Genomic DNA, 55,566 nt, shown 5'->3' with positions numbered 1-55,566 from the left:
GGCGAGCTGGCTGGCGATCCGGTCGGGGTGCTGCTGCTGCTGGCCATGGGCTATCGTCGTTTCAGCATGAATACCCACAACATCTCCCGTATCAAATACGTGCTGCGGCAATCCGACCTTGGCGAGTTGAAGGCGCTGATGGCGGATGGTCTCAAGCATGACAATCCTCACGTGCTGCGGGGCCTGTTTGCCCGATATCTGGAAGAGCACGGTCTGGGCGGATTGCTGCGGGCTGGGCACAAGGTCAGGCTGCCCGATTGATATTCCACCTTGTTACTGCGTAAGAATGATCGGAGAATGCGGCTTTTCTTATGATTGGGGCCGCCTATGCAGCACGACGGATATTGGGTTTTCTCGCAGATTGATCCCGTAGCATTCAGTTTGGGACCATTATCGGTACGCTGGTATGGTCTCATGTACCTGTTCGGTTTTGCCTTCGCCATGTGGCTGGCAGGTCGCCGCGCCGATGCACCCAATAGCGGCTGGACCCGCAACGAGGTCTCGGATCTGCTGTTCTACGGCTTCCTCGGGGTGATCCTGGGAGGGCGCATCGGTTACGTGCTGTTCTATAACTTCGATCTCTTCCTCGCAGACCCGACCTATCTGTTCAAGATATGGACCGGTGGCATGTCGTTCCACGGTGGCCTCATCGGGGTGATCACCGCCATGATCTGGTTTGCCCACAAAACCCAGCGCCACTTCTTCACCGTGGCGGATTTCGTGGCGCCGCTGATTCCGTTTGGCCTCGGTGTTGGCCGCATCGGCAACTTCATGAACGGCGAGCTGTGGGGTCGGGTGACCGATGTCCCCTGGGCCATCATCTTCCCCGAGGCGGGCCCCGAGCCGCGTCACCCGTCCCAGCTTTACCAGTTCGCGCTGGAAGGTGTGGTGCTCTTCATCATCCTGAACCTGTTCTGGCGCAAGCACCCGCCCCGTGGCGCCATCTCCGGCATGTTCCTGCTGTTCTACGGTCTGTTCCGCTTCCTGGTGGAGTTTGTTCGTCAGCCTGACAGCCAGCTGGGTCTCTACTTCAACGAGATCAGCATGGGCCAGATCCTCTCTACCCCGATGATAGTGGCGGGTGCGCTCATGGTCTGGGCCGCCTATAAGCAGCCCCGTCTGTTCGGCAATGCACCCAAGGAGGCGAAGTAATGCGTGCCTATCTCGACCTGATGCAGAAAATTCTGGATGAAGGGACCGTCAAATCCGATCGCACCGGGACCGGGACCGTCTCCCTGTTCGGTCATCAGATGCGCTTCAATCTGGCGGAAGGTTTCCCGCTGGTGACCACCAAGAAGTGCCACCTGCGCTCCATCATTCATGAGCTGCTCTGGTTCCTCAATGGCGATACCAACACCGCCTATCTGAAAGAGCACGGTGTCAGCATCTGGGATGAGTGGGCCGACGAGCACGGTGATCTGGGGCCTGTCTATGGTGCCCAGTGGCGCTCCTGGCCGGCGGCCGATGGGTCTGTCATCGACCAGATCCAGAAGGCGGTGGACGACATCCAGCACAACCCGGATTCCCGCCGCATCATCGTCTCCGCCTGGAACGTAGGCGAGCTGGACAAAATGGCGTTGGCACCCTGCCACGCCTTCTTCCAGTTCTATGTGGCGGATGGCAAGCTTTCCTGCCAGCTCTACCAGCGTAGTTGTGATGTTTTCCTTGGCCTGCCGTTCAACATTGCCAGCTATGCGCTGCTGACCCACATGATGGCGCAGCAGTGCGATCTGGAAGTGGGGGACTTTGTCTGGACCGGTGGCGATGTGCACCTCTATTCCAACCACATGGAGCAGACGGCACTGCAACTCACCCGCGAGCCGCGCCCCCTGCCGCAACTGGTGATCAAGCGCAAACCTGACTCCATCTTCGATTACAGATTCGAGGATTTCGAGATCCAGGGCTATGATCCCCATCCTGGGATCAAGGCGCCTGTCGCTATTTGAGTAGATAATGAGCCTGGGGCGAGTATCGTCTCCCAGGTGACGATGAATCGACACTCAGCTGTTAGAGGCACCCTCGGGTGCCTTTTTGCATTTTCTGTGAATTAATATGCAACATTCCGGGTGGAGAGATGGCTCCTAAAAAAGGGGAAATAACCTGCTTATAGCAGGCATTATCTGTTTTGCTTTCGGTTTTTTCGTTGTTATCAGCCGTTAGAAACGATTTTTCATTGAGCTACTCTGGCCCTAGACTGAAAAGATGCAATTTTATGGGTAGTTAGATATGAGCGATGTATTCAAGCGTTTTCTCAAACTGGAGTCCGCTTCCGGGATCATTCTGATCCTGGCCGCCCTGCTTGCCATCGGCCTGGCCAATTCGGCGCTGGCGCAACACTATCAGAGCTTCCTCAATACCGAGGTGCAGGTTCGCATCGCGGCCCTCGACATCAACAAGCCGCTGCTGCTCTGGATCAACGATGGCTTCATGGCGATCTTCTTCCTGTTGGTGGGTCTCGAGGTGAAGCGAGAGATGCTGGAGGGGGCGCTTTCCTCCCGGGTGCAGGCAACCTTCCCGGCCATTGCTGCCGTGGGGGGCATGTTGGCACCGGCACTCATCTATAGCTTCTTCAACTACGGGGACGAGGTTACCCGTGCTGGCTGGGCGATTCCGGCCGCAACCGACATCGCCTTCGCTCTCGGGGTCATGGCGCTGCTGGGCAAGCGGGTACCGACCAGCCTCAAGGTCTTCTTGCTGGCGCTGGCTATCATGGACGATCTGGGGGTCATCATCATCATTGCCCTCTTCTACACCCAGCAACTGTCGCTGACTGCGCTGGCGATAGGTGTGGTGGCCACTCTGACCTTGCTCTGGATGAATCGCCGTGGTGAGGACAGGATTGGACTCTATATGCTGGTCGGCTTGGTGCTCTGGGTTGCCGTGCTCAAGTCCGGTGTCCATGCGACCCTGGCGGGGGTCATCGTGGGCTTCATGATCCCCCTCAACGGCAAGCGTTACGCATCGCCACTCAAGCATCTGGAGCATGTGCTGCACCCCTGGAGTGCCTTCCTGATCCTGCCGCTGTTCGCTTTCGCCAACGCCGGGGTATCGCTGGAGGGGATCTACTTCTCGGCTCTGCTCAATCCGCTCCCCATGGGGATCATCCTGGGGCTCTTCGTCGGCAAGCCGCTCGGGATTTTCACCATCAGCTGGCTGGCTGTGAAATCAGGCATTGCCCAATTGCCGCAAGGAGTGAACTTCAGACAGATCTTTGCCGTCAGCATTCTGTGTGGCATCGGCTTCACCATGTCGATGTTTATCGCATCGCTGGCATTCGAGCATGGCGGACTGGACTACGGCAGCTACTCGCGCCTCGGGATCTTGGCAGGTTCCACACTCGCGGCTGTGATCGGTTACATCGCACTGCGGATATCGCTGCCCAATCGGGAGGCGAATCAAAGTACGGAGGGGTTATGAGAAAACTAGGATGGTTAGTCATGCTGGCGAGCCCTGCAATCTGGGCGAATAGCCTGGTTGATTGTCAGCGGGATGCCACCTCGGCAAGTTGTTCTGCCTATCTCAACGGGGTGGTCGACAGCGCCCTCATGCTGGGGGACTCACAGGTAAAAGCCCGGTTCGGAGAGACCTTCGCCGAACGGGCACTGAGCAGTCGTGCCGGCGAGCGAGTCAAGCTGTCCAACAAGCGCTATTGTACCGAGCGAATGCCGGATGCCGGTCGTCTCAAGGCCCATCTGCAGGCACAGTTCGACGCGAACAAGGTTGACTCGATCAGCGACATGTATGACATTCTGGCGGTTGAACTCAGCTGCTACCGGAGCCCGCCTGGCGCGGGAACCCCATCGGATGTCACACCTTAACTACAACCATCTCTACTATTTTTGGATGACTCAGAAGAAGGGCTCCGTCACGCAGGCGGCGGAAGCCCTCTTTTTGACCCCACAGACCGTGACCGGTCAGATCAAACTGCTTGAGCAGCGTCTTGGCGGCAAGTTGCTGATCAGAAAGGGGCGCTCCCTTGAGGCCACCGAGCTTGGCCAACTGGTATTTCGCTATGCGGACAAGATGTTCAGCCTCTCCTACGAGATGCTGGATATCGTCAACTACCGCAAGGAGAGCCAGATCCTGTTCGATGTGGGCATCGCCGATGCTCTCTCCAAGCGGCTCGCCAGCCGGGTACTGCTCTCCGTGATCCCCAATGACGGTTCCATTCACCTGCGCTGCTTCGAGTCGACCCATGAACTGCTCCTGGAGCAGTTGAGCGAGCACAAGCTCGACATGATCCTCTCTGATTGCCCGGTGGACTCCAGCCAGCATGCCGGGTTGCTGTCCAAGCGTCTGGGGGGATGCGGCGTCAGTTTCTTCTGCAAGGCGCCTCTGCCCTCCCAGCCTTTCCCTGCTTGCCTGGAAGAGCGCAAGCTGCTCATCCCGGGCCGCCGTACCGCCATGGGGCGTCAACTGACCCAGTGGTTCGAGCAGCAGGGGATTTCCCCCAGTATTCTGGGAGAATTCGATGATGCGGCGCTGATGAAGGCGTTCGGCTTCTTCAACCAGGGCATCTTCATGGCTCCGACCATCTATCGGGAAGAGATCCTGGAGGGGGAGGAGGTGATGCTGCTAGGTGAAACCCAGGATCTGATGGAGGAGTATTACGTCATCTTTGCCGAGCGGATGATCCAACATCCTGCGGTCAAGCGAGTATGCGAGAGTGATTTCTCCTTCCTCTTTGCCGGGCAGGAGGATTTCACGGCCATTCAGCCGGCAAGCCTCTCGTTTTAAATCGACGGTGACGGCGCTATGATGCCTGTCTTGGAAGAGGAGGGTGAGATGCAATTGGAAGAGATGGAAGCGAATGCCGGGCGTGCCGTCACCCTGCTCAAGGCATTGGCCAATGAACGGCGGCTGTTTATCTTGTGCCAGTTGCTGGATAGGGAGCTGTCGGTCGGCGAGCTGAACGAGGTATTGGGATTGAGCCAGTCAGCCATGTCGCAGCATCTGGCGGTGTTACGCCGGGATGAGCTGGTGGCGACGAGGAAGGAAGCCCAGACGGTCTATTATTCCCTGCGCAGCCATGAAGTGCGTGAGATGATCGGACTGTTGCACAGACTGTACTGTAGCGACCCCAAATAAAAAACCGGCACTAGGCCGGTTTTTTCAGCTTTCATCAGCGGATGCTGATTAAGCCATGGCTTTGATCTGGGCAGACAGGCGGCTCTTGTGACGAGCAGCTTTGTTCTTGTGGATCAGGCCTTTGGTCGCCATACGATCCATGATCGGCTGAGCAACAGCGAAAGCGGCAGTGGCAGCAGCCTTGTCACCAGAGGCGATGGCAGCGATCACTTTCTTCAGGTAGGTACGGGTCATGGAACGACGGCTGGCGTTGTGCTGACGACGTTTCTCTGACTGAAGAGCACGCTTCTTAGCAGATTTGATGTTAGCCAAGGTAAAACTCCTAAAACTGTCTTAGCGAGTGTATTGAAAAGGCCCGGAAATATGCCTTCCCAACCACATATTGTCAAATGATTTGTGCAAATAAACACCGCCCCCCGGTGGTGTGTCAGATGGGAGACGGTTAAACTGTCGGCCGATTCTAACAGCATTCTTTTCTTTCCGACAGTTCCAGAGGCCTCGTCTTGAGTAAGAAATTGATCAAATCCGGCATGATTGTGTCCGGAATGACGCTGGCATCCCGTGTGATGGGCTTGGTGCGCGATGTGGTCATCGCCAATTTGCTCGGTGCCGGGGTGGCCGCAGACGTCTTCTTCTTCGCCAATCGCATTCCCAACTTCTTGCGCCGGCTCTTTGCCGAAGGGGCATTCAACCAGGCCTTCGTGCCCGTGATGACGGAGTACAAGAAAAATGGTGACGAGCAGGCGGTTCGCGAGTTGCTGGCGGCGGTGGCGGGCACCCTGGGTGGCATCGTCACCGTGGTCACCTTGCTCGGGGTGCTGGGTTCCGGTGTCCTGACGGCCCTCTTTGGCTGGGGCTGGTTCTGGGACTGGCTGCACGGCGGACCGGCGGCGGAGAAGTTCGAGCTGGCCAGTCTGATGCTCAAGATCACCTTCCCCTATCTCTGGTTCATTACCTTCACCGCCATGGCGGGGGCCATTCTCAATACCTTTGGCCGTTTTGCCGTGTCCTCCTTCACGCCGGTGTTCCTCAACATCACCATGATTGCGGCGGCCTGGTGGATCGCGCCCTTGATGGAACGCCCCGAAATCTCCCTGGCGATCGGTGTCTTCCTCGGCGGTCTGGTCCAGTTTTTGTTCCAGTATCCTTTTCTGCGCCAGCTCAACATGCTGGTCTGGCCCAAGTGGGGTTGGCACCATCCCGGGGTCGTGAAGATCCGTACCCTGATGATCCCGGCCCTGTTCGGCGTGTCGGTCAGCCAGATCAACCTGCTGATCAACACCATGCTGGCCTCGTTTCTGGCCACCGGTGCCATCAGCTATCTCTACTACTCGGACAGGTTGCTGGAGTTTCCCCTTGGCCTCTTTGCGGTGGCCATCAGCACGGTGATCCTGCCTGCCCTGGCCAGAAAACACGTGGATGCGGATCCGGCGGATTTCTCTCGCACCATGGATTGGGGGGTGCGCATGGTGATGCTGCTCGGCTTGCCAGCCATGGTCGGTATCGCCGTGCTGCGCGAGCCCATACTGCGGGTGCTTTTCATGCGCGGTGAGTTCGGTCTGCACGAGGTGAGCATGTCGAGTGCCAGCCTGCTGGCCTCCACTACGGGGCTGCTCTCCTTGATGCTCATCAAGGTGCTGGCCCCCGGTTATTACGCCCGCCAGGATACCAGGACGCCGGTGCGTATCGGCATCATGGCCATGGTTGCCAACATGGTGTGCAACCTCATCTTCATCTATCCGCTCGGCTACGTGGGGCTGGCTCTCGCCACCGCCTGTTCCGGCACCCTGAACGCCGCACTGCTGTTCAAGGGGCTCTATCAGCAGGATGTTTATCGCCCTTCCCGCAACACCGGGCTGTTCTGCCTCAAGCTCTTGGCGGCAACGGTCTTGATGGGGGGGCTTCTGGCCTATCTGTCACCGGATCTCGCCCAATGGGGGGCCTGGAGCATGGGCAAGGCCAGCCTGGAGTTGACCCTGCTGCTCTGCCTGGGCGGAGCGCTGTATGGCATTGTCCTCTTGGCATTGGGGATCCGGCCACGGCACCTGAGAGCCGGTCAGCAATAAGAAGCCAGTTGCAAGGGAGGGGACAGCACAAGGGAGATGGGAGCGGTCTCAGGGGCTGTCGGGTTGGTCCGCCAACGAGGTGCGATGCTCCTGGCCGAGTCCGAGAAGCGAGCGGGATGGCTAAATCGGCTCAACGGCAGGGCTGACCCTGCCTGCTGCCTGATATATAATCCGCCGATTTCCATGGCAGCAACGCACAAGGCACTGATGGAGCTTATTCGCGGCATTCACAATATCAAGCCCCGTCACCGGGGCTGTGTATTGACCATAGGCAACTTCGATGGGGTTCATCAGGGGCACCACGCGGTGTTGGCCCGCTTGCAGGAGAAGGCAGCCCAACTTGGCCTGCCAGCCTGCGTCATGTTGTTCGAACCCCAGCCGCTGGAGCTGTTTGCGGGCAGTGCCGCGCCCGCCCGCCTCAGCCGCTGGCGGGAGAAGTACGAAGCCCTCAAGGGAATGCAGATCGATCGCATGCTCTGCGTGCGTTTCACCCATCGCTTTGCCGAGCAGGCGGCCAGCACCTTCATCGAGCAACTGCTGGTGGAGAAACTCGGCGTGCACTATCTGGTGGTCGGTGACGATTTTCGCTTCGGCAAGGGGCGGGAAGGGGACTTCCACCTGCTGGAGGAGGCCGGTCGGCGCTTCGGGTTCGAGGTGATCAGCACCCAGAGTTTCCAGCTTTCCCGCCAGCGGGTCAGCAGTACGCTGGTGCGCGAGGCCCTGAAAGCGGGCCGCATGGCGGAGGTGGAGCTGATGCTCGGCCGCCCCTATGCCATCAGTGGCCGGGTGGCCCACGGTGACAAGCTGGGGCGCACCATAGGTTTTCCCACCGCGAATCTGGCCCTCAAACGCCAGGTTGTCCCGGTCGGTGGCGTGTTTGCGGTGGAAGTGATATGTTCCGGCAAGACTTTCCCCGGTGTCGCCAATGTGGGTGTACGTCCGACCTTGAGCGGGACACAAGCCAGATTGGAAGTACATCTATTTGATTTTTCTGGTGATCTATATGGTCAGCAGGTCAAGGTGCTGCTTCGCCACAAGCTGCGCGAAGAGCAGAAATTTGACTCTTTCACTGCCTTGAAAGAGCAGATCGAACGAGATGCCCTGGCGGCCCGAGCCTGGTTCGGGCTGCCACAATTTCATTTACCCAGCACTCTTTTAGAAAAGAAGGGAACCCAGGACTGATGAGCGACTATAAACACACCCTGAATCTGCCGGAAACCGAGTTTCCGATGCGTGGCGATCTGGCCAAACGCGAACCCAACATGCTGAAACGTTGGTACGATCAGGATCTTTACGGCGCCATTCGCCGCGCCAAAGCGGGCAAGCCTTCTTTCATTCTGCACGATGGCCCCCCCTATGCGAACGGCAGCATTCACATCGGTCACTCGGTCAACAAGATCCTCAAAGACATCATCATCAAGTCCAAAGGCCTTTCTGGCTTCGATTCCCCCTATGTACCGGGCTGGGATTGCCACGGTCTGCCCATCGAGTTGAAAGTGGAAGGCATGGTCGGCAAGCCGGGCGAGAAGGTTTCCGCCGCCGAGTTCCGCGCCGAGTGCCGCAAATACGCCAAAACCCAGATCGAAGCGCAGAAGACCGACTTCATCCGTCTGGGCGTGCTGGGTGACTGGGAACACCCCTACCTGACCATGGATTTTGGGACCGAAGCCAACATCATCCGCTCCATGGCCAAGATCGTTGAAAACGGCCACCTGCATAAAGGCTCCAAGCCGGTGCACTGGTGTACCGATTGCGGCTCCGCGCTGGCTGAAGCAGAAGTGGAGTACTACGACAAGAACTCCCCCTCCATCGACGTGCGCTTCAAGGCCGTCGACGAGGCTGCCGTTGCCGCCAAGTTTGATTGCGCCGAAGGCCACACCGGCAAGGGCGCGCTCTCTGCCGTGATCTGGACCACTACCCCGTGGACCCTGCCGGCCAACCGCGCCATCGCCATGCATGCCGATCTCGACTACGCACTGGTGCAGGTTGAGGGCGACAATCCCGAGCGTCTGATCCTGGCCGCCGAGCTGGTCAAGGACGTGATGGATCGCGCCGGCATCGAGCACTTCCACAACCTGGGCTACGCCAAGGGTGCCGCACTCGAGCTGCTGCGCTTCAACCACCCCTTCTACAGCTTCGACGTACCTGTGGTGCTGGGTGACCACGTCACTCTGGACGCCGGTACTGGCGCGGTACACACCGCCCCTGGTCACGGTCAGGAAGACTTCGTGGTCGGTCAGAAGTACGGTCTGGAAGTGGCCAACCCGGTTGGCAGCAACGGCGTCTATCTGCCGGATACCGAACTGTTTGCCGGCCAGCACGTGTTCAAGGCCAATACGGCCGTGGTCGAGGTGCTGACCGAGCGTGGCGCCCTGCTGCACCACAAGGTGTTCAACCACTCCTACCCGCACTGCTGGCGTCACAAGACCCCGATCATCTTCCGTGCTACCCCCCAGTGGTTCATCAGCATGGAGCAGAAGGGTCTGCGCAAGCGTGCTCTGGAAGAGATCGAGCGTATCGAGACTCAGGGCATTGCCCAGCACGGCCAGAGCGGCTGGGTCCCGGCCTGGGGGAAAAACCGCATCCAGGCGATGGTCGAGAACCGTCCTGACTGGTGCATCTCCCGTCAGCGTACCTGGGGCGTGCCCATCTCCCTGTTCGTTCACAAGGATACCCAGGCGCTGCACCCGGAGTCCGTGCGCCTGATGGAAGAGGTGGCCAAGCGGGTCGAGCAGTCCGGCATCCAGGCCTGGTGGGATCTGGACAAGGCCGAGCTGCTGGGCGCGGACGCCGACAACTACGAGAAGGTGCCTGATACCCTGGACGTCTGGTTTGACTCCGGTTCTACCCACGCCTCCGTGGTCGACGCCCGTCCCGAGTTCAACGGCAAGCCGGCCGACATGTATCTGGAAGGCTCTGACCAGCACCGTGGCTGGTTCATGTCCTCCCTGATGATCGGCGTCGCCATGAAGGACAAGGCACCCTACAACCAGGTGCTGACTCACGGCTTCACCGTGGACGGTCAGGGCCGCAAGATGTCCAAGTCCATCGGCAACGTGGTAAGCCCTCAGGACGTGATGAACAAGCTGGGTGCCGACATCCTGCGTCTGTGGGTAGCGAGCACTGACTACACCGGTGAGATGACCGTCTCCGACGAGATCCTCAAGCGCTCCGCCGACGCCTATCGTCGTATCCGCAACACTGCCCGTTTCCTGCTGGCCAACCTGAACGGTTTCAATCCGGCGACCGACATGGTGGCGCCTGCCGAGATGGTGGTGGTGGATCGCTGGGCAGTGGGCCGTGCCAAAGCGGTACAAGCCGAGATCGTAGCCGCGTTCGATGAGTACAACTTCCACGGCGTGACCCAGAAGCTAATGCAGTTCTGCTCCATCGAGATGGGCTCCTTCTATCTGGATGTCATCAAGGACCGCCAGTACACCGCCAAGGCTGACAGCCTGGCCCGTCGCTCCTGCCAGACCGCCCTCTATCACATCGCCGAGGCCATGGTGCGCTGGATGGCGCCGATCATGAGCTTCACTGCCGACGAGATCTGGGCCCTGCTGCCGGGTGAGCGCGGCGAGTTCGTGTTCACCGAGGAGTGGTACGACGGCCTGTTCGGGCTGGAAGCGGGCGAAGTGCTGAACGACGAGTTCTGGGCCGAGATCCTCACCGTGCGCGGTGAAGTGAACAAGGCGCTGGAAGTGGCCCGTGGCGAGAAGCGCATCGGCGGTTCTCTGCAGGCCGAGCTGACCCTGTTCGCCAAGCCTGAGCTGGCCGCGCGTCTGAACGCCCTGGCCGATGAGCTGCGCTTCGTGCTGCTCACCTCCAAGGCCAGGGTGGTCAGCGTCGATGCCGCACCGGCAGAGGCCGTGGCAACCGAGCGTGATGACCTGTGGCTCTGCGTGGCCCAGTCTGCCGCCGCCAAGTGCGACCGCTGCTGGCACCATGTAGAGGACGTGGGCACCATTGCGGGCCACGAAGAGATCTGTGGCCGCTGCGTCACCAACGTCGAGGGTGACGGCGAAACGCGTCAATTTGCCTGATGAACATGACTCAACATAAAAGCGGCCTGCGTTGGCTGTGGCTGGCGGTGCTGGCCTTCGTACTGGACCAGGCGAGCAAGCTCGCCGTGGTCAAGCTGCTGCCATTTGGCTACCCGGGGGTGGAGATCACCCCCTTCTTCAACCTGGTCCACGTCTACAACAAGGGGGCGGCTTTCAGCTTCCTGGCAGATCAGGGAGGCTGGCAGCGCTGGTTCTTCGCTGTGCTGGCGTTCGCCATCTGTGGCCTGCTGATCCACTGGCTGCGCAAGCAGTCGGTCACCCAGCGCTGGAGCGGTATCGCCTACAGCCTGATCATCGGCGGGGCGCTCGGCAACGTGTTTGACCGGCTGGTGCTGGGCCATGTGGTCGACTTCCTCGACTTTTACTGGCAGCGCGCCCACTGGCCGGCGTTCAATCTGGCTGACAGCTTCATCTTCATCGGTGCCGCCATGATCGTGCTGGATGGCTTCCGTGGTGAGAAAAAACAGGACGCGACCTTATGAGCCAGCTGATTGCTGCGGACAGCAGCGTGCTGTTCCATTTCTCTATCAAACTGGAAGATGGCTCGGTGGCGGACAGCACGGCGCTGCACGGCAAGCCTGCCCGTCTGCGGATGGGAGACGGCAGTCTGACGCCGAGCTTCGAGCAATGCCTGCTGGGGCTGCGCGAAGGGGAGAGCAAGAGCTTTACCCTGGCGCCGGAAGAGGCGTTTGGCCTTTCCAATCCCGACAACATCTACCATCTCGATCGCGCCAAGTTCGGTAACGAAGTTGAGCCCAAGGTGGGTACCATCATTCTGTTCGACCAGCCCAACGGCAGCGAACTGCCCGGGATCATCCGGGCGGTGGAAGGGATGTCGGTCACGGTCGATTTCAACCACCCCCTGTCCGGTCACACCGTCACCTTCGAGGTGGAGATCCTGGGGGTTGATGACGAGGAGAAGGTGCACTGATGGATATTCTGCTGGCTAACCCCCGTGGCTTCTGTGCCGGTGTCGACCGGGCCATCAGCATCGTCGAGAGCGCGCTGGAGAAGTTCGGTGCCCCCATCTATGTCCGTCACGAAGTGGTGCACAACCGCTATGTGGTGAACAAGCTCAAGGAGGCGGGTGCGGTTTTCGTCGAAGAGCTGGACGAGGTGCCGGATGACAGCATCGTCATCTTCTCCGCTCACGGTGTCGCCAAGGTCGTGCGCGAGATGGCCAAATCCCGCGCCCTCAAGGTGTTCGATGCCACCTGTCCGCTGGTGACCAAGGTGCACATGGAGGTCCATCGCGCCAGTCGCAAGGGCTCCGAAGCCGTGCTTATCGGCCATGCCGGCCACCCCGAGGTGATCGGCACCATGGGACAGTACGAGAACAGTGAGGGTGGCATGTATCTGGTGGAGACGCCGGAAGATGTGGCCAAACTCAAGGTGAAGAACCCGGACGACCTCTGCTTCGTGACCCAGACGACACTCAGCGTGGACGAGACCTCGGATGTCATCGATGCCTTGCGTGCGCACTTCCCCAAGATCCAGGGGCCGCGCAAGGATGACATCTGCTACGCCACCCAAAACCGCCAGGATGCGGTGCGGGAGATGGCCGGGCTGGTGGACGCCATGCTGGTGGTGGGGTCGCGCAACTCTTCCAACTCCAACCGTCTGAGGGAGCTGGCCGAGAAGGTGGGCGCCAAGGCCTACCTCATCGACGATGCCTCCATGATTGAGCCGCAATGGCTGGACGGGGTTGCCCGTATCGGGGTCACGGCGGGTGCGTCAGCCCCCGATGTGCTTGTTCAGAATGTCATCGCCCGGCTGCGCGAGCTGGGAGGCAAGATAGTGACCGAGCATCCTGGCCGGGAAGAGAATGTGGTGTTTGAAGTGCCGCCCGAGCTTAGAATTATTTGAATGTGGCCATGATGGCCTGAGAATAAAGAGTTATGTTCCTGATGCCGGATTTGTCGTTGCGACCTATCCGGCATTAGACTATATGAACCGCCAGTCACCAAGGATGGGTTATGATTGGGTTCTATCGAGGCTTTTCTCTCATTGAATTGATGATTGTCGTCGCAATCGTGGCGATTCTTGGCACTATTGCCTATCCCTCCTATCAGCGTTACCTGCTGTCCAGCCACCGAATTGATGCCAAAAAAATGCTGTTGGATGCCGCCAACAGACAAGAAACCTATTTTATGGACTTCAATCGGTATACCTCATCCGCAGCCGATTTGAATATCTCGGAGAACTCCGAATCCGGCTTCTATCACCTGGTCATCTCAGCCGGGGTCAATACATACATCCTGTTTGCCACAGCCTCTGGTGCGCAGGGGTCAGACAGCGACTGCATCATTTTCTCCATCGACCAGGATGGCACCCGGAGTGCCACCCGGCTCGGGGATACCGTCAACAATGCTTGCTGGGACTAGGCGATGAAACCACTGCACCATCGACACACGAGGGGATTCAGCCTGCTGGAGGTGATGATTGCGGCCGTGGTGCTCTCCTTCGGCTTGCTGGGATTGGTTGCCATGCAGGTCACCGCCAAGTTTTCCAGCTACGAAGCGCGTCAGCGCACCATCGCCAACTGGCTGGCCAATGATCTGGTCGAACGCGCCAGGATCAACAAAGACAGCTGGGCTGGTCAGGGAACGACAGTGGTATCCGGCAACGCGATCCTGGATATGCCGAGCTGTGCCAACAACAATGGCACCATGTCGGATTGCAGCAGGACTGAGCGGCAGGCACTGGACCTCTTCTACTGGCAGCAGTCTCTGCTGGGAACCGCGGTATCCGGTGCCGCGTCACCTCTGCAATCTCCGGTCGGCTGCGTGATTCGTGGCGCCAACAACAGTTTGACCATAGGGATCTTCTGGCAGGGGCGGGAGTCTCTGTCCGATGGTGCCGTTGCAGTGGCCGCAGTGCGCAACAGTTGTGGGTTGGGCAATGCAGCAGACAGACAGAGGCGTCAGTTCGTACTGACGACCACACTATGAATGCCCGCGGCTTCACCCTGATTGAATGGTTGATTGCCATGTTGATCGGCGTATTTCTGGTCGGTGGCGGCTTGAGCATCTTCGTGGCTTCCCGCGCCACAACGGAAGATGCTTTCGATCAGAGCGAGTTGCAGGAGAATGGGCGTATTGCGATGCGTTTGGTAACCCAGGACCTGAAGTGGGCGGGCTTCTGGGGGGACTACACCGGTTCCCCCATGGCAACGGGGCAAGGCGTGACTCTCAGCAGCGGGTCTGCGGTGCTTTCGGCGAACGATTGTCTGGACAATTTGGGGCGTGGCAGCTTGCCACCCAGCGTGGGAACAAATCGGGGGGTCTGGGTCGCTCGGGTGGACAATAACAGGGCGATTAACGGGGGGGCTTTTGCCTGTATTCCCGTGACGTCACGTATTGCCAATACGGATGTCATCAGCATCAAGCGATTGATTGGGCAGCCCCTGGCCGATGCCGCAGCTACTGATAATCGCTTCTATCTTGCTACTACGACGCAAGCGGCGCTGATGTTCAAAGGGGGAGAAACAGTGCCCACGATGACAGATATGCCGGCTCGTCAGCTCTGGGAATACCAACACTTTATCTATTATCTCGCTCCCAATGCCGCAGGCAACCCGGAACTGAGAAAGCGTTACCTGACTGCCAATGGGGGCTCGGTTCTGATAGGAGGCCCCATGGCGGAAGGGATTGAGCGCATGACGGTGCTGTTTGGTGTTGACGACACTCCTGTTGCCGATGGGGTCATTGATCGCTATGTCGCGTCTACAAACGTGACCGAGCAGGAATGGAGCGAAGGGCGTGTCGTTGCTGCCCGTGTTTTTATTCTGGTGCGATCGTCGCAAGCATCCAGCAGCTATGTGAACAACAACATCTATCAGGTAGGTAGTACCAGCGTATCAGGCAATGGGGATGGGTTTCGTCGCTTGCTGCTGGAGAGCAGCGTGTCGCTGCGCAACCCGGTGGTCATGACTGGAGGTGGTTCATGAGGTCTCAGCATGGCGTAGCCCTGATCGTCGCGCTGATCATTCTGGTACCTCTGACGCTGATCGCCGTGGTGGTGATGCAGTCCTCCGGGCAGGATCTCAAGATGGCAGGCTCTGCGGCCAATTTCAGGCAGGCAGAACACAGACTGGAAGGCATCATCGAAGCGGCGGTACAGAGCAATAACATATCGACGGTGATTGCAAACATAGGTTCTGCGCAGGGGGCGAGTGCTGCCATCAGTGTCAATAGCAGCAATAATTCAGCCAATGTGGCCCTCACCAATCGCACGGAAACTGTCTGCAAACGCAAGGTGGATGCCAGCAGCAGCAATGTGATTCCTGTATGCAAATATGTCGAGCTACAGGCCGGTGTCAATTATGGAAAATATTCTCGCCCGCTGACCTGGACTGCGGGTGTGGAACAGCCACTGCTCACAAAATAGGAGCGAAGGATATGTGGTTACAACGATTCGGTTCAATTTTATGCTGGTGCAGTCTTGTTTTTGGCATGACGTCAACACGAGCCGATGACACCGAGCTTTTTATATACGACTTTAATAAGGCTGGTGATTTCAGACCTAAAGTGCTGTTGATATTTGATAACTCCGGCAGTATGGCTGACACCATGGAACAGATAAAGGAAGCTTATAATCCAGCGACTGTCTATCCAGCCTTGAGCAATGATCCCGACAAAAGCAATACTAAACGATATATCTATTTTTCAACCGATGGGAGCATTCCCGCTATTAATAGCAACAAGCGTTTCTCTGACAAACTGAACGCTTGTGCCACCTCCAAGGGGCCTCTTGCAAGTATCGGTTATTTTCAGTCGCAAGTCTGGACTTATGAAGTGACAAGTGGCAACCCTCCGGGGAGAGGGAGGGGAAGCTGGTATTCAATTAGTGGTTATCAGGAAAACAACATCGAGTTGGTCGATTGCAAGCAGGATGTGACCGCAAATAACCCTGCCAACCCATACACAGGTACTTGGAGTGTTGGCACCGGGTATCCGGTCAATAAAACCAGCAATAATCAAGGCTCATGGTTTTATACAGCGGCAACAAGAGACTCTGTTAATGCCAGCAATACGGCCGTGGTGCTTTATTCTGCCAACTATATCAGGTGGTATTACGGGCCTACGGGTTACTCTATAGAATCCCGGCTGCGTATTGCCAAAGATGCAGTCAAAGGATTGATATCATCTGCCCCCGGGGTTGATTTTGGTCTGGCTATTTTCAACAGGAATGACAGTAGCAGTACCAATGGCGGCAGAGTTGTCCGGGATATTCTGGGTAGCGAGGTCACGTTGTCGAATGGCAAGACCGGAGAACAAGACCTGCTCGACAGGGTCGAAGGACTGACTGCCAGTACCAACACACCATTATGCGAGACGTTGAGTGAGGCGTATCGCTTCTTCGGGGGACGAAGCGTTGTTTATGGCTTGCAAGGAGGCACGAGAGATACGACCGCCGAAAGCCCGACAGGTACCTATCAAGCCCCCTATGACAACTGCTCAAACAACGGTTACGTCATATACATCACCGATGGAGAGCCGACTCAGGATGGGGATGCCAATACCTTTGTCCAGGGATTGATAAATACATTGTCCAGCGATGAAAAAGCGGCTTATGGCACTACCGTTACTTATGGGTCAGGGAACAGGTCCAGCAGCTATCTGGCCGCATTGGCGGGTTATATGAAACACAAGGATGTGAATGCCGTTTCCCCTGGTACCCAGACAGTCACGACCTTTACCGTCGGGTTTGGTGACGAGGCGATAAGCGGGGCCGGTAATTTGCTTGCTGAAACAGCCCGTCGTGGTGGCGGCGTTTATTATCCGGCAACCAACGCCTCTGCCTTGAGTGATGCGTTGAAGGCATCGCTGCTGGCGATCCTGCGGATCAATACCTCGCTGGTGTCCCCCGCCATTGCCAGCAACAACTTTGACCGGACACGCAGTCTCAACAACATCTATTACGCCATGTTTGAGCCGGATGATGGTCCCAGATGGCGGGGTAATCTGAAAAAACTGATCTTTTCTCCTGACGGTTATGTGGCTGACAGCCGGGGACTGCCTGCTATCAAGTTTGATGGCACCATCATCGACAGTGCCCAGACTTTCTGGTCATCCGGCCGTGACGGGAACGTTGTGGCCGAAGGTGGGGCGCAAGAGATGTTGGCGGGGAAAAGCAACCGCAGCCTCTATGTCATCAACAATGCCCAGAACCGTCTCGATCAGCTGACCAAGGCAAATCTGGTAACGCAGGCAGGCAGTGAAGCCGCGCTCATGACCTTCATGCAGGCAGTTACGACGACTGAACTCGATTCCCTGATCAACTGGACCAAGGGGTTGGATGTCGACGATGAGGACTTTGATACATCAACCCTGATCCGCGCCCATATCATGGGTGACCCCCTGCACTCACGTCCCCTGGTGCTGAACTATGGCCCGCAATCCGGTAACCCGACAGATGCACCGGACTTGCGTATTCTGTTTGGGACCAATGCCGGTTTCCTGCATATGTTCAAGGACATGGGGAGCACCATAGACGAAAGCTGGGCGGCGATACCTTATGAGTTCATGGCGAATCAGAAGGCGCTGCGTCTCAATGCGGAATCAGCCGAACATATCTACGGTGTTGACTCTTCTCCGGTGGCCCTTATCAAAGATGCCAATCGCAACGGGGTGCTGAAATCCTCGGAGAGCGATTTTGTCTGGGTATTCACCGGCTTGAGGAGCGGCGGCAAAGCCTATTATGCATTCAACGTTTCCAGCCCGGATACGCCGACACTGAAATGGCGTCTGAACAGTCTGACGACTGGTTTTGGTGAGCTGGGGCTGACCTGGTCGGTGCCGGAAGTCGCGTTTGTGCCGGGAGTCAGTGATCCCGTGCTTATCTTTGCTGGCGGTTATGACGTGAACAAGAGCGTGCTGGGATTGGGAACCAGTGACAGCATGGGGAGAGGTATCTACATCGTCAATGCCGATACTGGGGCGCTGATATTCAGTGCGACCCCTGCTGCGACTTCAACCAGCAACCTCAGAGTCACGGGGATGACCGACAGTATGCCCGGGTCGGTAGCTACGCTTGACAGCGATGGTGATGGCAAAGTCGATCGCATCTATGTGGGTGATACGGGGGGCAATATCTGGCGCATGGATCTCCCAGGCACCAACAAATCTGACTGGAGCGTCTTCAAATTTGCCAGCCTGGGGTCGGATGTCACTCAAGCCGATGATCGCCGTTTCTTCACCCAGCCTATCGTGGTGCGTACCATCAACAAGCAGGTCACCCGCACCGTTGTGGGAGGGAATGTGGTCTACTCCTATCAGGATCGTCCCTTTGATGCAGTGCTGATTGGGAGTGGAGACCGCAATCGCCCCTCATCGGAAGCGACTGTCCGCAATGGCTATTTCATGTTGCGTGATTATGATGTCGTGCCGCGTGCCGCCAATGCGCAGGCGAGAAGCCCCATCTTGATTACTGACCTTTATGATGTGACCTCTGATCCTTTGTCTGCCCAGACAAACACGGATGGAATATTGGCGACCAAGGCGGGAATTACCACTGCCAAAGGGTGGGTCAATTGGTTGAACGAACCGGGTGAGAAATCCATGGGGGCCGGGGTCGTACTTCAGGGCAAGCTTTACTTCACCTCGTTCCTGCCGCAAGTGCAGTCGTTCCAGCAATGCACCATTCAATCCATCGGGGCTGCACGCCAATACATGGTAGACATGCATTATGGCAGTTCCTTCCGTTATGTGGTTGATCTTGAAGGCAACCAGACACCTGAGCGTTATGTCGAAGTACAGAACAAGGTTGCCGACGATTTGGTGGTGCATGCAGGAGACGATGCCAAGATCCGCATTATTGGAGGCGGTGTCGGGGAAGAGGTCATCCTGAAAGATGAAGGGGATGGTGAGCCTGAGCGTTGTACCGGAGCGGGAGAGTGCAACCAGGGGGCAGAGGAGGCTGAGATGGATATGTCGCCCAAGAAAATTTACCTCTACGAAGGAGAGGCACAATGAAAATACGCAGCGGGGTGTTGGGTTTGTGCCTCTTGTTATCCGGGTCCGTCTTGGCAGATGACATAAAATGTTATGTCGAGCTGGTTAACGGCCAGAAGGTTGTCCTGCACGGTACTGTGGCAGACAACACGCCAAAGGCGGTGCAGGATAAATTCAAACAAAGAGGATACGAGGTGGATGGTGCGGTACAGCCTGTGAAGAAAATCCTGGAATGCCGCACTGCGGAGGAAAATTTCCAGTCAAAAGAGGGTCAGCAACAGGATGCCCGTCAACTGCGATAGCGAAGGACTTCATTCAGAGGCAGATATTTGCCTGGGTAGATTGGGTGGTGCGGCCGGAGGGAGAGATGACCAGATTTATCTGGGCATTTCCTGAACGACACAGCGTGATGGTGGCATTGGTACCCAGGCTGGTGCCATCAGGGCTGAAGGTAGTGGAAGTTCGATTGTTTGCAGCAGTCAGCGAGTCAGATAGCTGAGGGCTTCTTGCCAGAATCTGCTCACCGTTATTGAAAATGTCATTGCCATTACCGTCGACGAACACGAGGAATTGGGTCGGATTGGCGGTGACACAATTGTCACTGGCATTGGCAAGGCACACAGTGACAGATTGCTGGTTGTCGATGGCTTGGCTACGAGCAAAACGCAGATATTTCAAGAGTGTGCGAGATTCAAATTTCAAGGCATTCTCATTGAGCAGGCTCGACATGGCCGGTGCACCAATACCAAGCAAGATGACCCCCAGACTGACGGCGATCATCAGTTCCAGCAGGGTGAATCCTTTCTCGTCCTTGATCATGTCAATATCTCCCTCGATTAGTTACATCTTATCTCCAGACAGCCAGAACACCAGCGCAAAGCCCAAGTGTTGAGCTGGCACAGCCAGCGCCTTTTCTTTATCATTCCCCATCATTTTCGAATTCAAGATGCATCGCCATGGCAAAAGCCCTCTCTCTGATGCTTGCCCAGTTAAATCTGACGGTAGGCGCCATCGAAGATAACTGTGACAAGGTACTGGCGGCAGCAGCCCAGGCCGATCAGCAAGGGGCCGATCTGCTGGTTTGCTCCGAGCTGGCCCTGACAGGATACCCGCCTGAGGATCTGCTGCTGCGCGCCGACCTGATGATCCGGGTCGAGGCCGCGCTGTCCCGCATCGCGGCATGGCAGGGACAATGTGCCATTCTGGTGGGCCATCCCTGGCGCGAAGAGGGGGCGCTTTACAATACGGCGTCTCTCTACGAGCGCGGTCAACTGCGGGCACGTTATTTCAAACAGGACTTGCCCAACTACGGGGTGTTCGACGAGAAGCGCTACTTCACTGCGGCGACCGATACCTGTGTGGTGCCGTTCCGTGGCCATCAGCTGGGTTTGCTCATCTGCGAAGATCTCTGGCAGCCGGGTCCGGCGCTGGCCGCCAAGGCGGCGGGGGCCGAGCTGCTGCTCACCATCAATGCCTCTCCTTATGATCAGGAAAAACCCTGGATCCGCCGCGAGCTGATGACGGAACGCTGCGATCAGACCGGCCTGCCGCTCATCTACCTCAATCAGGTATGCGGCCAGGACGAGCTGATCTTCGACGGCTGCTCCAAGGTGTTCAACAGCCAGGGCGAGCTGACCCACAAGCTGGCTCCGTTTGCCGAAGAGCTGGCGCTGGTGCGCTTTGCCGATGGTCAGCCGGTAAAGGAGCGGGAACCCGCCGCGCCGCTGGAGCCGTTGGCCGAGACCTATCAGGCCCTGGTGCTGGCGGTGCGCGACTATGTCACCAAGAACGGTTTTCACGGCGCCGTGCTGGGTCTCTCCGGTGGTATCGACTCTGCGCTGACCCTGGCCATTGCGGCCGATGCCATCGGGGCGGACAAGGTGCAGGCGGTGATGATGCCGTTCCGCTACACCGCCCAGATGAGCGTGGAGGATGCCAAGGAGCAGGCCGAGCGGATGGGGGTGGAGTTCAACATCATCTCCATCGAACCCATGTTCGAAGGCTTCATGACCCAGCTGGCACCTCTGTTTGAAGGGACCGCCCGCGACACCACCGAAGAGAACCTGCAGGCCCGCTGCCGCGGTGTACTCTTGATGGCGCTCTCCAACAAGCGCCGCCGTATCGTGCTGACCACTGGCAACAAGAGCGAGATGGCTGTGGGATACGCCACGCTGTATGGCGACATGGCGGGTGGCTTTGATGTGCTCAAGGATGTCCCCAAGACCCTGGTCTTCAAGCTGTGCGAATATCGCAACAGCGTGGAGTACGTGATCCCGCAGCGGGTCATCGATCGTCCCCCATCGGCCGAACTGGCACCGGATCAGGTGGACCAGGACAGCCTGCCCCCCTATGACATCCTGGATGCCATCCTCAAGCGCTACGTGGAAGAGGATGCGTCTGTCGCCGACATGGTGGCGGAAGGTTTCGAAGAGGCGGTGGTACGCAAGGTGATCCGCCTGGTGGATCTCAACGAATACAAGCGCCGTCAGGCCGCCGTCGGCCCTCGCATCACGGCTCGCAACTTTGGTAAGGACCGCCGCTATCCCATCACGTCCGGGTTCGGCAAACAGAACTGGTAAGGAGTCACCATGAAGAAGATTGAAGCCATCATCAAACCGTTCAAGCTGGACGATGTACGCGAGGCCCTGGCCGAGATCGGCATCAACGGCATGACAGTGTCCGAGGTCAAGGGGTTCGGCCGCCAGAAGGGGCATACCGAGCTCTATCGCGGTGCCGAGTACATGGTCGACTTCCTGCCCAAGGTCAAGGTGGAGCTGGTGGTGCAGGACGAGGATCTCGATGCCTGCCTGGAAGCCATCCAGAACACAGCGCGTACCGGCAAGATCGGTGATGGCAAGATCTTCGTCTGCGAGGTGGAGCGCGTCATTCGTATTCGTACTGGTGAAGAGAACGAAGACGCGATCTGATGTGGTGGATGTGCCCTGTGATGAACAGCAAGAGTCTGTCGCTCTGATGTCGTTTTACCGTATCGGGGTCGTGGCGGCGTGCCTGATGGCGCTCACCGCGTGCAGTACCCGGCCGCCGGCCCAGCCGGAAAACCTGTGCCAGATCTTTCGGGAGAAACCCGAGTGGCACGAGGCGGCGCTCAAGATGAACGAGAAGTGGGGGACACCTGTCCAGGTAGTGATGGCCATGATGTACCAGGAGTCCTCCTTCGTGCATGATGCCCAGCCGCCGATGCAGTATTTCCTCTTCATCCCCACCGGGCGGGCCAGTTCAGCCTACGGCTATGCCCAGGTGAAAGACGAAACCTGGGCCGACTACCAGCGGGAAACCGGCAACAGCTGGAGCGATCGCGACGACTTTGCCGACGCCATCGATTTCATGGGCTGGTACACTCACAAGGCACAGCGGCTCAACGGCACGTCCAAGTGGGATGCCTATGGCCAGTATCTCAATTATCACGAAGGCTGGGGGGGCTACCGACGTGGCAGCTACCGCAGCAAGGGATGGCTGATGAAGGTCTCCCGCAAGGTGGAGGCCCGTGCCCAGCGCTACGGTGCCCAGTATCGACAATGCAAGGATCAGCTCTCCAGCGGGGGCTGGTTCTGGTAACCAAATCAGGAGTCAGAAATGCCGTTATTGGACAGTTTTACCGTCGACCATACCCGCATGGCCGCCCCGGCAGTGCGGGTGGCGAAGACCATGCAGACCCCGAACAAGGACACCATCACCGTGTTCGACCTGCGTTTCTGCGTGCCGAACGAGGAGATCCTCTCCGAGCGCGGCATCCATACTCTGGAGCATCTGTTTGCCGGCTTCATGCGTGATCATCTCAATGGGAATGGGGTGGAGATCATCGACATCTCTCCCATGGGTTGCCGCACCGGCTTCTACATGAGCCTGATCGGTGCGCCGGATGAAGCCCGTGTTGGCGCTGCCTGGCAGGCCGCCATGAGCGACGTGCTGACCGTGCAGGATCAGGGCAAGATCCCCGAGCTGAACGAATACCAGTGCGGTACTTACAGCATGCATTCGCTGGAAGAGGCCCATGCCATCGCCCGCCATGTGCTGGAGCGCGGTATCGGTGTCAACCACAATGACGAGCTGGCCCTGCCGGAAGAGAAGCTGAAAAGCCTCTGATCCCGAGAAGGGAAGCATGAAAAAGGCCGGTCAATGACCGGCCTTTTTGCATTTGGTGGGATCAGGAGGGCAGTGGCATCACCCGATTGCGTCCCAGCTCCTTGGCCTTGTAGAGCAGCTTGTCGGTACGCTCGATCAGGGTGTCTGCCGTCTCCTGGGGGATGTATTCCCCCACACCGAACGAGGCGGTGATGTGATCGATGCGTCGCCCGGATTTGCGATCCAGAATCGACATCCGCTCGATGACGCGACGCAGGCTCTCGGCCATCTGGCGGGTCAGTGCCAGGGCGCGGTTTGGCACCAAGAGGGCAAACTCCTCCCCCCCCAGGCGATAGGCGGTTATGCCCTCCTTGCTGGCCTCTCGCAGCCGCTTGCCGACGATGCGCAGCACCTGGTCCCCCAGCAGATGTCCATATTCGTCGTTGAAGTTCTTGAAGCGATCGATATCGGTCAGGATCAGGGAGAAGGGCTGCTTGCTGCGGATGAGGCTGTCCATCTCGAGATCGAAGGCGCGTCGATTGAGCAGAGACGTGAGCGGGTCCTCGGTGGCCAGCTTCCTCGTCTCGTTCAGGGCCTGTTTCAGCTCCTTGATCTCTTTCTCGGCGCTGCTGAGCTGGTTGCGAAAGTGGAGGGTGGACATGCGTACGTCGCGCGACTCGCGCACGAGATCCCGCAGGATCCCCATGGTGTCTTCCAGGCTGAGCCCCTCGTCGTCTATCTTGCTCAGCTTGTCGAAACTCTTGTCGAGCATCTCCTGAAACAGCCCGGTATCGGAGATGGCATCCTGCATCGAGTGACTCAGCTCGCTGGCCATGGCGGCCAGATTGAGTTTCATCGCCTCCATCTGCTGCTCGTCCTGGGCCGCAAGGTGCTGGTGGTAGAGACGCTCACAGGTGGTCAGGGAGAAGGTTCCCTGCTGCTTTATCGCCTGATCGACGGCATGGTTGAGTTCGGGCATGTCGCCGGAGACATAGCTGTACCAAAGGTGATAGTTGTTCGGCGTGGTGGGAATTTGATACTTGATCATCAGGGGAACCGCCTGTTTCAAATAGGCGGCAGATTGGGCGAACGAGTCCTTGCTCATGAGTTCCGAGTCTCACATACCTGCAAACTGTGTCCAGTATGACAGAGAGAATGGCCAAAAGGCAGTCGATGGATGCCATTAGCTCCCCCCTCCGATATAATGTCTGCGTTATTACCTACCCTAAGGCCTGCTTATGTCTCAAAAAGATCCTTTCCTCCAACGCGAGGCCGAAAAATACGAAAACCCCATCGCCAGTCGCGAGATGCTGCTGGAGCTCATCAAGGGCCATGAGAAACCCATGTCCCGGGAAGAGCTGGCCAAGGTCCTCAAGCTGACCGATGAAGAGCCGTTGGAAGCCTTGCGACGTCGTCTGCGCGCCATGGAGCGCGACGGGCAGCTCGTGTTCACCCGCAACCAATGTTACGCCCTGCCGGATCGCCTGAATCTGGTCAAAGGCTATGTGCTTGGCCACAAAGATGGATTCGGTTTTCTGCGCCCCGAGGGTGGTGGAGCGGATCTCTTCCTGAACAACCGCGAGATGCAGCGCCTGATGCATGGCGACTATGCCCTGGTGCAGCCGACCGAGATCGATCGCAAGGGTCGTCAGGAAGCGCGTCTGGTGCGCCTGCTCAAATCCCGCGAGGCGGACATCGTCGGTCGTTACTTCGTCGAGAACGGCGTCGGTTTCGTGGTACCCGATGACAGCCGCATCGGCCAGGACATCATCATCCCGGAAGGGGAGAACAAGGGGGCTCGCCAGAGCCAGGTCGTAGTCGTGCGCATCAACCAGCGCGCCACTGCTCGCTTCAATGCGGTCGGTACCGTCTTGGAAGTCCTGGGTGAGAACATGGCGCCCGGTATGGAGATCGAGATCGCCCTGCGTACCCACGGTATTCCGCACACTTGGCCGGAAGAGGTGACCAAGGAGGTCGCCGGTCTCGGTGAGCAGGTGCCGGAGAAGGCCAAAGAGGGTCGCATCGACCTGCGCGCCCTGCCGCTGGTGACCATCGACGGGGAAGACGCCCGCGACTTCGATGACGCTGTCTTCTGTGAAGCCAAGCGTGGAGGCGGCTGGCGCCTGTGGGTCGCCATCGCGGACGTTTCTGCCTATGTGAAACCGGGCACGGCCCTCGACACCGAAGCCTATCAGCGCGGCAACTCGGTCTATTTCCCCGAGTTCGTGGTGCCCATGCTGCCGGAGGTGCTCTCCAACGGTCTGTGTTCCCTGAACCCGCAGGTCGACCGGCTCTGCATGGTGTGCGAGATGACCATCTCCGCTGCCGGCCGCATGTCCGGCTACAAGTTCTACGAAGCGGTAATGAACTCCCACGCTCGCCTGACCTACACCAAGGTAGCGGCGATCCTGGACGGGGATCCCAAGCTGCGTCAGCAGTATGATCCGCTGGTGGGCCACATCGAGGAGCTGAGCAACCTCTACAAGGCGCTCAAGCATGCTCGCCATCAACGCGGTGCGGTGGAGTTCGAAAGCGAGGAGACCCGCTTTATCTTCAACGCCCAGCGCAAGATCGACCGTATCGTACCGCTGGTGCGCAATGACGCCCACAAGATCATCGAAGAGTGCATGATCCAGGCGAACGTGGCGGCCGCCCGCTACATCGAGAAGAACGAGGCCGCCGCCCTGTTCCGGGTGCACGACCGTCCGGGCGAAGAGCGTCTCACCGGTTTCCGCGACTTCCTGGCCGAACTGGGTCTGGAGCTCAAGGGGGGCCTGGAGCCCGAGCCGAAGGACTTTGCCGATCTGGCCGCCAAATTCGAAGGGCGCCCGGATGCGGAACTGCTCTCCACCATGCTGCTGCGCTCCATGCGTCAGGCCATCTATCAGGCCGACAACATCGGTCACTTCGGTTTGGCCCTGAAGTCCTACGCGCACTTCACCTCGCCGATCCGTCGCTACCCGGATCTCATCCTGCACCGGGCGATCAAGTATCAGACCGCCAAGGAGCAGCAGGGCAACCTGCGCCACAAGTGGACCCCGAGCGGTGGCTACCACTACCAGCTGGAAGAAGTGGACCCCATGGGCGAGCACTGCTCCATGACGGAGCGCCGTGCTGATGACGCCACTCGCGACGTGGCAGACTGGCTCAAGTGCGAGTACATGCTGGATCACGTGGGTGACGAGTTTGACGGCGTCATCGCCAGCGTCACCGGTTTTGGCTTCTTCGTGCGTCTGGCGGAGATCCACATCGACGGTCTGGTGCACGTCAGCACCCTCACCAACGACTACTACCAGTTCGACCCCCTGCACCAGCAGCTGATCGGCGAGAACTTCCGCCGCCGCTACCGTCTGGGTGACAAGGTGCGGGTCAAGGTGATGGGCGTGAACCTGGACGATCGCAAGATCGACTTCGTGATGGTGGAAGAGCCCCTCAAGGCCACCGGCAAGAACGCCAAGGAGATGGCGCGCAAGCAGGCCGAGATCAAGAAAGAGAAGGCCAAGAGCGCCCAGCGCCACGAGAAACGCAAAGAGGGCAAGGAGAGCGGCAAATCCGACAAGGGTGGCCGTGCCAAGCCCAGCAACAGACGACCGAGCAAAAAGGCTCGCGACAAGGCCAAGAGCACTAAATGAGTACTGAACTGATCTACGGCATTCACGCCGTCTCCGCGCTGCTGGAGCGCACCCCCGAGCGCTTCATCGAGGTGTGGGCCCTCAAGGGCCGCGATGACGAGCGGCTGCATCCCCTGCTGGCCGAGCTGGAGTCCCTCGGTATCAGGGTGCAGAGCGTGAACCGCAAGACGCTGGATGACAAGGCGGAAGGCAACAATCACCAGGGCATCATGGCCAAGGTGATTGAAGCGCCCAAGCTGGCCGAGCACGACCTGGCCAGTCTGCTGGACGGTCTGGCGGCGCAAGAGACAGCGCCCTTCCTGCTGGTACTGGACGGGGTGACCGATCCACACAATCTCGGTGCCTGTCTGCGCAGTGCCGATGCGGCCGGTGTGCACGCGGTGATCGTGCCGCGGGACAAGGCCACAGGCCTCACATCCGTGGTGCGCAAGGTCGCCTGTGGCGCCGCCGAAGTGGTGCCGCTCATCCAGGTCACCAACCTGGCCCGCAGCCTGCGCGAGCTGCAGGAGCGCGGCGTCTGGATCGTGGGTACCGCCGGCGAGGCGGATCACGATCTTTATCAGGCCAAACTCACCGGCCCCATGGCGCTGGTGATGGGGGCCGAAGGCAAGGGGATGCGCCGCCTGACCCGCGAACATTGCGACGAGCTGGTGAGCATCCCCATGGCGGGGGCGGTATCCAGCCTCAACGTCTCGGTGGCGAGCGGTGTCTGCCTGTTCGAAGCCGTGCGCCAGCGCCGCGTCTGACAAGACGATGACCGACAGACCCCCCTTTGTCTGGGAACGGGTTGCAGATGAGCAGGAGGCCGAGCGCCTCCTCTCTTTTGTCCGCTCCCTGACCTTGCCCCCTCGCTCCTGCCTCTGGCATGCCGGTGACAGTCCGGCGCTGCTGGTCAGGGTGGAGGAGGGGTTGCTGCGGGCCAAGGTGGTGCTGGCGGATGGCCGCGAGTACATCAAGGAGTTCTATTGGGAGGGGGACGAGTTTATCGACTTCCACCACCTGCTCAGTGGTGAGCCCGCCCGCTACAGCGTGGAGGCGCTGGAGCCTTGCCGACTGCAGCTTCTTCCGCTGGTGGATCTGCGCCGACTCCCTTGCTGGCCCGCCTGGTATCACCATCTCCTTGAAGTGCAACTGCGCATCAAGGAGGAGAAAGAGCTGTTGCTGCTGACCGGGGGCCCAGAGGCGCGCTATCAGCATTTTCTGCGAAGCTTCCCCGCGCTGGATGCCAGGGTTCCGGATCACCAGATTGCCGCCTATCTGGGGATCACCCCCATCAGCCTGAGCCGCATCCGCAGGCGGCTGAAAACGCGCGATCAGGGTTGAGCCAGAAGGGGTTGCCGATGAATCTGGGCAGAGAGCGGCTCTTTGCCGACCATGTCCGCATTGGATGAGAAGGGGGCTAACTTAACCAAGGTTAATGCCCCTCGTCGGGAGCAAGATTATGCTGTCAGACCCCATTAAACAGGAGTCATTCATGAACTGGAGTATGAAATCCTGGTCCGAGCTGACCACGGATGAATTGTATGAGCTGCTTGCCCTGCGCGCCGAGGTGTTCGTGGTGGAGCAGACCTGTCCCTTCCAGGATCTGGACGGGCTGGATCGCCGTGACGGCGTGCTGCATCTGCTCGGTCGTGAGGGGGATCACCTGGCGGCCTATGCCCGCATCATGGCACCCGGCATTGGTGATGACAGCGGCGCTGCCATCGGCCGCGTGGTCACCTCTCCCACGTCGCGGGGGGGCGGACTGGGTCACCGCCTGCTGGTGCAAGCGGTCAGAGAGTGCGAGGCACGCTGGCCTGCACACAGCATCTGGCTCGGTGCACAGGCCCACCTGCAAGGTTTTTACGGCCAGCATGGTTTCGTGGCCGAAGGGGAAGGGTATCTGGAAGATGACATCCCTCACATGGGGATGCGAAGGGAGCCTGCCTGACATCGTCAGGCGCCAGGAAAGGGGCAAGTGGCCCCTCATCCGTGGTGCATCGCATGGTTTTTTGCTACCCCGTGGCCATGGGGTCGCAGCCCGGGGTGAGATACCGCCGCGCTGATCTGCCTGCGGGCCTCTCTGTCGGGGCACCGCCCCGGTCAGGGCAGTGCAGCATCAGGAAGGCTGGGGTGGTTCAGGGGGTGACCCGGGTGGTGAGGGTAAATCCCTCTTCACTGGGGGCCAGCGTCACCTGAACCTGGCCCAACTCGGTCAGACTGCTCACATGGGTGCCGCCACAGGGAATGGTGATCTCCCGACCGTCCACCATGCCATGCCAGTAGCGGGAATCGATGATGGCCTCACCGGCCCGGCTACGGCGGATCTCGCCTCCCTCTTTGAGCCAGCGCATCAGCTGCTCGTTGACCTGGAGCGCTATCCTGTCGAGGTCGGCCAGCAGTGCCTCGCTGTTGATTCCCTTTTTTCGAAGGCTCTTGCCGATCCGGTACTGCTCCTTTGATCCTCTGGGCTCGACCCGGGAGTGCTGGATGGCGAGGCGGTCGAAATCCGGCTGCCCGAGAGCGTCAAGCTCGCTCGTCTCCTTTCGCCAATAGGGCGTGAGCGCCCGATTGAGGGCCAGTGCCACCAGGTGGCAGGCGCTGTGGCCCAGGCTCAGGGCATGGCGAGCCTCGGCATCCACCGTCAGTTCCACAGGCGAGCCAATGGCAAGGTGATGGGAACCGGCGAGGGGATGCACCACCACGAAAGCCCACCCATCCGCCCCCCGCTTGACCGGAATCTCCGTATCCACGAACAGCTCGCCCTCGGGACTGATGGCGCCCATGCGGCAGGGGCCCACGGCCGCTTCCCCCCCTTCCCAGCGCACTGTGCCCACGTCACCAGGTTGATCGGGCCAGAGGTGGCTCTGGGGATGAAAGGGGGTGAGGTCGGTGACCAGCAGGGTCGGATCCCCCTGTTTGCAACAGACGACGCTGGCCTGTTCCTGATGGTGGCCCAGTACGAAGCTGGCTCGGGTATGTTCCATGGCAGGGCTCCCGCAACGAGATGATGAGAAGGGAAAGGGGCAGCATACGCGAAAGTGCGAAGAGGCTCATCAACCCGGGTCAATGAGCCTCAAGATGGCGTTAGAGGGTGGTGACCAGCAGATAGGCATTGAGGCCGATCACCAGGGCGACGATGAGGCGCCCCACGGCCTGGGTGACGGGGTGATTGCGATGTGCCCCCATCAGGGCGCGATCACCGGTCAGGATCAGCAGCGGAATGAGAGCGAGGGCGATGCCGAAGCTCAGCACTACCTGGCTCAGCACCAGAATTTCCGTGGTGTTGAGGCCCATGGCGATCACCACGAAGGCGGGGGCCATGGTGATGGCTCGGCGCAGCCAGAGCGGAATGGTGAAGCGCACGAAGCCCTGCATCACCACTTGTCCCGCCAGCGTCCCCACCACGGTGGAGGAGATACCGGAGGCGACCAGGGAGAGGCCGAACAGGGTGGCGGCTGCCGGGCCCAGCAGGGGCGTGAGGGTCTGGTAGGCCGATTCCAGCTCGGCCACCTGCTGGTTGCCGGAGCTGTGGAAGGCGGCAGCCGCCATGGCCATCATGGCCAGGTTGACGAAGCCGGCGATGGTCATGGCGATGGCCACGTCGACCCGGGTGCTGTGCAGTCGCTGGGTCACCGTGCCCTGCTCCTGGGTGTGCTGGGTCAGGGCCGAGTGGAGATAGATGACATGGGGCATCACGGTGGCACCAAGCACGCCGGCGGCAAGATAGACAGCATCACCATTGGGGAGGCCGGGGAAGAGTGCCCCTTCCAGCAGACTCGGCAGGTGGGGGCGCGAGAAGATCAGCTCGACGATGTAGGCGGCGGCCACGAACAGCAGCAGGCCCCCCACCACGAACTCCAGCGGCTTCTGGCCGCGGGATTGAAGCATCAGGATCCCCCAGGTGACCACGGCGGTGATGCAGGCCCCTTCCAGCAGGGTGATGCCGAGCAGCAGCTTGAAGCCGACCGCAGCGCCGATGAACTCGGCGAGATCGGTGGCCATGGCGATGATCTCGGCCTGCACCCAATAGGCCCAGACTGCGGGCCTGGGCAGACGATCACGAATGTGTTCCGCCAGGTTCTTGCCAGTGACGATACCGAGCTTGGCCGAGAGGGTCTGCACCAGCATGGCCATGAGGTTGGCCCACACCACTACCCACAGCAGTTGATAGCCGAAGGTGGAGCCGGCCTGGATATTGGTCGCAAAATTGCCCGGGTCGATATAACCGATGGCGGCGATGAAGGCGGGGCCGAGCAGGGTCAGCTTGAATTTGCGGGCCGGGATGGCCGTGGTGAGCGCAGGTTGCATACTGTCATCCTCCGTGGGGATATGAGGAGAGTATGGATCTAAATGATAATTGTTATCAATTAAAGTTTTGTATCGGGCTCATCGAGAAAAACATCTTGCTTCGCCAGTTGCAGTGGGAGAGGTGATTTCGTACAATACGCCGCCCTAGAAAGCAGCGTCTAAACATCACTATGTTCCTTGCCTCCGAGGTCTGGCTGCACCTGGGCGGAGGCTGAATTAATCCGTAAGGAGCTAAAATGCGTCATTACGAAATCGTCTTCATGGTTCATCCGGACCAGAGCGAGCAAGTACCTGGCATGATCGAGCGTTACACCGGCGCTATCACCACCGCTGGTGGTACCATTCATCGCCTGGAAGATTGGGGCCGTCGTCAACTGGCTTACCCGATCGACAAGCTGCACAAGGCTCACTACGTTCTGATGAACGTAGAAGCTGAACAGGCCGTTATCGATGAGCTGGAAACCAACTTCCGCTTCAACGATGCCGTTATCCGCAACATGATCATGCGCACCAAGCACGCCGTGACTGAAGTTTCTCCGATGGCCAAGGCCAAGGAAGAGCGCTTCACCCGTCGTGACGACGAGCGTCGCGAAGATGCTGTTGAAGCGTCTTCCGAAGAGTAATTCTTAGATCACCGCATTAGAGGATAAAGGCCATGGCACGTTATTTCCGTCGTCGTAAGTTCTGCCGCTTCACCGCCGAGAACGTTACCGAGATCGACTACAAAGATATCGTTACTCTGAAAAACTACGTCACTGAATCTGGCAAGATCGTACCGAGCCGTATCACCGGTACCCGCGCCAAGTATCAGCGTCAGCTGGCACGCGCCATCAAGCGTGCTCGTTACCTGGCTCTGCTGCCGTACACCGATCTGCACAACAAGTAAGAATCGGCCCGGCGCTTACGCCTAACTCAACGAAATTTATAGAGGAAAGGTAATGCAAGTTATCCTGCTCGATAAGATCGCCAAACTGGGCGGTCTGGGTGACCAAGTTTCCGTAAAAGCTGGTTATGCCCGTAACTACCTGATCCCGCAAGGCAAAGCTGTTATGGCCACCAAGGCCAACATCGAAGCCTTCGGTGCTCGTCGCGCTGAGCTGGAAGCCAAACTGGCTGCCAACAAGGCTGCTGCCGAAGAGCGCGCTGCCAAGCTGGGTGAGCTGGCTGCCGTTGTCATCGCCTCCAAGTCTGGCGACGAAGGCAAGCTGTTCGGTTCTATCGGTACCCGTGACGTGGCTGAAGCCATCACTGCTGCCGGCGTAGCCGTTGCCAAGAGCGAAGTCCGCATGGGCAACGTTCTGCGTAATACCGGTGAGTACGAAGTTGTTGTTCAGCTGCACGCTGACGTCAAAGCAACCGTACAAATCCAGGTTGTTGCTCTGTAATAGCGTTCCGCTCTTGCAGAAAAACCCGCGCACATGCGCGGGTTTTTTATTTTCAGATCAAGGGGTAAAGTGAAGGTCTGTTCCTCTGGAGGAGAACCTTTATGGCTGCCTGGGTCGAAGGTCGGGTCATCGAGCGCATCGAGTGGACACCCACCCTGCTCTCCCTGCGTGTGGAGGCGGAACTTGCCCCCTACAAGGCGGGTCAATTCACCAAGCTGGCCCTGGAGCAGGGCGAGCGTCGAGTCCAGCGTGCCTATTCCTTCGTCAATCCTCCCGGCACGCCCTATCACGAATTCTATCTGGTGGAGATCCCCGGCGGTGAGCTGAGTCCCTCTCTCGGTTCCCTGCAGGTGGGCGACAGCCTGCTGGTGCAGTCCCAGGCCACCGGTTTTCTGACCCTGGATGAGATTCCCCCGGGACGGGACCTCTGGCTGCTCTCAACCGGCACCGCCATCGGCCCCTTCCTCGCCATGCTGGCTGAGGGACAGGTCTTCGACCGCTTCGAGCATCTGGTGCTGGTACACGGGGTGAGAAAAGGGGAAGAGCTCAGCTATCAGCCGCTTATCGCCCGTTTTGCCGAGCAGCATGGCGAGCGTTTTCGCTATGTTCCCTTCGTCAGTCGTGAGACCTGGCCGGGGGCGATGGCAGGGCGCATCCCGGCAGCCATCGTCGATGGCAGCTTGCAGGCGAGGGTGGGGCTGAACTTCTCCCCCGAGTTGAGCCAGGTGATGATCTGCGGCAACCCCGCCATGGTGAAAGAGACTCAGCAGACCCTGCTCGGGCTGGGGCTTGCCAAGAACCTGCGTCGCGCCCCCGGCAATATCAGCATGGAAAACTACTGGTAAGGGAGATGACTCCAGGAGCCACAGGCCCCTCAACTATGTCCATGTCCATGTCCATGGGCATGCTGGTCAGTGTTTCTGGTGGCCGTTGCCGCCGTGCTTGTTCCTGGGCTTGTCATGGCCCTGACCTGGGTTGTTGCCACTGTGAATGCTGCGGTTGTAATGGTCGCGGTATTTGCCATCCATGTTGTCGCAGTTGAGCTGGATGCGGCTGGTCCGGGTGCTGACATCCAGGCAGTTGTGTTGCCACCACTCGTACTCCTTGTCGTCCCAATCCAGGCTTACCCGGCCCTGGTCGGTGGAGATCCGGATGTCGTCATCGTGTTTGGAAGGGGGGGCAGCAAAGGCCATTCCCTGAACCAGAAGCAGGGAGAGCAGCAGTGCGCCGCAGGAAGTCATGGTCATGTGGGTCATCGCATCAAGGCTCCTGTCAGGGGGATCATTGATCCGGTTGCGTGCTGATCTGGTTGGTGCTGGGGGGCTGGTTGCGCTGCGTCTCGTCCTCCAGATTGAGGTTGGTCCTCTTGCAGTCGGCGGCGGCCGTGTCACCGCTCCCGAGATCGAAGCAGTTGCTCTGGGACCAGTCAAACTGCGTGTCATTCCAGTCCAGATTGAAGGTCAGCGCATCCACGGAGAAGGTCTGGCTCCCTTCGTCCTGTGCCAGTGCGCTACCGGTGATCAGAAAAAGAGAGAGCAACAAAGCCGTCGTTCTGTTCATGATGTCCTCGAGTCGTGTTCGGTGGAAATGAGTGTAATGCGGCGGGCTTAACCCGAGCATAACCGCAGATGTCCTTCAGGTACGGGGTCGATTGTAGTGTTTTTCTGCTGCCGATTTGCACGTTTTGGTCGCACTCTGGGCAGCTGATCGTCCATGGGCGGGAATTCGGGGATTTGCCCTTCTCTCCGGGGGAGTGGCGACTATAATCGGCAGCCAACTTTTCCTGCAGATGTTTCCCGTTTCATCATGACTACACAGGCTTGCGCCGCATTGCGTTACCCCAAGGGATGGTTCGCCCTCACGACAGTCTACAGTTTTACCGGGCTGGCCATTCTGGCTTCCATCGTCTTCTCCCTGCTGCTGTTTCTCTCCATCGACGAAAACCCCCTGATGAAGTGGCTGTTCGGCGGGCTGGCCATCATCTTCGAGCTGGGCAAGTTCTACGTCTGGTACGAGTACGGCGAGTGCAAGGCGAGGCGGGATCTGGGCGGCGCCTTCTGGTCGCTGCTGTTCTACAGCGTGCTGGCCGCCATCTCCATCGGGGGCAGTATCGGCGGCATCAACAGCGCCACCAACACCATTCTGAGCCAGCAGGCGCGTCACGAGCGGGAGATAGCCCGTTTCGACGAGCAGATAGCCAGCATAGAGCGGCAGATCCAGCTCAACGAAGAGGCGGCCCGCAAATACATCGAGATGGCGCGTATCTCGAGCGGCGTCAGCGGTCTGCAGCAGGCCAACACCAAGCTCAGGCTGCGTCAGGACGAGCTGCGCCAGGAGCGGGACGCCAAGCCGCTGGGGGAGCAGTCCTCCATGCTGGGGCTGATGAGCAGTCTGGCGGACGGGGTGGGCATGAGCATCGCCCAGGTGCAGTTCCTGCTGGTCTGCTTCCTGTCTATCCTGCTCGATGCATTTGGTGCCTTTTTCGTCAGCCTGATCGGTGAGGAGAACCGCTTCCGCCGTCAATGGATGTGGCAACGGGAGAAGGCGCAAGCCGAGGCCCGGGTCGCAGTGCCGACCCCGGAGCCGCCAGCCATCAGCAGACCCGTGCCCGAGCCAGCCGTGGTCGCCCAGGTGCGCGGCGCGCTGGAGAGCGGCGAGCTCAAATGCAGCAAACGCAAGGTGGCAGAGGCATTGTCACTGTCTCTGGAGGAGGTGGACCGGGTGTTCCAGCATCTGCTGGCGCAGGGCGTGCTGGGGCAGGGCAGCAATCGTCACTACCATCTTCGTGCCGAGCAGGGGTGAATCCGGCTCAGTCGAACCAGATAAGACCCTCATAGGGTTGCTGTCTGAGGGAGGCGAGGCGGCTATCCAGGTTGCCTGCATGGATTTCCAGTCGGTGCCCGTCGGGATCCAGCAGATAGAGTGAATCCCCTTCGCTGCTGTTCTTCTTCCACTCCACGACGCCCGCCGCGCGCAGACGGGCGCAGAAGGCTGAAAACTGTTCAGGCGAGATGCCAAACGCGACATGGCTGTAATCTCTGGCCGGTTGGGGAGGATCGCAGGAGAGACAGAGCCAGAGATCGCCGAGGGTGAGATAGGCTCCCCGTGCCCATCTCACCCTGGGGCGACATCCCAGCAAGTCGACATAAAAGGCAACGCTGCTGTCGAGATCGCCGGTTGCCAGCGTGAGATGGTTCAGTCCATGCAGCATCTTCTCTTCTTCCCCCTTGTCCCCGAACCCTAGTGAGTGAGCACCATCATCAGGCTGAGGAAGGCGGCAAGCCCGCCGCCGATGCCGATGATCCAGTAAAAGCCCTTGGCCCCCTGTTTGAGCGGAATGCGGAAGTAGAGCAGAAACGCCCACCACCCCAGGGCCAGCAACAGAGGAATAAGAAACATTCGAGCCATGGTGTCCTCGCTGTTATTCTGTTGACCCTTGATCAATCAACAGGATGGATTGTGCAATGACGCAGCTACAGATTACCGCATTCGGCGACCCCTCGGTACTCAGGCTCAACCCTTCCCTGGACAAGGTGCCCGCGGAGGGAGAGGTCCGGGTGCGCATCTGCTTTGCGGGGGTCAACCCCATCGATGCCAAGACCCGGGTCGGTCTCGGCTGGGCGGCGGCCCAGAACAAGGACAACCTGCCCTGGACGCCGGGCTATGACGTGGCCGGTGTGGTGGAAAAGGTGGGGCCCGGCGTGACCTCTCTGGCTGAGGGGGAACTGGTGTGCGGCATGGTGGGTTTCCCCCTCGCCGCCGGTGCATATGCCGAATCCGTGGTGGCCCGCGAGGAGGAGCTGGTCAAGCTCGATGGGGTGAGCCTCAGGCAGGGAGCGGCCCTGCCGCTGGCGGGTCTCACCGCCTGGCAGGGGCTGCTGGAGCACGGTGGCCTGCAGTCGGGGCAACGGGTACTGATCCTGGCCGGTGCCGGTGGCGTCGGCCATCTGGCGGTGCAGTTTGCCGCCGCCTATGGTGCCCACGTGGTTGCCACGGCAAGCGGCGACAATCACAGCTTCCTTCATAGTCTCGGGGCGAGCCGGATGGTGGATTACCACCAGGCCGGGTGGTGCACCGAAGCGATCACCGATGGTCCGTTCGATCTGGTGCTGGATCTGGTGGGGGGCGAGAGCGGCAAGGCGGCGCTGGCCTGCGTCAAGCCGGGCGGCCGTCTGGTGACGGTCCCCACCATCACGGCCCAGCAGATCAAGGACGCGGGGGCCGAGCTCGGCGTCGAGGTTGTCGGCATGCTGGTCCATCCCGATCGAACGCAGCTGACCCAGATGCTGACGCTGCTTCGCCAGGGGGAAGTGAAGATCACCGTCTCCGGTGAATACACGCTGGCAGAAGGGGCGCTGGCCCATCAGGCCATCGAGCAGGGCCATGTGCGCGGCAAGCTGTTGCTGCGCATGTCCGCCGCAGACGGTCAGCCCGGATGATAGACTTCACCGGGATGGGGCTGGGAGGGCTGTTTCTGAGCGCCTTCACCTCCGCCACCCTGTTGCCCGGCAGCTCGGAAGTGCTGCTGGGGGCCATGGCGGTCAAGGGGGAGTGGAGCATGACCAGCCTGCTTTTCTGGGCGACGCTGGGCAATACCCTGGGTTCCATGACCACCTGGTGGCTCGGCTGGCTCGCCACCCACAAGAAAAAACCGGAAGATTTTCAAGGCCGTGGGGAACAAAAAGCCCTTGGTTGGCTCAAACGTCATGGCCACTGGTGTCTGCTGCTTGCCTGGACGCCTGTGGTCGGCGATGGTCTCTGTCTGCTGGCTGGTTGGCTGCGCCTCTCCTTCTGGCGCTCCCTCATCTTGATCGGGCTCGGCAAATTGCTTCGTTATGCCCTGGTGTTTCTGCTGGCCAGTCAGATCTTCTAGCCCTTTTGTCACTCACGAGGTACCCGTGAACAAACTCATTCCATTAAGCATGCTGCTGGGCTTCTCCCTTCCCGTGCTGGCGGCCCCGACCCTGGTGTCCGAGCAGGTCAAGCAGGAGGGCAAGCTCGGCATTCCCTATCAGATGTACAAGCTGGACAACGGTTTGACCGTGATCCTTGCCCCCGACCACTCCGATCCCCTGGTGCATCTGGACGTCACCTATCACGTCGGCTCCTCCCGGGAAACCGTGGGCAAGTCGGGCTTTGCCCACTTCTTCGAGCACATGATGTTCCAGGGCTCCAAGCACGTTGGTGATCAGGAACACATGCGGATCATCAACGAGGCGGGCGGTGACATGAACGGCACCACCAACAAGGACCGCACCAACTACTACGAAACCGTGCCGGCCAATCAGCTGGAGAAGGTGCTCTGGCTGGAGGCGGACCGCATGGGTTTCCTGCTCGATGCGGTGAGCCAGAAGAAGTTCGAGATCCAGCGCGCCACCGTCAAGAACGAACGGGCCCAGCGCATCGACAACCAGCCTTATGGCCTGGTGGGCGAGCGGGTGGGGGAGGCACTCTATCCGCGTACCCACCCCTACTCCTGGCAACCCATCGGTTATGTGGAGGATCTCGACCGGGTCGACGTCAACGACCTCAAGCAGTTCTTCCTGCGCTGGTATGGTCCCAACAACGCGACCCTGACCCTGGGCGGCGACTTTGATACCAAGCAGGCGCTGGCCTGGATTGAGCAGTACTTCGGTTCCATCCCGCGCGGTCCGGACGTGGCCGAACCGACGCCTCAGCCTGCCACCCTGCCGGCAACCCGCTACGTGACGCTGGAAGACAAGGTGCATCTGCCGCTCCTGTATATCAGCTACCCGACCGTCTCCCTGGGTGACCCGCAGGAGCCGGCGCTGGACATCTTTGCCGATGTGCTGGGGGGCTCTGCCAGCTCCATGCTCTACCAGTCCCTGGTGAAAACCGGCAAGGCCATCGAGGCGGGCGCCTCCCACTCCTGCGAAGAGCTGGCCTGCACCCTGACGGTCTATGCCTACCCCAATCCGGCGGCGGATGGCAGCCTCAAGACCCTCAAGAGCGAGGTGGACAAGGTGATCGGCGAGTTTGCCCAGCGCGGCATCAAGCCCGCGGATCTGGAGAAGGCCATCAGCAGCTATCGCGCGTCCGCCATCTGGGGACTCGACAGCATCGAGGGCAAGGTAAGCCAGCTTGCCATGGGGCAGGTGTTGGCCCGGGATCCCGACTATGTGTTCAAGAATCTGGATGCCATCGCCCGGGTCAAGGGGTCTGATGTCAAGGCTGCCTACGACAAGTTCATCCAGAACAAGCCTGCCGTGGTGCTGAGCGTGGTGCCCAAGGGCAAGAGCGACTGGCAGGCCGCGACCCCGAACTTCACTCCCGCCAAGCGTGAGCTGCCGGATTACAGCAAGCATGACAAGGTGCTGGCCGAGCGACCGGTGAAAGATGACTTCGATCGCAGCGTGCAGCCCAAGGCGGCCGATGCGGTGAGCGTCAAGGTGCCCGCCATCTGGCGTGGCAAGCTCGACAAGGGGATCGAGATCATCGGCACCCACAGCGACGAGATCCCGGCCGTCTCCATCATGATCGCCCTGCCGGGTGGCATCCGGGCCGAAGGCAAGGGAGAGCTGGGGCTGGCCAGCCTCACTGCCGCCATGCTGGAGCAGGGGACGACGCGCCTCTCCGAGGCCGAGCTGAGCGACGAGCTGCAAAAACTCGGCGCCAGCATCAGCGTCTCCAGCGCCCAGTACAACAACCTCATCACCATCAGCAGTCTGGCGGACAAGCTGCCCGAAACCCTGGCGCTGGTGCGGGAAGTGCTGCTGCAACCCGGCCTGCGGGAAGCGGACTTCGAGCGGCTCAAGACCCAGATGCTGCAAGGCATGAAACAGAGCGAGCAGCAACCCGAGTGGCTGGCGGGTCAGGCGTTCCGCGAACTGGTCTATGGCAAGCAGAACCGCCTCGGCCAACCCTCTGACGGGGTGCTGGCGGACGTGGAGAAGCTGACCCTGGCGGATGTGAAGCGCTTCTATGAGGCCTATTACAATCCGACCAATGCCAAGGTGGTGGTGACAGGTGATGTGACTGCCCAGCAGGTGGAATCCGGTCTCGCCTTCCTGACCCAGTGGCAGGGGGCCGCCCCGACCCTGGGGGATCTCAAGCCAGGGGGAGAGCAGGCCAAGCCAGGCATCTATCTGGTGGACAAGCCGGGGGCCCCCCAGTCGGTGATCCGCATCGGTCGCCGCGCCATGCCGTTTGACACCACGGGAGACTATTTCATCGCCAACCTGATGAACTTCAACCTAGGTGGCAACTTCAACAGCCGCATCAACCTCAACCTGCGGGAAGACAAGGGCTACACCTATGGTGCCAGCTCGGGCTTCCAGGCCAACCGCGAGGCGGGGGTCTTCGCGACCGGCGCCAATGTGCGCACCGATGCGACCGTGGATGCCATCCGCCAGTTCCTCAAGGAGATGGACGGCTACCGCAAGAGCGGGCCGACCCCGGTGGAGCTGGCCTACATGCGCAGCGCCGTCTCCCAGCAGGATGCGCTCTCCTACGAGACCCTGGGGCAGAAGGCTGGCTTCCTGCTGCAGATGATCATGTACGACCTGAAGCCGGACTATGTGCAGGCCCAGAACAACCTGATCAAAACGGTGTCACCCGAGACTCTTAAGGCCAGTGCAGCCCGCTGGCTGGATCCGGCCGAGATGGTGATTGTGGTGGTGGGAGACAAGCAAAAGCTTGAAAAACCCCTGAGCGAGCTTCATCTTCCCATCTATCCACTGCAACTGCCCTGAGGGGCGTCGCAACAATAAGTGCCGCCCCGGGTGGGGCGGCCACACATGAGCCGTGAATATGACTACTACTAGCTTGTCGCTCACCGAGTTGCTGGCTGCGCTGGGCACCCCGGAACGGGTGACCGCCCTCAAGGGGATCCGGCGCGGGATCGAGCGCGAATGTCTGCGCATCACCCCCGAAGGGACCCTGGCCCAGACCGATCACCCCAGAAGCCTGGGGTCGGCCCTGACCCATGCCAACATCACCACCGATTACTCCGAGAGCCTGCTGGAGTTCATCACGCCGGCCACCGACTCCATCGAGAGCCTGATCGAGCAGCTCGGCGACATTCACCGCCACACCATTCATCATCTGGGAGAGGAGCGGATCTGGCCCCTCTCCATGCCCTGCTTCGTCGGTGACGAGGAGAGGATCCGCCTGGCCCAGTACGGCAGCTCCAACATCGGGCGGATGAAGACCCTCTATCGCCAGGGGCTGAAGAACCGCTACGGCAGCCTGATGCAGGTGATCGCCGGGGTGCACTTCAACTTCTCCATGCCGGACAGCTTCTGGTGCGAGTGGCAGGATCTGGTGGGAGAGGGCTGCTGCAGCCAGCGCTTCATCTCCGACAAGTACATGGGGCTGATTCGCAACGTCTACCGCTTCGGCTGGCTGGTGCCCTATCTGTTCGGCGCGTCTCCTGCCATCTGCGACTCCTTCCTCAAGGGGCGCAAGAGCAGCCTGCCGTTCCAGAAGACCGGCAAGGGCACCCTTTACCTGCCCTATGCCACGGCTCTGCGCCTGTCCGATCTCGGTTACACCAACAGCGCCCAGGCGGGGCTCAAGATCAGTCATGACAGCCTGCCCTCCTATGTGAGCAGCCTGCGCCGGGCCATCAATACCCATGATCCCGACTTCGCCAGGATAGGGATCAAGGTGAACGGCGAGTACCGCCAGCTCAACGACAACGTGCTGCAGCTGGAGAACGAGCTCTACGCGCCGATCCGCCCCAAGCGCACCCCCCGCAGCGGCGAGAAGCCCTCGGATGCGCTGGAGCAGCGCGGCATCGAATACATCGAGCTGCGCACGGTGGACGTCAATCCTTTCACCCCGTTCGGTATCGAGGTGGATCAGATCCGCTTCTTCGATCTCTTCCTGGTCTGGTGCCTGTTGCGCCCGTCCCCCGTGCTCTCGGATGACGAGGTTGCCCGCAACCGCCGCAACCAGAACAAGGTGGTGCTGGAGGGGCGTCGCCCCGGCCTGACGCTTGAAGATGAGCAGGGCAATGCCATCGGCCTCAAGGAGTACGGCCTCAAGCTGTTCGACGAGCTGGCCGAGGTCGCTGCGCTGCTGGACCGCTGCTGTGGTCGCAACCGCTATCGCGAGACGCTGGCGATGCACCGTGAGAAGCTGCTCGACCCCGAGCAGACCTACTCCGCCCGCCTGCTCAAGCAGTTGCTTTCAAGCGGACAGGACAACGGCTGCTTCGGCGATGCGCTGGCGACCCGCTACCGGGAAGAGATGCTGGCCGGCGAGCTGCAGTACTGGGACGAGGCCTACTTTGCCGGCGAGGCGCGGGACTCCCTGGCCAAGCAGCGGGAGCGGGAACGCAGTGACAGTCTGTCGTTCGACGACTTCCTGGCTGACTATTTCGGTACCCGCCAGACCACGGTCTGAGGATGCCGCCAAGATGACGAAAGCCGCTCCCGGGAGCGGCTTTTTCATGGGAGCCCGGCGGTGGCCTGGCATAAAAAAACGGCCCGTTCGGGCCGTTTTGCATGGGGTGGTTCATCGGTCAGAGGATGAGACCACCGAAGAAGAAGCCGAGCGCCACTGCCATGGCGATGGTGGCCACACCCGGGATGAAGAAGGGGTGGTTGAACACGGCCTTGCCGATGCGGGTGGAGCCGGTGTCGTCCATCTCGACCGCGGCCAGCAGGGTCGGGTAGGTCGGCAGCACGAACAGGGCGCTCACGGCGGCGAAGGAGGCGATGGCCGCCAGCGGGCTGACACCCAGTGCCAGGGCGGCAGGCATCAGGGCCTTGGTGGTGGCACCTTGTGAGTAGAGCAGCATGGAGGAGAAGAACAGCACCACGGCCAGCAACCAGCTGTATTGGCTCAGCAGATCGCCGGCGAACGCCTGGATCTCGACCATGTTGCCCTTCACGAAGACGTTGCCCAGCCAGGCCACGCCCAGCACGCAGATACAGGCGGACATACCGGACTTGAAGGTCGGCATGTTGGTGATCTGGGCCGCGTCCAGTTTGCAGAACAGTACCATCAGGGTGGCGGCGGAGAGCATGATGCCCATGATGGCGCCATCACGGGGGATCGGCGGATTGCTGATGAGGCCCACGTTGCCGGAGATGGCGGTGGCATAGGCCATCACGGCCACGATGGAGGCGACGAAGATGCCGACGGAGAGCTTGGCATAAGGCTTGATCTCAACCTGACTGGTACCGCGCAGCTTGATGAGTCCCTTGGCTTTGCGCTCCAGATAGACTTCGTCCTGATCCAGCGGCTTGCCCAGCAGGTTGGCGATGAAGGCCCCCAGCAGACAGGCGATGAAGCTGGACGGGATGCAGATGGCCAGCAGGGTCAGGTAGTCGACGCCAAGCGGCTCCAGCATGCCGGAGAAGGCGACCACGGCCGCCGAGATGGGGGAGGCGGTGATGGCAATCTGGGAGGCAACGACCGCGATGGAGAGCGGACGGGAGGGGCGAATGCCCTGCTCCTTGGCCACTTCGGCGATCACCGGCAGGGTGGAGAAGGCGGTGTGACCGGTACCGGCCAGCATGGTCATCAGGTAGGTGACGACCGGCGCGGCGAAGGTGATGTGCTTGGGATTCTTGCGCAGGGCCTTCTCGGCCAGGTGCACCAGATAATCCATCCCGCCAGCCAGCTGCATACAAGCGATGGCGCAGATGACGGACGCGATGATCATGATCACGTCCCACGGGAGATAGGTCACCAGCTGATCGCTCGGGATGGGCATGCCCAGCCCCCAGGTCAGTACCAGTACCCCCAGACCACCGGCAAAGCCGATACCTATGCTGCCTATCCGGGCCCCCAGATAGATAGCGGCGAGCACGACAAGTAACTCGATTCCAATCATAGCGAACACTCCATTTTCCAGTTTTTTTAGGTTTTATTAGGCTGAAAAGCCAATTCCCGATGGGGCTGTGGAGAGACCGCTCGGGAATTGACTTTAAATGGGCCGGGATAACCCCGGCCCATCTGCTCGCTTATACGGTGGCTTCGCGGGTGTAACGCTTGGCTTTGTATTGCGGGTTCATCAGGTTCTCGATGGAGAGGATCTCGTCCAGCTGTTCGGCGGTCAGCAGGCCGCGTTCCAGCACGACTTCGCGGACGTTCTTGCCGGTTTGGGCACAGATCTTGCCGACGATGTCGCCTTCATGGTGACCGATGAAGGGGTTCAGGTAGGTCACGATGCCGATGGAGTTCAGCACGTGGTTCATGCAGATGTCCGGGTTGGCGGTGATGCCTTCCACGCACTTCTCGCGCAGGGAGATGCAGGCTTTTTCCATCAGGCTCAGGGATTCGAACATGGCCTGACCGATCACCGGCTCCATGACGTTCAGCTGCAGCTGACCGGCCTCGGCGGCGAAGGTGATGGTGACGTCGTTGCCGAATACCTTGAAGCAGGACTGGTTGACCACTTCCGGAATGACCGGGTTGACCTTGGCCGGCATGATGGAGGAGCCAGCCTGCATTTCCGGCAGGTTGATCTCTTTGAGCGCGGTGCGCGGGCCGGAGGAGAGCAGACGCAAGTCATTACAGATCTTGGAGAGCTTCATGGCCAGACGCTTGACCGCACCGTGCAGCATCACATAGGCGCCGCAGTCGGAGGTCGCTTCGATGAGGTCCTCTGCCGGCACGTAGGCACGACCGGTGATCTCGGCCAGACGCTTGATGGCAAGACCGGAGTACTCGGGCGGAGTGTTCAGACCGGTACCGATGGCGGTGGCGCCCAGGTTCACTTCCAGCAGCAGCTCCTGGCAACGCTTGATGGATTTGATCTCTTCACGCAGGGTGACGGCGAAGGCGTGGAACTCCTGACCCAGGGTCATGGGCACGGCGTCCTGCAACTGGGTACGGCCCATTTTCAGGATATGTTTGAATTCCTTGGCCTTGGCATCGAAGGCGGCGATGAGGGCTTCCAGAGCGTGCAGGGTGGTGTCGGTGCTGTTGACCACGGCCACGCGGAAACCGGTGGGGTAGGCATCGTTGGTGGACTGGCACTTGTTGACGTGATCGTTGGGGTTGATGACGTCGTAGCGACCCTTTTCAAGTCCCATCAGCTCGAGGGCGATGTTGGCCAGCACTTCGTTGGTGTTCATGTTGACGGAGGTACCGGCGCCGCCCTGATAGACATCGACCGGGAACTGATCGAAGCACTTGCCGGTGTTCAGCATCAGGTCGCAGGCTTCGACAATCTTGTCTGCGATCTCGGGACGGATGGTGCCCAGTTCACCGTTGGCCAGTGCAGCCGCCTTCTTGGTCAGGACCATGCCACGAACAAACTCGGGAACGTCAGAAATCTTCTGAGTGCTGATCTTGAAGTTTTCAACAGCGCGCAGGGTGTGCACGCCGTAGTAGAGGTCGTTGGAAACTTCTTTGGTGCCCAGCAGGTCTTCTTCAATGCGGACGTTCTTGATGTCGCTCATTGTTATGCCTCAGAAATCAAATAAATGGAAACGATCCTCACCGAGTGGTCGCGATTTCCCTACGCACATTTCATCCTGAAGCACCACACATCGGGTGGGGCAGTTGGGAGCCAGTTGCTCCCTGTGCAATGACTGGTGTTGATGTTACCCCAATTGAGGTATCCGGTATTAGACCTGGATCACTAAATTTGAGGCAACCTCAAATTTCTTGTGGTCATTAAACAGATATTGCAATCGGGCGATTAACTTTGACAGAACAACCACCTCAATCCCAGTTGGGCGGACAAATATTTATCCGTATTCCGGGGCCTGCGGCAGGAGAGGCTTGAAAAATGATCAAGCAACCCCATTTTAATGTCAGAAGACCTGAACCCGGCGCGCCAGCATCAGCGATGTGCGGCTGCCGACCGGACACCCCGGGTCCATTCATTCATCGCTCCGAGGTTGCTATGGGCAAGTTGTTACTGTTGTTGGTCGGGCTGGTATTGCTGGAGCTCACCGTCATGATCAAGGTGGGCTCCGTGATCGGGGCCTTGCCGACCGTTGGCTTGCTGGTGCTGACCGCCGTGCTGGGATCGTCGCTGGTGCGCAGCGAGGGGATCAAGACCCTGCTCACTGCCCAGCAGAAGATGCAGCTGGGGGAGATGCCCGGCCGCGAGGTGATGGGTGGCATGATGCTGGCGCTGGCGGGCTTGCTGCTGATTATCCCGGGATTTGTGAGCGATATTGTCGGCATCCTGCTGCTGCAGCCCTGGCTGCGCAACATGCTGGCCGACAAGCTGATTGGCAGCAATCAGTTCAGGATGCAGATGGGGGGTTTCCAGGCTCGCCAGCAGCCGTTTGAACCAGGCCCGGGCGATGACAGACCCGGACAATCCCCGCGAGGGGGTGGCAATACCATCGAAGGGGAGTTCGAACGCAAAGAGTAATCGCGAGCCCCGAGCTGTGCAGTCAGGGTTTCCCCTGATGGCACAGCCGCTCGAATCTGTGGCGGGCATACCCCCAAGCCAGCAATCCGGCGGCCAGGTTCGCCAGCAGCATCCCCAGATAGATCCCCTGTTCTCCCCCCAGTTTTGCCCCCAGCCAGGCCCCTGGCAGCAAGAAGACAAACAGCCTGATGCCGTTTATCAGCAGTGACACCGCCGATGCCCTGACGCCGTTGAGCGCCGATGCCAGCAGCATCACCATGCCCTGAAAGCCGTAGCCGATGGGGACCAGATGCAGATAGAGCACGATGAGTCGCACCACTTGCGGATGATCGCTGAACAGATCGGCGATGAAGGGGGCGAGAAGCCAGGTCAGCACGTAGACCCCAAGCTGGAACAGCAGGGCAAAGCGCATGCAGAGCAGCAGGGCGGCCTTGGCTCGGGCCGGATTCCCGGCGCCGCAGTTCTGCGAGATGAAGGGGGCCAGCACGGAAGAGAGCGCCATCATCACGATGAGCAGCAAGGCCTCGACCCGGGATGCCGCGCCGTAGGCGGCGACCACCTCGGTTCCGAGCCCGGCGAAAATGATCATCAACACGGCGTTGGCCAGTGGGTTGAGCATGTTGGTAAACGATGCGGGCACCGCCACATGGAGCAGGGCGCGCCAATGGGCCAGCAGCTGAGGGCGGGGAGAGAGGCGCCAGGTCAGCAGCGTCTCCCGCCTGCGCAGCAGATGGAGGCTGACCAGCATGGCCATCAGCCAGGAAAGGGAAGTGGCGATGGCGGCTCCCCGAATGCCCCACTCGGGGAAGGGGCCCGGCCCGAAGATGAGCAGAGGATCCAGCACGCCGTTGACCAGACCGGCGACCCCCATCACCAGACTGGGGGTCTTGGTATCCCCCGTGGTCCGGATGGCCGCATTGCCGACCATGGGCACGACCAGCATGGGGACGGTCAGATACCAGATGAGCATGTAGTCGTGGATGAGGGAGATGAGCTCGGCGCTGGCCCCCAGCAGGGTGAACAGAGGGGTAATGGTCATTGCCCCCAGCCCGGCGAGCAGACTCACCAGGATGACGGCAAGGAACAGGCAGTCTGTGGTGATGCGGGCTGCCTCGTCATGGCGACCCTGCCCCAGGGCATGACCGAGCAGGGCGCACAGGCCCGCTCCCAGCCCCATGGTCAGGGAGGTGACGACAAAGGTGACCGGGAAGGTAAAACTGATGGCGGCCAGCGCCTGGGTACCCAGCATGCCGATGAAGAAGGTATCGACCAGGTTGAAGGCCAGGATGGCGATGATGCCCAGGATCATGGGGCCCGTCATGCGCAGCAGCATGGGCGTCATGGGAGCGGTCAGCATGGGATTGGGTCGGCTCAAGGCAGAGTCTCTAGGTGCTTTGGGCCTGAATGTTGGCCGTCTCCATCCGCCTTCCTGATTGGGGATGGGTGATCCATCGAAGGTGTTCATAGTACGTGAAAATATTTTTTTTGTATTTGCCCTTGAAGGGCTAGCCCTGTTGCCCCAGATCAGGGGCATGACAAATTTGGCCGATTGCGGCCATTCCTCAAGCAACACAGAGACTCATTTTGGGAGAGTTATCGATGAAAATTCGTCCACTGCACGACCGCGTCATCATCAAGCGCATCGAAGCTGAAGCCAAATCCGCTGGCGGCATCGTCTTGACTGGCACTGCGGCCCAGAAGTCCACCCGTGGTGAAGTTCTTGCCGTGGGGACTGGTCGAATTCTGGACAATGGGGATGTCAAAGCACTGGCCGTCAAGGTGGGTGACAAGGTGATCTTCAACGAAGGCTACGGCGTGAAGACCGAAAAGCTGGATGGCCAGGACGTACTGATCCTGTCCGAAACCGACATCCTGGCGATTGTCGAAGAGTAATCACCCTCCCTCTTTTCCCGAATTGATTTAAGGATTGAAGAACATGGCAGCTAAAGAAGTTAAGTTTGGCAACGAAGCTCGCATCAAAATGCTGGAAGGCGTCAACATCCTGGCCGATGCCGTCAAGGTGACCCTGGGCCCGAAAGGCCGCAACGTGGTACTGGACAAGTCCTTCGGCGCCCCGACCATCACCAAGGATGGCGTCTCCGTTGCCCGTGAAATCGAGCTGGAAGACAAGTTCCAGAACATGGGTGCCCAGATGGTCAAGGAAGTCGCTTCCAAGGCCAATGACGCCGCCGGTGACGGTACCACCACTGCCACCGTACTGGCTCAAGCCATCGTCAACGAAGGCCTGAAGGCCGTTGCCGCCGGCATGAATCCCATGGATCTGAAGCGTGGTATCGACAAGGCCGTTGTGGCTGCCGTTGCCGAGCTGCAAGCACTGTCCACTCCCTGTGCCGACAACAATGCCATTGCCCAGGTAGGCACCATCTCCGCCAACTCCGACGAGAAGGTCGGCAAGCTGATTGCCGAAGCCATGGACAAGGTCGGCCGTGACGGCGTCATCACCGTGGAAGACGGTCAGGGCCTGGACGACGAGCTGGCGGTGGTAGAAGGCATGCAGTTCGACCGCGGCTACCTCTCCCCTTACTTCGTGAACAAGCCGGAAACCGGCTCCGTCGAGCTGGATGACCCCTTCATCCTGCTGGTGGACAAGAAAGTCTCCAACATCCGCGAAATGCTGCCGGTGCTGGAAGGTGTGGCCAAGGCGGGCAAACCGCTGATCATCGTGGCCGAAGACGTGGAAGGCGAAGCGCTGGCGACCCTGGTGGTCAACACCATGCGTGGCATCGTGAAAGTGGCCGCCGTCAAGGCGCCGGGCTTCGGTGATCGCCGCAAGGCCATGCTGCAGGATATCGCCATCCTGACCGGTGGTACCGTGATCTCCGAAGAAGTGGGTATGGAGCTGGAAAAAGCGACCTTGGAAGATCTGGGCCGTGCCAAGCGTATCGTCATCACCAAAGAGAACACCACCATCATCGATGGTGTGGGTGATGCCGCCCTGATCGAAAGCCGCGTGGCCCAGATCCGTCAGCAGATCGAAGAGACCTCTTCCGATTACGACCGTGAGAAGCTGCAAGAGCGCGTGGCCAAGCTGGCCGGCGGTGTTGCCGTGATCAAGGTGGGTGCTGCCACTGAAGTTGAAATGAAAGAGAAGAAAGCCCGTGTTGACGATGCCCTGCACGCCACTCGCGCAGCCGTGGAAGAAGGCGTTGTTGCCGGTGGTGGTGTAGCGCTGGTGCGCGTTGCTGCCAAGCTGGCCTCCCTGCGTGGTGACAACGAAGACCAGAACGTCGGCATCAAGGTTGCCCTGCGCGCCATGGAAGCCCCGCTGCGTCAAATCGTCATCAACGCCGGCGAAGAAGCCTCCGTCATCGCCAATGCCGTGAAGAACGGTGAAGGCAACTACGGTTACAACGCCTACACCGAACAGTACGGCGACATGCTGGCCATGGGTATCCTGGATCCGACCAAGGTAACCCGTTCTGCTCTGCAGTTCGCCTCGTCCGTCGCTGGCCTGATGATCACCACAGAGTGCATGATCTCCGAGCTGCCGAAGAAAGATGCACCTGCCATGCCTGATATGGGTGGCATGGGCGGTATGGGTATGATGTAATCCCGTCAAGTCATCAAACGGCTCGCTTTTGCGGGCCGTTTTTTTTAGTGCTACTAAGCTGAAGTTGTTGATAGTGAAATGATCTGAGGTGAACATGCGATACTTAGGGCTTCTCCCGTTACTCCTTTCCCTGGCCTTGCCGGGCATGGCGCAGGCGACACCGCAGGGGCCGGTCATTCTCAAGGTGACGGGGAATCTGGACCCTGCCGACCCGGCAGATGGAGAGGTGCTGTTCGATATGGCCATGATCCAGGCGCTGCCGCAGCATGAGGTGGTGACGAGCAATCCCTGGGTGGACAAACCGCACAAATACGTAGGGCCGAAACTGGCGGACGTGCTGACGGAGGTGAAGGCCAACGGCAAGAGCATCACGCTCACCGCCCTGAACAGTTTCCAGATCCGGATCAACTGGGATAAGGTCAAGCAATACGATCCTATTCTGGCCTGGCAGGATGACGGGATGACCATGCGGGTACGTGACAAGGGGCCGCTCTGGTTTATCCTGCCACTGGATCAGCATCCCGAACTCAGGCGTTCCGAGTTCACCGACATGATGATCTGGCAACTGAGTGCGATCGACATTCAGCAGTAAAAACGGTGGTTTACGGGAGTACTGGGTGAAAGCGAAGACCAGGGCCTGGCCCTTACTCGGCGTTCTTTATCTATCCATTCTGTTGTTCACGGGTAGCACCCTCTATTGCCTGGTGCAGATACAAAATGCGACCCGGGTGATGGAGAAGTACACCTATGACGTCTCCTGGGCATTGATGCAGTTGCAGCTCGAGCTGGGCCGCTTTCTCAATGCCGTCGAGATTTACCACTATGGCGGCATAGACCAGGAAGCCCTGCTGCTCCGCTATGACATTCTCTGGAGTCGTACTCCCATCCTCCTGAGCGGCCAATTGAGAAAAAGCCTCGCGGACAATCCAAAGACGCTGCGGCTGGTGAAACTGACCGAAAGCAGTATCCGCAAGCTGGAGCCTGATTTGGTCAGGCTCAAACCGGGGACGCCGGATTACCAGCAAGTCATGATGACACTGGCGCCCTTGCAGGAACCCCTCTCTTACTCTCTTGCTTCCGTCATGCAGAACAACATCAACGTCTATACGGGCAACGACGCGCGTTTTGGCCAGTTGCGCAATGCCCTGCTGTTCATGGTGTCGGGGCTGGTGGTGTCCGTCATTCTGCTCAGCGGCCTGCTGGTGCGAGAAGCCAGGCGCCATTTCAGGACCGCTAGGATCGATCCCCTCACCGGGCTCGCCAACCGGCTGGCGCTGCTGGAAAAGATGGATGCCTATGTCACCCGTGATACCTCCTTCGGACTGGTGCTGGTCGACATCAACGACTTTCGCGATATCAACAGCAAGTTTGGCTACAACACAGGGGACCTCCTGCTGCAAGAGGTGGCAAAGCGGCTGCGCGCCCTGTGCGAAAACGGGGAGTGGGTGGCGCGTTTGGGGGGAGATCAGCTTGCCATGCTGCAACGGGAGGGGAGCGATCTTCGCCAGGTCAGGGAGCTCGTGGCCAGAGTACTCCACTCGATCAAGCAAGACATCATCATCGACAACTACCCTTTCCGGCTTGAGGTCGGTATCGGTATCGCCTTCTTCCCGACCGACAGCAACCAGACCCAGGAGTTGCTCAGCCGGGCGGAGCAGGCCCTCTCTCACAGCCGCAAGACCCATGTTCCCTATGTCATCTATGACAGTTCCCTGCTCAACGAGACGGCCAGGCGCAAGCATCTTGCGTCCGACATGGTGATGGCACTGGAGCACAATGCGCTCGAGCTCTATTACCAGCCCATCGTCAATCTGGAAAGTGGCCGCTGTGAAGCCGTGGAGGCGCTGCTGCGCTGGCGCCATCCCGAGCTTGGCTTTATCCCGCCCAACGAGGTGATCCAGGTGGCGGAAGAGTTTCAGCTGGCTGAGAAACTGGGTGGCTGGGTATTGAATACCGCATGTGAGCAACTTCATCAGTGGCAGCACCTGGGTTTGGTGGACTTGCAGATGTGCGTGAACATCTCCCCGGGCATGTACCAGCGCAACCTGTTGAAGTTGGTGGCCAGAGCGCTGATGGAGCACCATATTCCCGCGTCCAGCCTGGTGCTGGAGGTGACGGAAGACACCACCATGCGCGAGGTCAAGAACTCGCTGCAGTTGATGCAGGATCTCAGCCAGCAGGGTGTGCATCTGGCCCTTGACGACTTCGGCACCGGCTACTCCTCCCTCAGCTATCTGCAGAAGCTGCCGGTGAGCAAGGTGAAGATAGACAGGTCCTTCATCCAGGGTATCGACACCTCTATCGAGGCGGCCGAACTGGTCGCCAACATCTGCCGTATGGGCTCCATGCTTGGCAAGAAACTGGTATGTGAAGGGATCGAGACTCAGGGGCAGCTCGATGTGCTGCGTTCATTGACCGACATACATCTGTATGGGCAGGGATATCTGTTCAGTCGCCCGGAGCATGCCGAAAAGGCCTATCAGACATTGCTGGAGATGGAAGAGCGCTGGTTGGCCCGGCGCTCGCCGGACAAGGCATATCTGCGTTGAACGATATGGCTCATGTCTCACCGGGCCCGGCCGATAGTCTCTTGGCAGGAGGTACACAATGGATATTTCTAGTTCTGCAAATGCGTCGTTCGGTTCTGCACTGATGGTGGCCAGCCTGGCCAAAAAGCAGCAGACCCAGGAAGGCGAATCCGCACTGAAACTGCTGGAAACAGCAGCGCAATCCGCTCCGGCTGCGCCGACATCGGCCAGCGCTTCCCTCGGAAGCAAGATCGATATCCGCGTCTGAGCGATAAAAAAGCCCCCATCTCTCGATGGGGGCTTTCTTTTTATTGGGTTGTTACCTGTCAGGCTCAGACCGGGAAAGGGGCCGGTGCCTCGAAAGTCATCCGCTCGCCGCTTCTGGGGTGGCTGATGGTCAGGCTGGCCGCATGAAGATAAAGGTGCGGTGCAGCCGTCAGCGCATCCGGGTTGGCGTAGAGGTTGTCGCCGAGGATGGGGTGACCCAGCTCCAGCATGTGTACCCGCAACTGATGGGAGCGACCGGTAATCGGGGTCAGCTTGATCAGGCTGTTGCCGTTCTCCACCTTCAGTTTCTGCCACAGGGTGAGGGCATGACGCCCCTCCTCAAAATCCACCTTCTGCTTCGGCCGGTTGGGCCAGTCGACGCAGAGCGGCAGATCCACTTCACCCGCATCCAGCACCGGTTCACCCCACACCCAGGCGAGGTAGTGCTTCTCGGTCTCACGCTCTCGGAATTGCCGGCTCAGCTCCCGGTGGGAGTTGGGGGTGAGCGGGATCACCAGCACGCCGGTGGTCGCCATGTCGAGGCGATGGGCAGCCGCCGCTTTGGGGTGCTGCTGCTTGACCCGATGGAGCACGCTGTCTTCATTCTCGGGGCCGCGTCCGGGGACGCTCAGCAGGCCAGTGGGCTTGTTGACCACCATGATGTCCTTGTCCTTGAACAGGATATCGAGCCAGGGTTCCAGGGGCGGTGAGTATACAAACATAGCGTCTCGCATCTTTGGTCAAAGTGGGGGCAAGCCCCCATTAGTTATGGATTACCACGATAAAAGTGCATGGCAGCCAACTCGCGTTGGGTTTGGCCATTTCACCGTTTTATCAGTTATGGGTAACCACAATAAAGCGGATGGCATCCAGCTTGAGCTGGGTCTGGTCGATCAGGTGGTGCAATTCTGCCTGCAGATTGCGCAGATAATCCAGTTCGCTGTCGCGCACGTTCGGGTTGACCGCCTTGAGCGCTTCCAGCCTGTCCAGATCCTGCTGCAGGGTCTGCGCCATCTGGGCGCGGGCCTTGTCGACAATCCCGGCTTTCAGCTCTTCGGCAATGGCCTGGCCCTTGCCAATCAGGCCGTGGATCACCGGTTGGGACGCGGTGACCAGCTTGCTGCCGAGGTGGCGATTGACCGGAGTCAGCTGGCGGTTGAAGGCATCGAATGCCACTTTCTCGCCCAGATTCTGGCCGTTCTTGTCCATCAGCAGACGGATCGGCGTTGGCGGCATGAAGCGATAGAGCTGGGGATGGGCTGCAGACTCGGCGACAAAGATCAGCTCAAGCAGGATGGAGCCGATGGGCAGTGCCTTGTTCTTGAGCAGTGCGACCGAGGTGGCACCGATCTCGGAGCCCAGGATCAGGTCGATACCGCCGCGCATCATGGGGTGATCCCAGGAGAGCAGCGCCATGTCATCCCGCGACAGGGCCGTGTTGCGATCGAAGGTGATGGTCATGCCGTCTTGTGGCAGGCCCGGGAAGCTGGAAACCAGCATGTGATCCCCGGGGGTCAGCACCAGCGCATTTTCACCGCGATCATCCTGGTTGACGCCGATCTCGTCGAACATCTTGAGGGCGAAGGAGATCATGCCGGTGTCGTCATCTTCGGCGGCCAGCTTGTCGACCAGCTGCTGGGCGGCGGCTCCACCGCTGGAGTGGATCTCCAGCAGGCGATCGCGGCCCTGCTCCAGCCGTGCCTTGAGCGGCTCGTGCAGTTCGCGGGTCTTGGCCAGCAGGGCGTCGAGGGCTGCCTGATCGCCGGTGTTGGCGGCCAGCAGCTCGAACAGCTCGTCACGCACCGCTTCAAATACCGGTCGGGCAGTCGGGCAGGTCTGCTCGAACGCGTCCAGACCATCGTGATACCAAAGCTGCAGGGCGCGCTGGGCAGTCCCTTCCAGATAGGGAACGTGGATCTCGACGGTATTCTGCTGACCGATACGATCCAGGCGGCCGATACGCTGCTCCAGCAGATCCGGGTTGAGAGGCAGATCGAACAGCACCAGATGGCTGGCAAACTGGAAGTTGCGGCCTTCTGAGCCGATCTCGGAGCAGAGCAGCACCTGGGCGCCACCCTCTTGCTGGGCAAAATAGGCGGAGGCCTTGTCTCGCTCAAGGATCGACATTCCTTCGTGGAACACGGCACCACGGATCCCTTCACGGGTGCGCAGCGCCTCTTCCAGGGCGATGGCGGTGGCTGCTTCGGAGCAGATCACCAGCACCTTCTGCTGACGGGCTGAGAGCAGCAGTTCAAGCAACCATTCGACGCGTGGGTCGAACTGAGTCCAGGTAGCGTTGTCGCTTTCGAATTGCTGGAAGATCTTCTCGGGATAGAGGTAGCGCAGGGCGCGAGTCTGCAGATCGCCGCCATTGCCACCCATCATGCCCATCACCTTGATGGCGGTCTTGTACTGTTCCGGCAGCGGCATGGGGTAGACGTTGAGGTGACGCTCGGGGAAGCCCTGAATATTGGCGCGGCTGTTGCGGAACAGCACCCGGCCGGTGCCGTGTTGGTCCAGCAGCTTGGCGACAGCCTGCTGACGGGCAGTTGCATCGCTTAAGTCCAGCCCTTCCAGCTGGCTGGCAAGGATTCTTTTAGCTTCATTGCTCAGGGGCTCGCCATCCAGCAGCTCTTGCGCTGCGCCGGCGACCTGACCGTAGGCTTGCTCCTCGGCGAGGAAGGCGTCGTAGTCGTAGAAACGCTCCGGGTCGAGCAGACGCAGACGGGCAAAGTGGCTCTGGTGGCCCAGCTGATCCGGGGTCGCGGTCAGCAGCAGCACGCCCGGTACTTGTTCGGCCAGCGCTTCCACCATTTCGTAGGCGCGGCTGGGGGCCTCCTCACTCCACTCCAGATGGTGCGCTTCGTCGACAACCAGCAGATCCCACTCGGCTTCCAGCACTTGTTCGAAGCGACGACGCTTCTTGCGCAGGAAGTCGAGGCTGCAGATCACCAGCTGTTCGGTCTCGAAGGGGTTCTCCGCATCGGCGAACGCCTCGATGCAGCGCTCCTCGTCAAACAGGGAGAAGTGCAGGTTGAAACGGCGCAGCATCTCGACCAGCCACTGGTGCTGGAGCGTTTCGGGCAGCAGGATCAGCACCCGATGGGCGCGGCCGGAGAGCAACTGCTGGTGAATGATCATGCCTGCTTCGATGGTCTTGCCCAGACCCACCTCGTCTGCCAGCAATACGCGCGGGGCGTAGCGGTGACCCACTTCATGGGCGATGTAGAGCTGGTGCGGGATCAGACTGACTTTCCCGCCAGCCAGGCCGCGAGTCGGGTTGCGGCGACGCTGGTGCTGGTTGACCAGCGCTTCGTAGCGCAGGGTA

The 55,566-nt window shown here is 59.7% G+C and carries 56 protein-coding genes (2 of these 56 only partly in view); 42 read left to right on the top strand and 14 right to left on the bottom strand.

Features of this window, described 5'->3' with window-relative positions; genetic code table 11:
• The 7 genes from ptsP to ACVDHI_RS13770 all read left to right on the top strand — a co-directional run.
• A protein-coding gene (ptsP, locus tag ACVDHI_RS13800) for a phosphoenolpyruvate--protein phosphotransferase (RefSeq protein WP_010673090.1) crosses the window boundary here: on the top strand, positions 1-261 show its 3' end. Its footprint begins 2,019 nt before the window's first position; only the last 261 of its 2,280 coding nucleotides appear in the window; the start codon falls outside the window, past its left edge; its stop codon occupies positions 259-261.
• Between the two features lie 66 nt (positions 262-327).
• Positions 328-1,152: a prolipoprotein diacylglyceryl transferase gene (gene lgt / locus ACVDHI_RS13795; RefSeq protein WP_039039982.1), complete on the top strand. Its 825-nt coding sequence runs from the start codon at positions 328-330 to the stop codon at positions 1,150-1,152.
• Positions 1,152-1,946 carry a thymidylate synthase gene (gene thyA / locus ACVDHI_RS13790; RefSeq protein WP_042014892.1) on the top strand — a complete coding sequence of 265 codons (795 nt, stop codon included), beginning with the start codon at positions 1,152-1,154 and terminating at the stop codon, positions 1,944-1,946. Before lgt ends, thyA begins: the two co-directional genes overlap by 1 nt.
• Positions 1,947-2,226: 280 nt before the next feature.
• The gene (gene nhaA, locus ACVDHI_RS13785) at positions 2,227-3,417 is read left to right on the top strand and encodes a Na+/H+ antiporter NhaA (RefSeq protein ID WP_447212176.1); all 1,191 of its coding nucleotides are present in this window, start codon (positions 2,227-2,229) and stop codon (positions 3,415-3,417) included.
• Positions 3,418-3,437: 20 nt separating this feature from the next.
• Positions 3,438-3,818: a hypothetical protein gene (locus ACVDHI_RS13780; protein WP_183149949.1), complete on the top strand. Its 381-nt coding sequence runs from the start codon at positions 3,438-3,440 to the stop codon at positions 3,816-3,818.
• Positions 3,805-4,737, top strand: coding sequence for a transcriptional activator NhaR (nhaR, locus tag ACVDHI_RS13775; protein WP_010673095.1), 933 nt, complete (start codon positions 3,805-3,807; stop codon positions 4,735-4,737). Before ACVDHI_RS13780 ends, nhaR begins: the two co-directional genes overlap by 14 nt.
• Before the next feature lie 48 nt (positions 4,738-4,785).
• On the top strand, positions 4,786-5,088 hold the full coding sequence (locus ACVDHI_RS13770; protein WP_029313781.1) for an ArsR/SmtB family transcription factor: 303 nt from the start codon (positions 4,786-4,788) through the stop codon (positions 5,086-5,088).
• A 48-nt stretch (positions 5,089-5,136) separates the two neighbouring features.
• On the opposite strand, the gene rpsT is transcribed toward ACVDHI_RS13770, so the two are convergent.
• Positions 5,137-5,400: a 30S ribosomal protein S20 gene (gene rpsT, locus ACVDHI_RS13765; protein ID WP_005308808.1), complete on the bottom strand. Its 264-nt coding sequence runs from the start codon at positions 5,398-5,400 to the stop codon at positions 5,137-5,139.
• Between the two features lie 191 nt (positions 5,401-5,591).
• Between rpsT and murJ the strand changes: the two genes are divergently transcribed.
• From murJ to ACVDHI_RS13705, 12 genes are all read left to right on the top strand, one after another.
• Entirely contained in the window at positions 5,592-7,154 is a 1,563-nt protein-coding gene (murJ, locus tag ACVDHI_RS13760; protein ID WP_048209144.1) for a murein biosynthesis integral membrane protein MurJ, read from the top strand.
• Positions 7,155-7,361: 207 nt separating this feature from the next.
• Positions 7,362-8,336 (top strand): bifunctional riboflavin kinase/FAD synthetase, encoded by a 975-nt coding sequence (ribF, locus tag ACVDHI_RS13755; RefSeq protein WP_010673098.1) that lies wholly within the window; start codon positions 7,362-7,364, stop codon positions 8,334-8,336.
• Positions 8,336-11,197 (top strand): isoleucine--tRNA ligase, encoded by a 2,862-nt coding sequence (gene ileS / locus ACVDHI_RS13750; RefSeq protein ID WP_447212175.1) that lies wholly within the window; start codon positions 8,336-8,338, stop codon positions 11,195-11,197. Before ribF ends, ileS begins: the two co-directional genes overlap by 1 nt.
• Entirely contained in the window at positions 11,197-11,700 is a 504-nt protein-coding gene (gene lspA, locus ACVDHI_RS13745) for a signal peptidase II (protein ID WP_039039988.1), read from the top strand. Before ileS ends, lspA begins: the two co-directional genes overlap by 1 nt.
• Positions 11,697-12,149: an FKBP-type peptidyl-prolyl cis-trans isomerase gene (gene fkpB, locus ACVDHI_RS13740; RefSeq protein ID WP_447212174.1), complete on the top strand. Its 453-nt coding sequence runs from the start codon at positions 11,697-11,699 to the stop codon at positions 12,147-12,149. Before lspA ends, fkpB begins: the two co-directional genes overlap by 4 nt.
• On the top strand, positions 12,149-13,084 hold the full coding sequence (gene ispH, locus ACVDHI_RS13735; protein WP_039039990.1) for a 4-hydroxy-3-methylbut-2-enyl diphosphate reductase: 936 nt from the start codon (positions 12,149-12,151) through the stop codon (positions 13,082-13,084). The genes fkpB and ispH overlap by 1 nt, the downstream gene beginning before the upstream one ends.
• A gap of 110 nt (positions 13,085-13,194) precedes the next feature.
• The gene (tppA, locus tag ACVDHI_RS13730; RefSeq protein WP_039039991.1) at positions 13,195-13,602 is read left to right on the top strand and encodes a type IVa pilus pseudopilin TppA; all 408 of its coding nucleotides are present in this window, start codon (positions 13,195-13,197) and stop codon (positions 13,600-13,602) included.
• Positions 13,603-13,605: 3 nt separating this feature from the next.
• Positions 13,606-14,169, top strand: a complete 564-nt coding sequence (gene pilV / locus ACVDHI_RS13725) for a type IV pilus modification protein PilV (RefSeq protein ID WP_039039992.1) — start codon at positions 13,606-13,608, stop codon at positions 14,167-14,169.
• Positions 14,166-15,167: a PilW family protein gene (locus ACVDHI_RS13720; RefSeq protein WP_104451884.1), complete on the top strand. Its 1,002-nt coding sequence runs from the start codon at positions 14,166-14,168 to the stop codon at positions 15,165-15,167. The genes pilV and ACVDHI_RS13720 overlap by 4 nt, the downstream gene beginning before the upstream one ends.
• Positions 15,164-15,607, top strand: coding sequence for a type IVa pilus pseudopilin TppD (gene tppD, locus ACVDHI_RS13715; RefSeq protein ID WP_042014886.1), 444 nt, complete (start codon positions 15,164-15,166; stop codon positions 15,605-15,607). The genes ACVDHI_RS13720 and tppD overlap by 4 nt, the downstream gene beginning before the upstream one ends.
• A gap of 11 nt (positions 15,608-15,618) precedes the next feature.
• A complete protein-coding gene (locus ACVDHI_RS13710) occupies positions 15,619-19,194 on the top strand; it encodes a pilus assembly protein (RefSeq protein WP_410487607.1) in 3,576 nt (1,191 codons plus the stop codon).
• A complete protein-coding gene (locus tag ACVDHI_RS13705; protein WP_324062893.1) occupies positions 19,191-19,475 on the top strand; it encodes a TapY2 family type IVa secretion system protein in 285 nt (94 codons plus the stop codon). The genes ACVDHI_RS13710 and ACVDHI_RS13705 overlap by 4 nt, the downstream gene beginning before the upstream one ends.
• 13 nt (positions 19,476-19,488) lie before the next feature.
• On the opposite strand, the gene ACVDHI_RS13700 is transcribed toward ACVDHI_RS13705, so the two are convergent.
• Positions 19,489-19,992 (bottom strand): GspH/FimT family pseudopilin, encoded by a 504-nt coding sequence (locus ACVDHI_RS13700; protein ID WP_010673109.1) that lies wholly within the window; start codon positions 19,990-19,992, stop codon positions 19,489-19,491.
• Between the two features lie 137 nt (positions 19,993-20,129).
• Here ACVDHI_RS13700 and ACVDHI_RS13695 point away from each other — a divergent pair, with 137 nt between their 5' ends.
• Genes ACVDHI_RS13695 through luxS form a run of 4 tightly spaced genes read left to right on the top strand, consistent with a single transcriptional unit; the run spans position 20,130 to position 23,277 of the window.
• The gene (locus tag ACVDHI_RS13695; protein ID WP_447212173.1) at positions 20,130-21,752 is read left to right on the top strand and encodes an NAD+ synthase; all 1,623 of its coding nucleotides are present in this window, start codon (positions 20,130-20,132) and stop codon (positions 21,750-21,752) included.
• A 9-nt stretch (positions 21,753-21,761) separates the two neighbouring features.
• On the top strand, positions 21,762-22,100 hold the full coding sequence (glnB, locus tag ACVDHI_RS13690) for a nitrogen regulatory protein P-II (protein WP_005308848.1): 339 nt from the start codon (positions 21,762-21,764) through the stop codon (positions 22,098-22,100).
• A 46-nt stretch (positions 22,101-22,146) separates the two neighbouring features.
• On the top strand, positions 22,147-22,749 hold the full coding sequence (locus tag ACVDHI_RS13685; protein ID WP_041210965.1) for a transglycosylase SLT domain-containing protein: 603 nt from the start codon (positions 22,147-22,149) through the stop codon (positions 22,747-22,749).
• An 18-nt stretch (positions 22,750-22,767) separates the two neighbouring features.
• Positions 22,768-23,277: an S-ribosylhomocysteine lyase gene (luxS, locus tag ACVDHI_RS13680; protein ID WP_010673112.1), complete on the top strand. Its 510-nt coding sequence runs from the start codon at positions 22,768-22,770 to the stop codon at positions 23,275-23,277.
• 61 nt (positions 23,278-23,338) lie between these two features.
• On the opposite strand, the gene ACVDHI_RS13675 is transcribed toward luxS, so the two are convergent.
• Positions 23,339-24,361 carry a GGDEF domain-containing protein gene (locus ACVDHI_RS13675; protein ID WP_041214487.1) on the bottom strand — a complete coding sequence of 341 codons (1,023 nt, stop codon included), beginning with the start codon at positions 24,359-24,361 and terminating at the stop codon, positions 23,339-23,341.
• Positions 24,362-24,494: 133 nt separating this feature from the next.
• On the opposite strand from ACVDHI_RS13675, the gene rnr reads away from it, so the two are divergent.
• The 4 genes from rnr (at position 24,495) to ACVDHI_RS13655 (ending at position 28,818) form a co-directional block, all read left to right on the top strand.
• Positions 24,495-26,888 carry a ribonuclease R gene (rnr, locus tag ACVDHI_RS13670; protein ID WP_010673114.1) on the top strand — a complete coding sequence of 798 codons (2,394 nt, stop codon included), beginning with the start codon at positions 24,495-24,497 and terminating at the stop codon, positions 26,886-26,888.
• The gene (gene rlmB, locus ACVDHI_RS13665) at positions 26,885-27,634 is read left to right on the top strand and encodes a 23S rRNA (guanosine(2251)-2'-O)-methyltransferase RlmB (RefSeq protein WP_041214488.1); all 750 of its coding nucleotides are present in this window, start codon (positions 26,885-26,887) and stop codon (positions 27,632-27,634) included. The genes rnr and rlmB overlap by 4 nt, the downstream gene beginning before the upstream one ends.
• A 7-nt stretch (positions 27,635-27,641) precedes the next feature.
• Entirely contained in the window at positions 27,642-28,211 is a 570-nt protein-coding gene (locus tag ACVDHI_RS13660) for a Crp/Fnr family transcriptional regulator (RefSeq protein WP_270672066.1), read from the top strand.
• A 151-nt stretch (positions 28,212-28,362) separates the two neighbouring features.
• Positions 28,363-28,818 carry a GNAT family N-acetyltransferase gene (locus tag ACVDHI_RS13655; protein ID WP_201890521.1) on the top strand — a complete coding sequence of 152 codons (456 nt, stop codon included), beginning with the start codon at positions 28,363-28,365 and terminating at the stop codon, positions 28,816-28,818.
• A gap of 187 nt (positions 28,819-29,005) precedes the next feature.
• On the opposite strand, the gene ACVDHI_RS13650 is transcribed toward ACVDHI_RS13655, so the two are convergent.
• Both ACVDHI_RS13650 and ACVDHI_RS13645 read right to left on the bottom strand, forming a co-directional pair.
• Positions 29,006-29,854, bottom strand: coding sequence for a hypothetical protein (locus ACVDHI_RS13650; protein ID WP_128271560.1), 849 nt, complete (start codon positions 29,852-29,854; stop codon positions 29,006-29,008).
• Between the two features lie 100 nt (positions 29,855-29,954).
• Positions 29,955-31,178: an Nramp family divalent metal transporter gene (locus ACVDHI_RS13645; protein WP_042014875.1), complete on the bottom strand. Its 1,224-nt coding sequence runs from the start codon at positions 31,176-31,178 to the stop codon at positions 29,955-29,957.
• 236 nt (positions 31,179-31,414) lie between these two features.
• Here ACVDHI_RS13645 and rpsF point away from each other — a divergent pair, with 236 nt between their 5' ends.
• From rpsF to ACVDHI_RS13625, 4 genes are all read left to right on the top strand, one after another.
• Positions 31,415-31,801, top strand: coding sequence for a 30S ribosomal protein S6 (gene rpsF / locus ACVDHI_RS13640; RefSeq protein ID WP_005331771.1), 387 nt, complete (start codon positions 31,415-31,417; stop codon positions 31,799-31,801).
• Between the two features lie 32 nt (positions 31,802-31,833).
• On the top strand, positions 31,834-32,064 hold the full coding sequence (gene rpsR / locus ACVDHI_RS13635; protein ID WP_005313392.1) for a 30S ribosomal protein S18: 231 nt from the start codon (positions 31,834-31,836) through the stop codon (positions 32,062-32,064).
• A gap of 52 nt (positions 32,065-32,116) precedes the next feature.
• Positions 32,117-32,563: a 50S ribosomal protein L9 gene (gene rplI / locus ACVDHI_RS13630; protein WP_010673120.1), complete on the top strand. Its 447-nt coding sequence runs from the start codon at positions 32,117-32,119 to the stop codon at positions 32,561-32,563.
• A gap of 101 nt (positions 32,564-32,664) precedes the next feature.
• Positions 32,665-33,408: a ferredoxin--NADP reductase gene (locus ACVDHI_RS13625; RefSeq protein ID WP_102983752.1), complete on the top strand. Its 744-nt coding sequence runs from the start codon at positions 32,665-32,667 to the stop codon at positions 33,406-33,408.
• Positions 33,409-33,474: 66 nt separating this feature from the next.
• Here the strand turns inward: ACVDHI_RS13625 and ACVDHI_RS13620 are convergent, their stop codons facing one another.
• Both ACVDHI_RS13620 and ACVDHI_RS13615 read right to left on the bottom strand, forming a co-directional pair.
• Complete coding sequence (locus ACVDHI_RS13620; protein WP_323921821.1) at positions 33,475-33,819, bottom strand: hypothetical protein; 345 nt, start codon at positions 33,817-33,819, stop codon at positions 33,475-33,477.
• Positions 33,820-33,844: 25 nt separating this feature from the next.
• Positions 33,845-34,123, bottom strand: coding sequence for a hypothetical protein (locus ACVDHI_RS13615; RefSeq protein ID WP_174217461.1), 279 nt, complete (start codon positions 34,121-34,123; stop codon positions 33,845-33,847).
• A 246-nt stretch (positions 34,124-34,369) separates the two neighbouring features.
• Here ACVDHI_RS13615 and ACVDHI_RS13610 point away from each other — a divergent pair, with 246 nt between their 5' ends.
• Positions 34,370-35,365, top strand: coding sequence for a Preprotein translocase subunit SecY (locus ACVDHI_RS13610; protein ID WP_323928973.1), 996 nt, complete (start codon positions 34,370-34,372; stop codon positions 35,363-35,365).
• 7 nt (positions 35,366-35,372) lie between these two features.
• Here ACVDHI_RS13610 and fos read toward each other — a convergent pair whose 3' ends face one another.
• Both fos and ACVDHI_RS13600 read right to left on the bottom strand, forming a co-directional pair.
• Positions 35,373-35,774: a fosfomycin resistance glutathione transferase gene (gene fos, locus ACVDHI_RS13605; protein ID WP_171864915.1), complete on the bottom strand. Its 402-nt coding sequence runs from the start codon at positions 35,772-35,774 to the stop codon at positions 35,373-35,375.
• A gap of 29 nt (positions 35,775-35,803) precedes the next feature.
• The gene (locus ACVDHI_RS13600; protein WP_005308905.1) at positions 35,804-35,971 is read right to left on the bottom strand and encodes a hypothetical protein; all 168 of its coding nucleotides are present in this window, start codon (positions 35,969-35,971) and stop codon (positions 35,804-35,806) included.
• Positions 35,972-36,027: 56 nt separating this feature from the next.
• On the opposite strand from ACVDHI_RS13600, the gene ACVDHI_RS13595 reads away from it, so the two are divergent.
• From ACVDHI_RS13595 to gshA, 4 genes are read left to right on the top strand one after another with little or no spacing between them, the layout of a single operon-like run.
• A complete protein-coding gene (locus ACVDHI_RS13595) occupies positions 36,028-37,002 on the top strand; it encodes an NADP-dependent oxidoreductase (protein WP_447212172.1) in 975 nt (324 codons plus the stop codon).
• Complete coding sequence (locus tag ACVDHI_RS13590; protein WP_029313803.1) at positions 36,999-37,436, top strand: YqaA family protein; 438 nt, start codon at positions 36,999-37,001, stop codon at positions 37,434-37,436. Before ACVDHI_RS13595 ends, ACVDHI_RS13590 begins: the two co-directional genes overlap by 4 nt.
• Before the next feature lie 25 nt (positions 37,437-37,461).
• Positions 37,462-40,275 carry a M16 family metallopeptidase gene (locus ACVDHI_RS13585; protein WP_223956233.1) on the top strand — a complete coding sequence of 938 codons (2,814 nt, stop codon included), beginning with the start codon at positions 37,462-37,464 and terminating at the stop codon, positions 40,273-40,275.
• Positions 40,276-40,333: 58 nt separating this feature from the next.
• Positions 40,334-41,932: a glutamate--cysteine ligase gene (gshA, locus tag ACVDHI_RS13580; protein ID WP_447212171.1), complete on the top strand. Its 1,599-nt coding sequence runs from the start codon at positions 40,334-40,336 to the stop codon at positions 41,930-41,932.
• Between the two features lie 118 nt (positions 41,933-42,050).
• Here the strand turns inward: gshA and ACVDHI_RS13575 are convergent, their stop codons facing one another.
• Positions 42,051-43,370, bottom strand: a complete 1,320-nt coding sequence (locus ACVDHI_RS13575) for an anaerobic C4-dicarboxylate transporter (protein ID WP_010673132.1) — start codon at positions 43,368-43,370, stop codon at positions 42,051-42,053.
• A 130-nt stretch (positions 43,371-43,500) separates the two neighbouring features.
• Complete coding sequence (aspA, locus tag ACVDHI_RS13570; RefSeq protein WP_041210979.1) at positions 43,501-44,943, bottom strand: aspartate ammonia-lyase; 1,443 nt, start codon at positions 44,941-44,943, stop codon at positions 43,501-43,503.
• A 449-nt stretch (positions 44,944-45,392) separates the two neighbouring features.
• On the opposite strand from aspA, the gene ACVDHI_RS13565 reads away from it, so the two are divergent.
• Positions 45,393-45,872, top strand: a complete 480-nt coding sequence (locus tag ACVDHI_RS13565) for an FxsA family protein (RefSeq protein ID WP_039040009.1) — start codon at positions 45,393-45,395, stop codon at positions 45,870-45,872.
• A gap of 22 nt (positions 45,873-45,894) precedes the next feature.
• Here ACVDHI_RS13565 and ACVDHI_RS13560 read toward each other — a convergent pair whose 3' ends face one another.
• A complete protein-coding gene (locus ACVDHI_RS13560) occupies positions 45,895-47,229 on the bottom strand; it encodes an MATE family efflux transporter (RefSeq protein WP_447212191.1) in 1,335 nt (444 codons plus the stop codon).
• Between the two features lie 242 nt (positions 47,230-47,471).
• Between ACVDHI_RS13560 and ACVDHI_RS13555 the strand changes: the two genes are divergently transcribed.
• From ACVDHI_RS13555 to ACVDHI_RS13535, 5 genes are all read left to right on the top strand, one after another.
• A complete protein-coding gene (locus ACVDHI_RS13555) occupies positions 47,472-47,765 on the top strand; it encodes a co-chaperone GroES (protein WP_005309514.1) in 294 nt (97 codons plus the stop codon).
• Between the two features lie 43 nt (positions 47,766-47,808).
• Positions 47,809-49,443 (top strand): chaperonin GroEL, encoded by a 1,635-nt coding sequence (gene groL, locus ACVDHI_RS13550; RefSeq protein WP_010673136.1) that lies wholly within the window; start codon positions 47,809-47,811, stop codon positions 49,441-49,443.
• A gap of 94 nt (positions 49,444-49,537) precedes the next feature.
• Complete coding sequence (locus tag ACVDHI_RS13545) at positions 49,538-50,035, top strand: molybdopterin-binding oxidoreductase (protein ID WP_029313815.1); 498 nt, start codon at positions 49,538-49,540, stop codon at positions 50,033-50,035.
• A gap of 25 nt (positions 50,036-50,060) precedes the next feature.
• Positions 50,061-51,992, top strand: a complete 1,932-nt coding sequence (locus ACVDHI_RS13540) for a putative bifunctional diguanylate cyclase/phosphodiesterase (protein ID WP_029313817.1) — start codon at positions 50,061-50,063, stop codon at positions 51,990-51,992.
• Between the two features lie 58 nt (positions 51,993-52,050).
• Complete coding sequence (locus ACVDHI_RS13535) at positions 52,051-52,239, top strand: hypothetical protein (RefSeq protein ID WP_010673139.1); 189 nt, start codon at positions 52,051-52,053, stop codon at positions 52,237-52,239.
• Between the two features lie 64 nt (positions 52,240-52,303).
• Here the strand turns inward: ACVDHI_RS13535 and rluA are convergent, their stop codons facing one another.
• Together rluA and rapA are read right to left on the bottom strand one after the other, a co-directional pair.
• Positions 52,304-52,960 carry a bifunctional tRNA pseudouridine(32) synthase/23S rRNA pseudouridine(746) synthase RluA gene (gene rluA, locus ACVDHI_RS13530; protein WP_042014863.1) on the bottom strand — a complete coding sequence of 219 codons (657 nt, stop codon included), beginning with the start codon at positions 52,958-52,960 and terminating at the stop codon, positions 52,304-52,306.
• A gap of 112 nt (positions 52,961-53,072) precedes the next feature.
• Positions 53,073-55,566 carry the 3' portion of an RNA polymerase-associated protein RapA gene (gene rapA, locus ACVDHI_RS13525; protein WP_447212170.1) on the bottom strand. The gene runs 374 nt beyond the window's last position, so only the last 2,494 of its 2,868 coding nucleotides appear in the window; its start codon lies beyond the right edge, outside the window; the stop codon is at positions 53,073-53,075.

The organism is Aeromonas sp. 25-248, assembly GCF_053005425.1.
Note: the sequence above shows the minus strand (reverse complement) of the source record. Positions and strands in the feature narration are given on the sequence as shown.

Excerpts from the sequence above, each read along its gene's own strand:
- lgt (WP_039039982.1), top strand. The coding sequence starts at position 328 with ATGCAGCACGACGGATATTGGGTTTTCTCGCAGATTGATCCCGTAGCA.
- thyA (WP_042014892.1), top strand. The coding sequence starts at position 1,152 with ATGCGTGCCTATCTCGACCTGATGCAGAAAATTCTGGATGAAGGGACC.
- nhaA (WP_447212176.1), top strand. The coding sequence starts at position 2,227 with ATGAGCGATGTATTCAAGCGTTTTCTCAAACTGGAGTCCGCTTCCGGG.
- ACVDHI_RS13780 (WP_183149949.1), top strand. The coding sequence starts at position 3,438 with ATGCTGGCGAGCCCTGCAATCTGGGCGAATAGCCTGGTTGATTGTCAG.
- nhaR (WP_010673095.1), top strand. The coding sequence starts at position 3,805 with ATGTCACACCTTAACTACAACCATCTCTACTATTTTTGGATGACTCAG.
- ACVDHI_RS13770 (WP_029313781.1), top strand. The coding sequence starts at position 4,786 with ATGCAATTGGAAGAGATGGAAGCGAATGCCGGGCGTGCCGTCACCCTG.
- ribF (WP_010673098.1), top strand. The coding sequence starts at position 7,362 with ATGGAGCTTATTCGCGGCATTCACAATATCAAGCCCCGTCACCGGGGC.
- ileS (WP_447212175.1), top strand. The coding sequence starts at position 8,336 with ATGAGCGACTATAAACACACCCTGAATCTGCCGGAAACCGAGTTTCCG.
- lspA (WP_039039988.1), top strand. The coding sequence starts at position 11,197 with ATGAACATGACTCAACATAAAAGCGGCCTGCGTTGGCTGTGGCTGGCG.
- fkpB (WP_447212174.1), top strand. The coding sequence starts at position 11,697 with ATGAGCCAGCTGATTGCTGCGGACAGCAGCGTGCTGTTCCATTTCTCT.
- ispH (WP_039039990.1), top strand. The coding sequence starts at position 12,149 with ATGGATATTCTGCTGGCTAACCCCCGTGGCTTCTGTGCCGGTGTCGAC.
- tppA (WP_039039991.1), top strand. The coding sequence starts at position 13,195 with ATGATTGGGTTCTATCGAGGCTTTTCTCTCATTGAATTGATGATTGTC.
- pilV (WP_039039992.1), top strand. The coding sequence starts at position 13,606 with ATGAAACCACTGCACCATCGACACACGAGGGGATTCAGCCTGCTGGAG.
- ACVDHI_RS13720 (WP_104451884.1), top strand. The coding sequence starts at position 14,166 with ATGAATGCCCGCGGCTTCACCCTGATTGAATGGTTGATTGCCATGTTG.
- tppD (WP_042014886.1), top strand. The coding sequence starts at position 15,164 with ATGAGGTCTCAGCATGGCGTAGCCCTGATCGTCGCGCTGATCATTCTG.
- ACVDHI_RS13710 (WP_410487607.1), top strand. The coding sequence starts at position 15,619 with ATGTGGTTACAACGATTCGGTTCAATTTTATGCTGGTGCAGTCTTGTT.
- ACVDHI_RS13705 (WP_324062893.1), top strand. The coding sequence starts at position 19,191 with ATGAAAATACGCAGCGGGGTGTTGGGTTTGTGCCTCTTGTTATCCGGG.
- ACVDHI_RS13700 (WP_010673109.1), bottom strand. The coding sequence starts at position 19,992 with ATGATCAAGGACGAGAAAGGATTCACCCTGCTGGAACTGATGATCGCC.
- ACVDHI_RS13695 (WP_447212173.1), top strand. The coding sequence starts at position 20,130 with ATGGCAAAAGCCCTCTCTCTGATGCTTGCCCAGTTAAATCTGACGGTA.
- glnB (WP_005308848.1), top strand. The coding sequence starts at position 21,762 with ATGAAGAAGATTGAAGCCATCATCAAACCGTTCAAGCTGGACGATGTA.
- ACVDHI_RS13685 (WP_041210965.1), top strand. The coding sequence starts at position 22,147 with ATGTCGTTTTACCGTATCGGGGTCGTGGCGGCGTGCCTGATGGCGCTC.
- luxS (WP_010673112.1), top strand. The coding sequence starts at position 22,768 with ATGCCGTTATTGGACAGTTTTACCGTCGACCATACCCGCATGGCCGCC.
- ACVDHI_RS13675 (WP_041214487.1), bottom strand. The coding sequence starts at position 24,361 with ATGAGCAAGGACTCGTTCGCCCAATCTGCCGCCTATTTGAAACAGGCG.
- rnr (WP_010673114.1), top strand. The coding sequence starts at position 24,495 with ATGTCTCAAAAAGATCCTTTCCTCCAACGCGAGGCCGAAAAATACGAA.
- rlmB (WP_041214488.1), top strand. The coding sequence starts at position 26,885 with ATGAGTACTGAACTGATCTACGGCATTCACGCCGTCTCCGCGCTGCTG.
- ACVDHI_RS13660 (WP_270672066.1), top strand. The coding sequence starts at position 27,642 with ATGACCGACAGACCCCCCTTTGTCTGGGAACGGGTTGCAGATGAGCAG.
- ACVDHI_RS13655 (WP_201890521.1), top strand. The coding sequence starts at position 28,363 with ATGAACTGGAGTATGAAATCCTGGTCCGAGCTGACCACGGATGAATTG.
- ACVDHI_RS13650 (WP_128271560.1), bottom strand. The coding sequence starts at position 29,854 with ATGGAACATACCCGAGCCAGCTTCGTACTGGGCCACCATCAGGAACAG.
- ACVDHI_RS13645 (WP_042014875.1), bottom strand. The coding sequence starts at position 31,178 with ATGCAACCTGCGCTCACCACGGCCATCCCGGCCCGCAAATTCAAGCTG.
- rpsF (WP_005331771.1), top strand. The coding sequence starts at position 31,415 with ATGCGTCATTACGAAATCGTCTTCATGGTTCATCCGGACCAGAGCGAG.
- rpsR (WP_005313392.1), top strand. The coding sequence starts at position 31,834 with ATGGCACGTTATTTCCGTCGTCGTAAGTTCTGCCGCTTCACCGCCGAG.
- rplI (WP_010673120.1), top strand. The coding sequence starts at position 32,117 with ATGCAAGTTATCCTGCTCGATAAGATCGCCAAACTGGGCGGTCTGGGT.
- ACVDHI_RS13625 (WP_102983752.1), top strand. The coding sequence starts at position 32,665 with ATGGCTGCCTGGGTCGAAGGTCGGGTCATCGAGCGCATCGAGTGGACA.
- ACVDHI_RS13620 (WP_323921821.1), bottom strand. The coding sequence starts at position 33,819 with ATGACCCACATGACCATGACTTCCTGCGGCGCACTGCTGCTCTCCCTG.
- ACVDHI_RS13615 (WP_174217461.1), bottom strand. The coding sequence starts at position 34,123 with ATGAACAGAACGACGGCTTTGTTGCTCTCTCTTTTTCTGATCACCGGT.
- ACVDHI_RS13610 (WP_323928973.1), top strand. The coding sequence starts at position 34,370 with ATGACTACACAGGCTTGCGCCGCATTGCGTTACCCCAAGGGATGGTTC.
- fos (WP_171864915.1), bottom strand. The coding sequence starts at position 35,774 with ATGCTGCATGGACTGAACCATCTCACGCTGGCAACCGGCGATCTCGAC.
- ACVDHI_RS13600 (WP_005308905.1), bottom strand. The coding sequence starts at position 35,971 with ATGGCTCGAATGTTTCTTATTCCTCTGTTGCTGGCCCTGGGGTGGTGG.
- ACVDHI_RS13595 (WP_447212172.1), top strand. The coding sequence starts at position 36,028 with ATGACGCAGCTACAGATTACCGCATTCGGCGACCCCTCGGTACTCAGG.
- ACVDHI_RS13590 (WP_029313803.1), top strand. The coding sequence starts at position 36,999 with ATGATAGACTTCACCGGGATGGGGCTGGGAGGGCTGTTTCTGAGCGCC.
- gshA (WP_447212171.1), top strand. The coding sequence starts at position 40,334 with ATGACTACTACTAGCTTGTCGCTCACCGAGTTGCTGGCTGCGCTGGGC.
- ACVDHI_RS13575 (WP_010673132.1), bottom strand. The coding sequence starts at position 43,370 with ATGATTGGAATCGAGTTACTTGTCGTGCTCGCCGCTATCTATCTGGGG.
- aspA (WP_041210979.1), bottom strand. The coding sequence starts at position 44,943 with ATGAGCGACATCAAGAACGTCCGCATTGAAGAAGACCTGCTGGGCACC.
- ACVDHI_RS13565 (WP_039040009.1), top strand. The coding sequence starts at position 45,393 with ATGGGCAAGTTGTTACTGTTGTTGGTCGGGCTGGTATTGCTGGAGCTC.
- ACVDHI_RS13560 (WP_447212191.1), bottom strand. The coding sequence starts at position 47,229 with ATGCTGACCGCTCCCATGACGCCCATGCTGCTGCGCATGACGGGCCCC.
- ACVDHI_RS13555 (WP_005309514.1), top strand. The coding sequence starts at position 47,472 with ATGAAAATTCGTCCACTGCACGACCGCGTCATCATCAAGCGCATCGAA.
- groL (WP_010673136.1), top strand. The coding sequence starts at position 47,809 with ATGGCAGCTAAAGAAGTTAAGTTTGGCAACGAAGCTCGCATCAAAATG.
- ACVDHI_RS13545 (WP_029313815.1), top strand. The coding sequence starts at position 49,538 with ATGCGATACTTAGGGCTTCTCCCGTTACTCCTTTCCCTGGCCTTGCCG.
- ACVDHI_RS13535 (WP_010673139.1), top strand. The coding sequence starts at position 52,051 with ATGGATATTTCTAGTTCTGCAAATGCGTCGTTCGGTTCTGCACTGATG.
- rluA (WP_042014863.1), bottom strand. The coding sequence starts at position 52,960 with ATGTTTGTATACTCACCGCCCCTGGAACCCTGGCTCGATATCCTGTTC.